We start from the raw sequence: 57671 nt of genomic DNA on the forward strand, positions 1-57671 counted from the left end.
ATCCGCATTTTAAAATGGATTGTACTTTTCTCTTTATGTCCCAGCCTCTTTTTGCATATCATACATTCTATTTACTTGTCATAAAATGTGTACAACGGTTATACAATCGTTATACACCCTCAATATTGCTTCTTCTCATACCATCTCACCGAAACAAAATATGATATTACTAATACCACTAGAGAAGCGATAGGTAATAAATTCAAGTACTGCATTAACTGGTTCAAACCAATTTCTCTAATGAAATATTGAACAAATCCAGTAGAAAATACGGGAATAAAGACAATAGCAAAAATAACGAATTTCCCTGTTTGCATTCCAAATTTAATATAAATAGGTATTGTAACAGATAAATAAATCAATGAAGTTGACAAAATTAATATAAAACCAGAAAAAAGATCCTTGAAAGATAGCAGATGAATAAGCTCACTCGAAAAGTAAACGATAGGTGATAGAATAATAAGAGTCACAATAGTCAGTAAAATACCTAAAATAAATTTACTTTGTACAATCGTTTTTCGCTCAATTGGTAACGTATTAACGAACTTATTCCAATGACTCATTTCTTCAAATGAAAAGGTTGTAGATACTTGTAATGCAGAATAAATAAGTGCCATGACAATCATTACCATACCCATCTCTGTCATAAATGATACGACAATAAAGAAGATAAAGATGAGTGACATTAATTTGAATTGTTTACTTAGTATAAGAAGATCTTTTATCAATAAAGCGCGCATTAGAAGGGGCCCCTTTCACAAAAAATAACATTATCTCTTCAATTGTTGGCTTTATAAGTTCAAATGCTGTACTAACCTGATGTCGTTTTACAAGAATTTCAAACCCAAAGCTATTTTCCCGAACTGCAATAATCGCATCTTCAGGGAGGTCTTTTGATTCATCTAACGTACCTCTCCAAATCGCGTAATCATATAAGAGGATATCTTTGCTCTCGCTAAATAATATTTCACCATCATGGATGAGTGTAATGTAATCAGCAATTTTTTCAAGATCGCTTGTAATGTGCGAAGAAAACAATATGCTATTCGTCTCGTCCTGCATATATTCTAAAAATAAATCGAGAATTTCATCCCTTACAATTGGATCGAGTCCGCTTGTTGGTTCATCTAAAATTAAAAGCTTTGGATGATGGGAAAGGGCAATTGTAATCGATAGTTTCATCTTCATACCACGGGATAGCTCTTTAATGGATTTATTCTCGGAAACCTTTAATTTTTTTAGCAGATTGAAATAATATGCTTCATCCCAAGTGGAAAAAACACTTTTCATAATGGAATTAATTTTTTTTGCTGATAACATATCAGGGAAGTGAATATCGTCAAAAACGACACCGATTTGTTCTTTTATTGCTTTTTCATTTTTTACATGGTGTTGCTCGAATATGTTTATTTCACCGTAATCCTTTTTTAATAAATTTAAAATACATTTTATTGTTGTTGTTTTCCCAGCACCATTTTCACCTACAAAGCCCATAATGGTCCCTTTAGGTAATGTAAAAGAAACACCCTTTAATTGAAATTGATGAAATTTTTTTGATAAGTTTCGTACTTCAATCGCATTTTGCATTTATACTTCCTCCTCTAGTAATAGCGAAAGTAGATCTAACACTTCTTTAGGTGGTAAATCTGCCGTTTTGGCAAGTTGAACTGCTTTTTGTAGATGTTCTTCTACTTGCCTTAATAATTCCTCACGTAAAAAATCTTGATTGCGCTCTGCAACAAAGCTACCTTTTCCAGCAACAGTTTCAATAAATCCATCACGTTCTAAATCTGCATAGGCTCTTTTCGTTGTCATAACACTAATTTTTAAATCCTTTGCAAGACTACGGATTGATGGCAGGGGGTCTCCTGCAATTAGTTTTCCTGAAAGAATACTTTGTTTAATTTGTTGAGTAATTTGTTCATATATTGGTTTGTCACTTGCATTACTTAATTTAATAATCATTGTTGCACCACCTTATTCCACAACTGTATATACACAGTATACACAGATGTGACAACCTTGTCTATTGAAAACTTTTTATTTGGGCATCACTCATGATTTAATCGCTGCATATGCTAACAATGAGCTCGGGAGGAGGGAAAACATGCTGTTATCGGAGCTTGCTGAAAAAGAGCTAATCGAAATGGAAAATGGCGTTCGTTATGGCTATTTAGCTGAAACAGAATGCGTATTTGATCCGAAAACTGGAATAATTTACGGTTTTGAATTGGCAGATCAATCTGCTAAAATACCTTTTCAAAAGAAAAAACCAGCACAAACGATGTTTATTCCATGGGAAGAAATCCATTTAATCGGTGAGGATCGAATTCTATTTCGAAAAGCAAAACCAACAAGAAAACAGTATGAATAATGGTAAATGAGAAATGGCTTATAATTGGTCAAGATGCGAGATTAAAAAGCTTAGCGAAAAAGTTAAGTAATGAAAATCGTACTGTTTATTACAAAAACGAAACCGTTTGGAATGAAGATTTAAATCGAACAGCTATTGATTTTGAGCCCAATATGGTTGTATTACCAATCCATCCTCTACCAATCCATGTACCGATTGTATTAGGATTAAAAAATTCTAAAATATTTGCAGGAAAATTAAATGAAGAATGGCAAGAAATTTTAAAGGGGCAAGAAATTCATTTTTATTTACAAGATGAATCTTTTATTTGGAAAAATGCGGCATTGACAGCCGAGGCATTTCTTTCATTTTTCTATAATACAAAACAAGCAATCTACGGAAAAAAATATATCATTACAGGTTTTGGGCGTGTCGCAAAAATGCTTGCCCATGCTATAAAAAGTATCGGTGGCGAGGTTTGTATAGCTGTTCGTTCTCATATTCAACTAAATGAGGCGAAAGCATTTCAATATGAAGCGGTATATTTAGATCAAGTTGCAAGTATAGAAGGAGATATCTTCATCAATACGATTCCTGCGAAATGGTTCGATGAGAATTTTAATAGTACCATTAAAATGCCAATATATGATTTAGCTTCCTCTCCAGGGTGTTTACAAGATGATGTAATTCGTGTGAATTATGAATTGTTGCCTGCACTACCTGGAAAGTATTTTCCACAAGATGCAGCTCATGTTTTATATGAATCAATAATTGGACAAATAAAGGGGAGAGAATAATGCTAGAAGGAAAACGTATTGGACTTGGTATCACTGCATCACACTGTACGTATGAAGATGTAGTACCGAAAATTACGCAATTTACGGAGGCAGGGGCTACCGTTGTACCGATCATTACACATTCTGTATTAACAGCTGCTACTCGATTTGGAACAGGAGAAGAATGGATTGAGAAAATTGAATCGATAGCAGGGGAAAAGGTTGTTTCATCTATTGTAGAAGCAGAACCATTTGGCCCAAAAAATCCACTTGATGCAATGGTAATTGCACCTATGACAGGTAACTCCATTAGTAAATTTGCAAATGCAGCAACTGACAGTCCTGTGTTAATGGCAGCAAAAGCAACATTACGTAATGGATCTCCTGCTGTATTAGGCATTTCTACTAATGACGCCCTAGGTTTAAACGGTATTAATATAATGAAGCTATTAAATTCAAAAAATATTTACTTTATCCCATTTGGTCAAGACGATCCATTTAACAAACCTAATTCATTAATTGCAGATTTCACTAAAATGCGCGAAACAGTGGAATATGCACTTCAATATAAAAAACAATTACAGCCCTTATTTATCCAATATACGAAATAGTCAAAATTTATCTTACATTTCTTACACAAATGATTTAATTTATGATACAATTTTCAACATTATGTAACTAGTTTTTGAGGAGAGATGACAAGAATGACAAAGCAATTAACAGTTGCAATAGTGGGTGCAACAGGCGCAGTAGGATCAAAAATGAAAGAACAGTTAATTAAACGTAAATTTCCGATTAAACATATAAAATTTCTTGCTTCTGCTCGTTCAGCGGGGAAAGAAATCGAATTTGATGATAAATCCTATATTATTGAAGAAGCTACACCAGAGGCTTTTGAAGGTGTTGATGTAGCACTTTTCTCTGCTGGTGGTTCAGTATCGGCAAAGCTAGCTCCAGAAGCTGCTAAACGTGGTGCTGTTGTTATTGACAATACAAGTCACTTCCGTATGCATCCAGAAGTGCCATTAGTTGTACCAGAGGTGAATAGAGGAGACCTAGCAAAACATAACGGCATCATTGCAAATCCAAACTGTTCGACAATTCAAATGGTTGTAGCGTTACAGCCAATTCGTGAAAAGTTTGGTTTATCTAAAGTGTTAGTTTCTACTTACCAAGCAGTGTCAGGTTCTGGTGTCTCTGCGATTGAAGAATTACGTACTCAAAGTGAACAATGGGATGCGGGTAAAGATGTTGAAGCAAATATTTTACCAGCTAAATCTGATAAAAAACATTATCCAATTGCACGTAATGTACTTCCACAAATCGATGTGTTTACTGAAAATGGTTTCACATACGAAGAGATGAAAATGATTAATGAAACGAAAAAAATTATGCATTTACCAGAATTGCATGTAGCTGCAACTTGTGTGCGTGTTCCTGTCGTTTCAGGTCATTCTGAATCGGTTTATATAGAAGTTGAAAATGATGCTACTATTCAAGATATTTTTAATGTTTTAAAAGATGCTCCTGGAGTTGTACTTCAAGATGATATATCGCAACAAATTTATCCAATGCCAATTTATGTTGAAGGTGAAGATCCAGTATATGTAGGTCGTATTCGTCAAGACTTAGATAATAAAAAAGGCTTCCATCTTTGGATCGTTTCAGACAACTTACTAAAAGGTGCTGCACTAAACTCAATTCAGATTGCAGAAGCGATGCTTGAGGACAACTTACTATAATAGGGGTGTATTTCTAAAATGGACTTAGGTAGAATTGCCACCGCAATGGTGACGCCATTTACAGAAAATGGTCAAATTGATTATGATGTATTAGAGCAAATCATTGAATATTTAATCGCAAATGGTACAGATACGATTGTAGTATGTGGAACAACGGGTGAAGCTCCTACTTTATCTACAGAAGAAAAGCTTCAATTGATAGAGTTTACTGTAAAAAAAGTTAACAAACGTGTTCCAGTCGTAGCTGGTACTGGGGATAACGAAACTCATTATTCAATTGAAATGACGAAAAAAGCGGAGGCACTTGGTGCGGATGCAGCAATGTTGGTTGCTCCGTATTACAACAAGCCAAATCAACGTGGGTTATACGAACACTTTGCGGCTATTGCAAAAGAAACAACTTTACCACTAATTGTTTATAATGTACCTGGTCGTACAGGTGTAAATGTAGCAGCGAAAACAACAATTGATTTAAGTAAAATTCCAAACATACAAATTGTGAAAGAAGCAAGTGGGAACTTAGATCAGATGACAGACATCTTAGCAAATGTTTCAAAAGATTTTTATGTTTATAGTGGTGATGACGGTTTAACATTACCTTTACTTGCAATTGGTGGTCGAGGTGTAATCTCCGTAGCTGCACATGTTGTTGGAAACGAAATGCAAGCGATGATTCGTGCCTTTGAAGAGGGACGTCACGCGGATGCTGCTGAAATACATCAAGCTTTATTACCATTAATTCGTGAGCTTTTCTCTAGTCCAAATCCAGTACCTATAAAATATGCAATGAGTAAGGTAGGCTTTAGTATTGATAAAGTAAGACTTCCATTAGTTGCATTAGATAATGAGGAAAAGTCCTCTTTTGATCGTGTATGGAATGAATTTCAAGAAAAAGCCAAATGTTTTAAAACTCATTCTTAACTGAAAAGAAAAGTGAGTGCCTGGCATTATTGTCGGGCGCTTTTTTTGCATGCAAAAGGAAATCCATGTATTTCACTTTTTATTTGTGATATATCCAATCACACCGTATAATGGGTATTAAGTGGTTGTTTTGTTCGGGTATTCAACTTTATTCAGCATGGGAGTAAATTCTCATGAAATCGGGTCAAATACAAAAACATTATTCAATTCAGCAACGTTATCTACGTTCGCTGAATAAAGTTGAGCCTCCTGCATTTGGCACAGATTTTGGAGAGGGGTTAATCGTTCTAACACGATTCAAAATCTGTTCAACCGCAAGGGGCGCATTTATTAGGAGGAAAAAAAGTGACAATAACAAAAAATGAAGTAATCCGAGTAATCCCTCTGGGTGGAGTTGGAGAAATCGGGAAATCGATGTACGTAATCGAAATCGATGAGGAGCTTTTTGTCGTGGACAGTGGCTTAATGTTCCCAGAAGATGAAATGCTTGGAATTGATATCGTTATTCCAGATATAACATATTTAGAAGAGAACAAAGAGAGAGTTAAAGGGATTTTTCTAACTCATGGTCATGAAGATGCCATTGGTTCAATCGCCTATGTATTACAAAAAATACAAGCCCCTGTTTATGGATCAAAGCTGACGATTGCTTTAGCAAAAGAACATTTAAAAGATTTACCTGCTAAACATCATGTGAAATTCTTTGAAGTAACAAATAAAAGTCGTATGAATTTCAATTCAACTTATGTGACATTTTTCCATACAACGCATAGCATTCCAGATTCACTTGCTGTTGTGTTTCATACTTCTGAAGGTGCGATTGTTTATACAGGTGAATTTAAATTTGATCAATCGGCTAAAGGTAAGTTTAAGCCAGATATAGCAAAAATGGCTCAAATAGGTGATGAAGGGGTATTTCTTTTACTTTCTGAATCAACAGAAGCTGAAAGACCAGGCTATACGACAAGTGAAACAGTGATAGAAGAAAAACTAGCAAAATATTTTTATTCAGCCCCTGGTCGTATTTTAGTTGCAGTATATGCTTCTAACTTTATACGTATTCAACAAGTCTTTACTCAAGCTCAAGTGTCACATCGAAAAGTGGCTGTAGTTGGTAAAAGCTTGGAGAAAGTCATAAACATTGGTGTGAATCTTGGTTATTTAAAAATTGACGAAGAAACTTTAATACCAGTTCAAGATATCCATAAATATGAGGATGACGAAATTATTATTATTGTGACGAGCAACCAAGGAGAACCACTTGATGCGCTTGATAAAATAGTTCGCAAGCAACACCGAGAAATCCGAATTAAAGATACGGATACAGTGCTTATTACATTTACACCTTCCCCAGGCATGGAAATTCAAATGGGGAATGCGATGAATAATTTAGCAAAAGCTGGAGCAACAGTTCTTTCTACGGATAAAAAAGTCCATGTTTCAGGACATGGAAGCCAAGAAGATTTAAAGCTAATGTTAAATCTTTTAAAACCTAAATATTTTATCCCTATGCAGGGCGAATATCGTATGTTAATTGCCCATTCTAAATTAGCGCAAGCAATTGGTATGCAAAAATCTCAAATTTTTATTGCTGATAAAGGCGATATTGTTGAATATAAAAATGGGAAAATGCGCATGAGTGGTCGTGTCCAAGCAGGAAACGTATTAATCGATGGAATTGGTGTTGGCGATGTAGGAAATATCGTTCTTCGTGATCGAAAGCTCCTATCTCAGGATGGTATTTTTATCGTTGTTGTAACTTTAAACCGAGCACAAAAGAAAATCGCATCTGGTCCTGAAATATTATCACGAGGATTTGTTTATGTACGAGAATCTGAAGAATTGATTGTCGAAGCTACAGAGCTTGCCCGTGGAGTCATTGAGAAATATGTAAGTAAAGATACATTTGAATGGACAAACATTAAACAAGAAATCCGAGATACATTAAACACATATCTATTCCAGAAAACAAAACGACGTCCGATGATTATTCCGATTATTATGGAATATTAAAAATCATTTAATGAGGCATGGGAAAACGTAGCAAAAAGGGATTTTCTTAACCGAATAAACGGCTAAGGAAATCCTTTTTTCTTAAATAAACATAAGATTTCATTACAGAATTGGGTGAAGTAAATGGCAGAAAATAAGAAAAGACCTTCTACAAAGGCAAAGTCTAAGGGTGGACCATTAATTTTTGAAATTATAGGATTATTACTCATTGCATTTGGTATTATTGTTTATTTTGAATTTGGTGTTGTAGGAAGTGTAGTTCAATCAGCTGCAATGTTTCTTTTCGGAAATTTATATATCCTACTTCCATTTTTCTCAGTATTTCTAGCATTATTTTTAATGATTCAGAGAAAAGGAATTACATTTAAAGATCGAATTATACAAGGATCTATTTTAATCATTTGTAGCTTGTCTATTTTTAGTCATAGCTTTTTATTTGAAGATTTGACTAGAAGTGATGCAATTGTGACGGATTCTGTTTTTCGAGAGACATGGAGAATTTTGATTGACAATGGAGGAATTGCCAATCGTAGTGATGCTCTTGGTGGTGGTATGGTAGGAGCATTGCTATTCAGTTTATTCCATGTGTTATTTGACGCAGGCGGTGCAAAGGTAGCAGCTTGGGTTATCTTATTTATCGGAATGATTTTAATAACTGGCAAAGCACTTATACCATTTATATTCGAAAAAGGACCAGAATTAAAGAAAAAATTTGCTAGAAAAAGAAAGAATAAACGTAGTAGTGGTCAAAGGGAATCAAAACGACCGAAGCGTCAAGTTCAAAAGGAAGAATCACCAGCAAATGAAATCGTCGCAACAAGCTTTGAAGAACCACCGATTATCTTCAAGGAACCAGAACCAATTGAAGAACCGAAGATCTCTGCTTTTACGCAAAATATAAAAAATGATACGTCAGAAACAATTGAAGTAGACCCAGCACTAGATGCAGAATTTGAAGATGCTTTAAAACAATCTGTGGAAACAAACATTGAAAATACAGATTATGTCTTACCATCGATGAATTTACTACAGATACCGCCAGAGCATGATCAAAGTGGTGAATATTCCGTTATTCAAATGAACGCAAAAAAATTAGAACAAACCTTTTCAAGCTTTGGTGTAAAAGCAAGGGTAACGCAAGTGCATTTAGGACCAGCAGTGACGAAATATGAAATTATGCCAGATGTAGGTGTAAAGGTTAGTAAAATTGTCAGTCTTCAAGATGACCTTGCTTTGGCACTTGCTGCTAAGGACATACGAATGGAAGCGCCAATCCCAGGTAAATCAGCCATTGGGATTGAAGTGCCAAATAGTGAAATAGCTATCGTTACATTGCGTGAAGTATTAGAGGCAAAAGAAAATAATCGTCCAGATTCAAAACTCCTGATAGGTTTTGGCCGTGATATTACAGGACAAGCTATACTAGCTGAATTAAATAAAATGCCACATCTACTTGTTGCGGGTTCAACTGGTAGTGGTAAATCTGTATGTATTAATGGAATTATCGTTTCAATCTTAATGCGCGCTGCACCGCATGAAGTAAAAATGATGTTAATTGACCCGAAAATGGTAGAATTGAATGTTTACAATGGTATACCGCATTTGTTAGCTCCTGTAGTAACGGATGCGCGGAAAGCATCACAAGCGTTACAAAAGGTTGTTTCCGAAATGGAAAGAAGATATGATCTATTTTCTCATACGGGGACAAGAAATATTAAAAGCTACAATGATCATGTACAAGCGTTTAACGAAGAAAACGATGAAAAACATCCGAAACTACCATACATTGTTGTTGTTATCGATGAGTTAGCAGACTTAATGATGGTTGCTTCTCATGATGTTGAAGATTCTATAACACGTTTAGCTCAAATGGCTCGAGCAGCTGGAATTCATTTAATCATCGCAACTCAAAGACCATCTGTAGATGTTATTACTGGTGTCATTAAAGCAAATATCCCATCTCGTATTGCTTTTGCCGTATCATCTGCAGTCGACTCGCGCACAATATTAGATACAGGCGGTGCTGAAAGACTTTTAGGAAGAGGTGATATGTTATTCTTACCTGCAGGGTCATCTAAGCCTGTCCGTGTACAAGGTGCATTTGTTTCGGATTCGGAAGTTGAATCGGTTGTTGATTTTGTTATAGAACAGCAAAAGGCACAATATGACGAATCCATGATTCCTTCAGACGAGCCAGAAAAAACGGTAGAAGAGGAAACAGATGAGTTGTATGACGAAGCCGTTCAATTAGTATTAGAAATGCAAACTGCTTCCGTATCTATGTTACAAAGACGCTTTAGAATAGGCTATTCAAGGGCAGCGAGAATTGTCGATCAGATGGAAGCTCGTGGGGTTGTAGGACCACCAGATGGGTCAAGACCACGCCAAGTTTTAGTAAATAAGTCTAGTGTTGAACAATAATCATAGCGAAATAATAGGTCAAATATTCGTAATTTTTAACAATTATTGCTGTTTCAATCTATTACAGTACAGAATTTTCAATAAATCTATTTTCTTTGTGAAATAAAAATGATATAGTAATTGACGATTAGTAGGAATGTTCAACATCAGATGTCTGACCTCTTGGTGGTGATTTTATGTCTATAAAAGCTGACCATCGTCATTTATATCTTCAAGTTATTGATCGATTAAAATCGGATATTGCAAAAGGCGTTTATCCTGAAAATGAAAGAATGCCTTCAGAATTCGAATTGTCGAAAGAGCTTGGAGTTAGTCGTGCAACTTTACGTGAGGCGTTACGACTATTGGAAGAAGAAAATATAATTATTCGTCGTCACGGTGTAGGTACTTTTGTTAATCCAAAACCAGTGTTTACATCTGGCATTGAGCAATTGACAAGTATCTCATCGATGATTGAAAATGCTGGAATGACACCTGGAATGAGATTTCTCAGTGCACAGGAAGAGCCTGCAACTGAGGAGGATATAGAAAGATTTAACTGTAATGTAAATGAAAGCGTTGTTAAGATTGAACGGGTAAAAACCGCAGATGGCGAACCGGTTGTTTATTGTATCGATAAAGTACCAGCTGCTTATTTACCTTGTGACTTTCTTCAAAACAACGATGCAGATTCTATTTTCTCTTCACTTGAACAAAGTGGTGAAATACATGTTGCTTATGCGGTAACCTTCATTGATCCGCATGTGTACCATGAAGAAGTTTCACCCATTCTAAATTGTGGAAAAGAAACAGCATTACTAGTCTTAAAGCAACTTCATTATGACGACAATGACCGTGTAGTACTTTTTTCAAAAAACTTTTTTCGAGCTGATAAATTCAGCTTCCATGTAATACGTAAAAGGGTGTAGAACATTCTTTTCCTGCTAATTACTAAATCCTTATGGGGGGAATTTAATAATGAAAAAACGTAAGTTTGGTTTCGCAATGGCAAGTCTTTTAGCTGTTGGTACTTTACTTGGCGCTTGTGGTGCTAAAGAAGAAGCTGACACAACAACTAATACAGATGATGAAGCGACAACAGAAGAAACACCGTCTGACTTCTCTGTAGCAATGGTTACTGACGTAGGTGGTATTGATGACAAATCATTCAACCAATCTGCTTGGGAAGGTATTAAAAAGTTTGGTGAAGATAATGGCTTAGAAGAAGGTGACGGTGGTTATGCTTACCTACAATCTAATTCTGATGCTGATTACAACACGAACTTAAACGGGCTAATCCGTCGTAATTTCGACCTAGTATTTGGTGTTGGTTTCATGATGGGTGATGCTGTATTAGAAATCGCTGAACAAAAACCAGATGCAAAACTTGCAATCATTGACTCAGTTGCAGATGCTCCAAACGTTGCTTCAATTCTTTTCAAAGAACATGAAGGATCATTCTTAGCTGGTGTAGTTGCAGCTAGCATGACTGAAACTGGTAAAGTTGGTTTTATCGGTGGTATGGAAAGTGAAGTTATTAAACGTTTTGAAGTTGGTTTCATAGCTGGTGTTGAAGCTGTTAACCCTGATGTAGATGTTGAAATTTACTATGCAGGTGCATTTGACAAAGCTGAACTTGGTAAAACTGCTGCAAACGGTATGTACTCTTCTGGCGTAGATATTATTTTCCACGCTGCAGGTGCTACAGGTAATGGTGTATTCACAGAAGCAAAAGAACGTAAAGAAGCAGATCCAAATGCAAACGTTTGGGTAATCGGTGTTGACTCTGACCAATATGCAGAAGGTCAAGTAAACGAAGATACAAACATTACTTTAACTTCAATGTTAAAACGTGTTGACGTAGCTGTACAAGACATCGCTAAACAAGCTATGGAAGGTAACTTCCCTGGTGGAGAAACTGTTGTTTACGGTTTAGCAGACAATGGTGTCGATATTGCTGACTCTCGCGGTGCAATTCCTCAAGAAGTATTAGATTTAGTTGAAGAATACAAAACAAAAATCGTTAACGGTGAAATCACTGTTCCTGATAAATAAAATACTCTAAGATATTCCTCATCATAGGGGCTAGACTATCTAGTCTCTATGATGTTTTTATGGAAATTAATAAACACCATGTAGACTTTTTACAAAAGTTAGGATAAAAATTAAATAATCAAATACATTATTACATACACAATAAACAAAACTATATCGGAAATTGATAGATGAAAGGATACCTCTATTGTCAAAAATAGCTCCTTTCATGTGTTAATTGATGGAACCTCTATATTGGACAAGGGAGTGAAACGATGGAATATGTAATCGAAATGCTTGGAATCAGGAAAGAGTTTGGCGGATTCGTAGCAAATAACAATATCACCCTCCAAGTAAAAAAAGGCGAAATCCACGCTCTTTTAGGTGAAAATGGCGCTGGAAAGTCCACGTTGATGAACGTATTATTTGGTCTCTATCAACCAGAAGGTGGAGAAATTAAAGTAAAAGGAAAAACTGTTAAAATAACTGATCCAAACGTTGCCAATGATTTAGGGATTGGAATGGTTCATCAGCACTTTATGTTAGTTGATAAATTTTCAGTTACTGAAAATATTATTTTAGGCGCAGAGCCTACAAAACTTGGTGTGGTCAATATTAAAAAGGCTGCAAAAGAAATTCAAGCACTCTCTGAGAAATATAGTTTAGATGTCGATCCCTATGCAAAAATTGAAGACATTTCTGTTGGGATGCAACAACGTGTAGAAATATTAAAAACTTTGTATCGTGGAGCAGATATAATCATTTTTGATGAGCCAACAGCTTCTCTAACTCCACAGGAAATTTCAGAATTAATGGAAATTATGAAGCGTCTCGTTGAAGAAGGTAAATCAATTATTTTAATTACTCATAAGCTTAAGGAAATTATGGAAGTTTCTGATCGAGTAACCATTATTCGTAAAGGTGAAGGAATTGGTACAGTGGTAACCGCTGATACAAATCCTGATCAGCTAGCTGAAATGATGGTTGGTCGCCAAGTAACCTTTAAAACAGAAAAAGGTCCAGCTAATCCAACAGAAGAAGCATTACATATAGAAAACTTAGTAGTGCTTGATTATCGTGGCATTGAAAAAGTAAAGCATTTAAATTTATCTGTTCGTAAAGGTGAAATTGTCGGGATTGCAGGGATTGATGGCAATGGTCAATCTGAATTAATCGAGGCAATTACGGGTCTTCGTAAAGTGAAGAGTGGGAAAGTTATTATGAACGGACAAGATGTTACAAATAAAAAACCACGTAAAATCACTGAAACAGGCTTAGGACATATTCCATCTGATCGTCATAAACACGGTCTTGTTCTCGATTTCACAATTGGTCATAACATGGTGTTACAAACATATTACCGAGAGCCATTTTCAAAATTTGGCATTATGAACTATAAAGAAATTTCAAAAAAGGCAAATGAAATTATTGATCAATATGACGTTCGTACTGGACATGGAGAAATATCACCAGCTCGTTCTCTTTCTGGTGGTAACCAGCAAAAGGCGATTATTGGTCGTGAAGTAGATCGTAATCCAGAATTGTTAATTGCAGCGCTTCCAACACGCGGATTAGACGTTGGTGCTATTGAATTTATTCATCAAAAACTAATCGAACAACGAGATAAAGGAAAAGCGGTTCTATTAATTTCATTTGAACTAGATGAAGTAATGAACGTATCTGACCGCATTGCAGTTATACATGATGGTGAAATAGTTGATATTGTGTTGCCTAATGAAACAGACGAACAAGAATTAGGTTTATTAATGGCTGGTCAACAAAGAACTGGGACAAGCGTGACAAAGGGGGACGAATAATATGTCAAATCGAGTAGTCAATATTCTCGTTCCTATCGTTTCCGTAATTGTTGGTCTAATCGTTGGTGCGATTGTAATGGTCGCATCTGGTTATAGTCCTACAGAAGGCTATATTGCATTATGGAATGGTATTTTTGGAGATTCTTATACAATTGGTGAGTCGATTCGTCAAATTACACCATATATTTTATCTGGTCTTGCGGTTGCTTTTGCATTCCGTACTGGTTTATTTAATATTGGTGTTGAAGGTCAATTATTAGCAGGATGGACGGCTGCAGCTTATGTAGGTTATGCAGTTGAAGGCTTGCCTAGCTTTATCCACCTGCCATTAGCTTTACTAGCAGCAGCTGCTGCGGGAGCATTCTGGGCATTTATCGTAGGGTTCTTAAAAGCAAGATTATCAGTGCATGAAGTTATTACGTCAATTATGATGAACTATATCGCTCTTCATGTAACGAATGCGTTAATTAAAGTATGGTCTGATGGCGGAGATAAAACTGAAAAAATTCAAGAATCTGCATCTTTGCGTTCACCTTTTTTAGAATCAATCACAGATTATTCTCGCCTACACTGGGGAATCATTGTGGCGCTACTTATGGTTGCAGTGATGTGGTTCATTTTAGATAAAACGACTCGTGGGTATGAGTTAAAGGCTGTTGGATTTAATTCACAAGCAGCAGAATACTCTGGTATGAATGTGAAAAAGAATATTATATTAGCGATGACGATTTCTGGTGTATTTGCTGGTCTTGCTGGTGCAATGGAAGCCCTTGGTACATTCGAATATGCGTCTACTAAAGGTGGATTCACAGGAATCGGCTTTGATGGAATTGCAGTTGCCCTATTAGGCGCAAATACACCACTTGGAGTTGTATTTGGTGCGACACTGTTTGGTTCATTAAAGTTTGGTGCAAATAATATGCCAAACGAAGCAGGTATTCCAGTTGAATTGGTTGAAATTGTAATTGCCTTAATTATTTTCTTTGTAGCTTCAGGCTATGTTATTCGTTTATTATTCCAAAAATTTGGTAAGAAAAAGGAGGGGAAATAATATGAGTTTTATGGAAGTATTATATTTTATTGTCCCTTCTGCAATTTTTTATGCCGCACCATTAATTTTAGGTGCAATCGGTGCTCTATTCTCTGAACGCTCAGGTGTTGTAAACATCGGGGTTGAAGGGATCATGGTGATCGGTGCATTTGTTGGGATTATCTTTAATCTATTTACAGCAGATATGTTAGGTGGCTTTACACCATGGGCTTCCTTATTAGCTGCGATGATTGCTGGAGCTATCTTTTCTCTATTTTTAGCTATTCCTGCTGTTTCTTTCCGAGCAGATCAAACCGTTACTGGAGTAGCATTAAATATGCTTGGGATTGCAATTGCTTTATTTTTGGTTAAAATTATTTTCGATAAAGGGCAAACAGACTTTATTACTCAACGTTTCCCTCGATTCAATATTCCATTTTTAGAGGATATTCCAGTTATTGGACCAATGTTCTTTAAAAGTGTGTATGGTACGTCTATTTTAGCCATTGCGGTTGCAATTATTGCATGGTTTGTTATTTTTAAAACACCATTTGGTTTACGTCTTCGTTCTGTTGGGGAACATCCAATGGCTGCAGATACGATGGGTATCAATGTTACAAAAATGCGCTATATCGGTGTAATGATTTCAGGTGCATTAGCTGGTATTGGTGGAGCAATATACGCGCAAACAATTACAAATGACTTTGGCCATGCAACAATTAGTGGTCAAGGATTTATGGCTATTGCTGCCTTAATCTTTGGTAAATGGCATCCAATCGGAGCAATGGGAGCAGCATTATTCTTTGGACTTGCACAAGCACTAAGTATTGCTGGATCTTCCATTCCCGTTGTACAAGACATTCCATCAGTATATCTATTGATTTTACCTTATGTATTAACTATTCTTGCTCTTGCAGGATTCATTGGAAAAGCAGTAGCACCAAAAGCAAGTGGTATCCCTTATATAAAAGGACAAAGATAAGAAATTTCCTAACCAAAGAAAGTCGAGCATTTTAAATGCTTGGCTTTTAATTATGTTTCGATTTCCACATCAAATTTTTAATAATAATCCGTAAAAATAATTAAATACATATAAACTTTTGCATAAACCATAATAAGACATGTATAGTAGTGTTATGAATTGTTATTATTTAGTTCTTTGGTGATAATTTGCCAATGAATGGCTCAATAATATTTTCATTAACATGAGTCAAACTATTCGAAATTTCAAGGCAGGAAGGGGTATTTTTTTGTTTTCAACAATTGAGATTGCAAAAGGTGTTTCACTACATATCCGACAATCTACCCAATTTAAAACAGTGAACTTTTCAATAAAGTGGAGAAAGCCTTTAACGGTGAAGGATGCAGCGGAGCGATCTGTATTATCCAATGTAATGCAGCACTCAAATGGGAAATTTCCTAAATCAGCTGATTTCCGAAGCCATTTAGATGATTTGTATGGAACAGTTATGTATTTAGACGCCTCAAAACGTGGTAAAGATCATACAGTAGTCCTAAATGTAGAAACGGTGAATGACCAATATTTAGCGGAAACAAAAGTATTAGATGATGTGATTGATTTAATGCAGACGGTAATTTTTAATCCCAATTTTGAAAATGACCGGTTTGTTTCATCTATTGTTGAACGTGAGAAAGAGATGATTATCCAACGAATTCAGTCTATTTTTGATGATAAAACACGTTATGCTCAACATCGTTTAACGCAAATCATGAGACCAAATCATCCAGCGTCCATCTCAGCCAATGGTACGATTGAAGCTGTAAAAGAGGTAACTACTGAAAGCTTAACAAAAGCATATCACTCCATGATTAATAACGATAAAATTGATATTTATGTTCTAGGAGATGTAGATGTTGATGCGCTTCAACAAAAACTTGTAAATGCACTTTCATTTAAGAATCGTGAGACTATCCCATACCCAGAAACTGAGGATGAGTCGAAGGCTGAAAAAGAATATACAAATGAAAAACAAGATATGAAGCAAGGGAAATTGCATATTGGATATAGCACACCAGTTAAGTTCGGTGAAGAGGATTATCCGAAAATGCAAATATTTAACGGTGTGTTCGGTGCTTATGCTCATTCTAAGCTGTTTATGAATGTACGTGAACGTGAAAGTTTAGCCTATTATGCATCATCTTCCTATTCTTCACATTATGGTCTCGTCTATGTCGTTTCAGGGATTGAACCAGCAAATGAAAAGAAAGCGATAGAAGTTATAAAAGAACAACTAGAGGCAACGCAAAACGGTGAGATTACAGACCTTGAAATGAATCAAACAAAGGCAATGCTAGTGAACCAATTAAAAGAAGCGTTAGACTCTGCTCGTGGCCAAATCGATATTTTTGACCAATATAAAGACTTAGGTGAAGAGTTTTCAGTGGATTTATGGAAAGATCGCTGGTCGAAGGTCACAAAGGAAGATGTACAACAAATGGCATCACAACTCAAACTTGAAGCAATATACTTCTTAAGTGGAAAGGAGGGCTCTGGTGATGCAAACAATTGAGTTTAAACAGCTGGATGAAACATTATATTACGAAAAGTTATCAAATGGATTAGATGTCTACATTTTACCAAAAAAGGGCTTTTCAAAAACATTTGTAACGTTTACAACAAAATATGGCTCTGTTGACCGATCATTTAAGCCACTTGGCGAAGATGAAGTATTCACGGTGCCGGACGGTATTGCGCATTTCTTAGAGCATAAAATGTTTGAAAAAGAAGAGGGAGACGTTTTCCAAAAGTTCAGTGAAATGGGTGCTTCTGCAAATGCATTTACTTCATTTACAAGAACAGCTTATCTCTTCTCTGCAACGGATAATGTTTTAAAAAATACAGAAACATTACTTGATTTTGTTCAAGAGCCTTACTTTACAGAAAAAACAGTAGAAAAAGAAAAAGGTATTATTGGTCAAGAAATCACCATGTATGACGATCAACCAGATTGGCGTTTATACTTTGGGGTGATTGAAAATATGTTCCATAAACATCCTGTAAAAATCGATATTGCTGGTACGATTGAATCAATCGATAAAATCACAGCGGAGCATTTATATACTTGCTACAATACTTTTTACCATCCATCAAATATGCTATTGTTTGTTGTAGGTGCCGTTAATCCTGAAGAAATGATTCAGTTTATTAAAGAAAATCAAGATAAAAAAGAATTTAAAGAAGCTGAAGAAATCGAACGTCATTTTGAAGACGAACCAACAGAAGTAGCTACGAAAGCTCGCGAGTTAAAAATGGATGTTCAAAAACCAAAAGTGTATGTAGGTTTTAAAGCGAAACAAACGGATTTAAGTGGAGAAGAAATGCTAAAGCATGAATTATCCGTTCAAATTGGCCTAGAATGTTTATTTGGTCGTGCATCTGATTTCTATACAAAAGTATACGAAGCTGGCTTAATTGATGAATCGTATGCCTATGATTTCTCCTTAGAAAAAGGCTTTGGCTTTGCCATTGTAGGTTCAGATTCAGCAAAACCTGATCAGTTGGCAGAGAGCATTATAGAAGAAATGAATAAGGCGCAGTTCAACGAGGAAGCAATAGAGCGTGTGAAACGTAAGAAAATTGGTTTCTATTTAAGAGCTTTAAATTCCATCGAATTTATTGCAAACCAGTTTACTCGTTATAAATTTAATGAAATGAATTTATTCGACGCAGTTCCTGTTATTGAGAAATTAACAATAGAAGATATAAAAGAAGCATTTAAGTCTATTCAAGGCGAATCACAGCAAACAATTTTTAAAATTTTACCTGTAAGTGAGAGAAATTAAAATGAAGAAATTCGCACTTGTTCTTGGCGCATCGGGTAGTATTGGGAGTGCCATCTGCAGGCGCCTTGCACAAGATGGATGGTCTCTTTATTTACATTACAATCAAAATGATGAAAAAGTAACAACATTGCAGAAGGAATTAACTCTTGATTTTTGTGATCAAGAGTTTATTCCGGTTCATGCCAATTTTTCCGTTGAAGACGGAGCGGCGAAATTATCAACACAAATTTTTGCATTACAAGCGATTATCTTTGCAGGTGGTCATGCATATTATGGACTAGTTGAAGATACTCCCCCTAGTGAAATGGAGAAGCTGTGGCGAGTTCATGTTCAAAATCCAATTCGATTACTTGCACTTTTGTCAAATAAACTTCGAAAAAATGATGTAAGCTATTGTCTATTTATAGGATCAATTTGGGGTGAGGCTGGGGCTGCTTTCGAATCTGTGTATGCAGCAGTAAAAGGAGCTCAACATGCTTTTGTAAAGTCCTATGCGAAAGAAGCAGCGTCCAGTGGAATACGGGTTAATTCTATTGCACCTGGTTTAATCGAAACGGTTATGAACCATCATTTATCAGAAGAAGAAAAATTGGAAATTTATGAGGAAATTCCGCTTGCTCGCGCCGGTGAAGCCCGAGAAGTTGCCAATATGGTTGCCTTTTATATTAGCGGCCAAGCAGACTATGTAACAGGACAAATAATACGTTTAAATGGTGGTTGGTACATATAATCTCTGAATTTGCTCATACTAACTTTGCAAAGGAGGAGATACAAATGGCATTATTGGAAAACTGGGAAAAATGGACTTCATTTTTAGGCCAACAAGTTGAAAATGCACAAGAAACAGGCATGTCTAAAAAGATGATTGAAAATACTGCTGTGCAAATTGGAAACTATTTAGCTAAAAATGTAGATCCTAAAAACGAACAAGAACGCGTGCTTTCTGATTTATGGGGAGTCGCAAGTGATGATGAAAAACATGCCTTAGCGAATTGTGTTGTTAAACTCGTTCAGCAACATCGTGTTCAATAGTTCTAACTTGTGATAGTTTACCCTGTAATTGAGGCGTAATCTCTCACAAGCTTAGAATGCTATCTCACAAATAGTGAGCCTCATATATTTTATGATAAAAGGAGGCTTGTCCTCCTTTTCTTCTTATTGTTAATTATAAAAAAGTTTTTTCTAAATATAGTAAGAAATCCTTCTTTTTCTGCTAAACTAATGCATTTTGTAAAAAATATTATTATTTATATGAATTTGGCATTTTTTTGTCTATTTGTAACTTTTCAATACATATAAAATCCGCTATGATGAAACTATTAAAGATATTTTTCGTTTCAATAGTAAGGGGACGATTGTAGATGAGTGAATGGTATTTTGAATATGAGATCCAAGTAAATCGTCCGGGATTATTAGGCGATATTGCATCCCTACTCGGTATGTTAAGGGTGAATATTGTCACGATAAATGGTGTGGATGAAAGTAGACGTGGCATGTTATTAATGGCGGAAAAAGAGGAGTCCATTCAACGTTTTATCACGATTGTATCCACTATGGAAAATATCCATGTTACAAAATTCCGTCAACCTAAAATCCGAGATCGTTTAGCAGTTCGTCATGGACACTATATTCCTCGAGATGTAGATGAAAAAAATACATTTCGTTTTGTTCGTGATGAATTAGGTATTTTAGTGGATTTTATGGCTGAACTCTTTAAAAAAGATGGTCATAAGTTGATTGGAATTCGTGGAATGCCAAGAGTTGGTAAAACAGAGTCAGTGGTTGCAGCTAGTGTGTGTGCGAATAAAAAATGGATATTTTTATCATCGACAATGATTAAACAAACTATTCGTAATAAGTTAATTGGTGATGAGTATAACAATAATAATATTTTCATCCTAGATGGTGCTTTAACTCAACGTGCTAATGATGAGGGCCATTTAAGACTTGTACGAGAAATTATGAGTACGCCAACGATTAAAGTTGTTGAGCATCCAGATGTATTTGTCAAATTGTCCGATTATAAAATTGAAGATTTCGATTATATTATCGAATTACGTCATGATCCAAACGAAGAAATTACATACGACATGATGTTGAAAAATCAAATGATGTCACAATCAGACCAATTTGGAGGATTTAATTTTTAATAAAGAAGTAGGTGTTTACAAGTGGCAGAGCTCGGAACTCGGTTAAAAGAAGCTAGGTTGTCAAAAGGATACAGCTTAGATGATTTACAAGAAATAACAAAAATTCAAAAAAGATATTTAGTAGGTATTGAAGAAGGAAATTACTCTATCATGCCAGGTACTTTTTACGTGCGAGCATTTATTAAACAATATGCTGAGGCAGTAGGGTTAAACGCCGATGAACTATTAGAAGAATTTAAAGGTGAAATTCCTAATAGTCAACCAGAAGATGTTGCACAATCGATTTCCTATAGCTCTACACGTAGAAGTATATCCTCAAGATCTTCTAGCCGTATGATGGAAACCATGCCAAAAGTCATCGTTGCATTATTTATTGTTGTTATCATCGCAGTTATATGGTTTTTATATTCTCAAAAGGTACAAAATACTCCAGAAGAAGTCGAAGATGATCCTGCTCAATTAGAATATGTACAAAAGCCAACGCCAACAGAAAATACGCCGAATAATGGAGATGAAGAAAATTCTGATTCAGTAGAAGCTCCTCCTGTAGATGAAGAGCCGGTTGATGAAGAAACTGTGACTCAAACAATTTCTCCTGGTGAAGTTCAGTCTGATGGGATAACAACAATTTATGAATTATCTGGTGCAGAGGCAATGAATATTCGAGTTGAAGTATCAGGTGATACTTGGGTTAGTATTCGAAATGAGAATGGTGAAGAACAAGTGACAGATCGAGTATATAAAGCAAGTGAAGTAGTAGAACATGATTCAACAGAAAATGGCTATGCTCGTATTCGTCTTGGAAATGCTAACTATGCGAAAGTATTCGTAAATGATGAAGAAATAGAATACACGTTAGCTCCAACTGAACCGGGTAAATCCACGCAAAATATCATTATTACGTTTTCTCAAGAACAATAGTCATCATCAAATGATGGCTATTTTCTTTCAATATGAAAGGTGTTTTTTTACATGAATATACCAAATAAAATTACAGTATCACGTATCTGCTTGATCCCACTATTTGTCATTGTTATGATTATCGACTTTGGTTGGGGCGACATAATGATTTTAGGTGCAAACATGCCTCTTGAACATTTCATTGGTGCATTGATTTTTATTATTGCATCATGTACGGACTGGGTAGATGGCTATTATGCGCGGAAGTACAATTTAGTTACAAATTTAGGGAAATTTTTGGACCCATTAGCAGATAAATTATTAGTATCCGCCGCATTTATCGTATTAGTTGAACTTGGCTACGCACCAGCCTGGGTTATAATCATTATTTTAAGTCGTGAATTTGCGGTAACAGGACTTCGTGCTATTTTAGCTGGTGAAGGTGAAATTGTTGCAGCAAGTCAATTAGGTAAAATCAAAACGTGGACACAAATTGTAGCAATCGCATCACTATTATTGCATAATACAATCTTTGTCATGTTTGGCATACCTTTTGATTTAATTATGCTATATGTCGCGTTGTTCTTTACGATTTGGTCAGGTTGGGATTATTTCTATTTAAATCGAAAGTCTTTATTAGAGTCTAAATAAATCAAGTACTGTATTATATACTCGTTCCCTAACAAAATACATGTTAGATAAATTTTGAAAGCCAGTGTTTAGTGCACTGGCTTTCTATGTATGTCGTGAATTTCATGAGAATATATTAAACGATGATAATGGATTCGTACATTGTCTTTAATATTTGTTGTCTAAAATGTGCTACGAATGTAAAGTTAAAGTATCAAAACGCCAAATTCTAATAAAGCGAGGTTAAATAATGAACGCCGAGATTATTGCTGTTGGTTCAGAGTTGTTACTAGGTCAAATCGCAAATACGAATGCAAAATTTATTTCCAATCAACTATCTGAGTTAGGTATTAATGTTTTTTATCACACAGTTGTTGGAGATAATCCTGGACGTTTAAAAGAAGTGATTGAAGTAGCTGAGAAGCGTGCAGATTTAATCATTTTTTCTGGTGGGCTTGGACCTACAAAGGATGACTTAACAAAAGAAACAATTGCAAGTCATCTGAATGTGCCATTAACCCTTGATAATGTCGCTTTATCTTTTATAGAAGAATTTTTTGCTAAACGAGGAAGAGGAATGACAGAAAATAATCGAAAGCAAGCGCTTGTATTAGAAGGATGTGAAGTGCTAGCGAATCATCATGGAATGGCTCCAGGAATGTATCTTGAAAAGGATGGACGTACTTATATGTTATTGCCTGGTCCACCTAAAGAGCTTGAACCAATGTTTCAATTTGAAGCAAAGCCGATACTTGCTAAACGATTGAACTTAGATGGCACAATCATTTCCCATGTGTTGCGTTTCTATGGAATTGGAGAAGCTGAGCTGGAAGTCCAAATACAGGATATATTAGATAATCAATCAAACCCAACAGTTGCCCCTTTAGCTTCGGACGGGGAAGTTACATTACGTATTACAGCGAAAGCAGCTACTGAAGAAGAAGCTTGGAAATTAATAGATCAGAAAAAAGCAGAAATTTTAGCGATTGTAGGTGAATTTCAATATGGGGTGGATGATGATTCATTAACTTCCAAAACAGTTGAAATGTTACTACATAATGGATTAACGATTTCGGCAGCGGAAAGTTTAACAGCTGGTCTTTTCCAATCAGAATTAGCCGAGATTTCAGGTGTAAGTGGAACATTGGTAGGTGGCTTTGTCACATATACTGAACAAGCAAAAATAGATCAGCTTGGGATTGAAAAAGAGCTGCTAGAAAAATTCGGTGTTGTAAGTAGTGAGTGCGCCGCTGCAATGGCAGTAAATGCCCGAAAACTGATGGGAACGGATATTGGAATTGGGTTAACGGGTGCTGCTGGCCCAGAACCTCATGATGGTCAACCGGCAGGAACTATTTGGATTGGCTTTTCAATTGGAGATACACTTGTCACTCGCAAATTAGAATTGAGCGGAATGCGCAATACAAACCGATTACGCGCGGTTAAATACACTTGTAGCTATTTAATGAGATTGTTAGCAGAAAAGGGTTACGCTCGGGTTTGATTTCATGTTGAGAGATTCAAGATATAGCATGAAAAACAAAATTTCGTAGTTTATAAATAGTTTGAATTTTTATTTTGCCCCAAAAACGAAAATATGTTCGCTTTTTTCTTGAATCTTTCTCAAAAAAGAAGTATAGTAGAGACATAAGAAATAATGATTCATTTTCTGTTAAGGAGGAAATCTTTTGAGCGATCGTAAAGCTGCCTTAGATATGGCGTTAAAACAAATTGAAAAACAATTCGGTAAAGGTTCTGTAATGAAACTTGGTGAAAAAGCGGACCTTCAAATTGAAACAATTTCAAGTGGTTCGTTAGCACTTGATGCTGCACTTGGAGTTGGTGGATATCCAAGAGGACGAATTATTGAAATATATGGACCAGAATCTTCTGGTAAAACGACTGTTGCTCTTCATGCGATTGCTGAAGTTCAAGCAAAAGGTGGACAAGCTGCATTTATCGATGCAGAGCATGCTCTTGATCCAGTATACGCACAAAAATTAGGAGTAAATATTGATGAATTAATTCTGTCACAGCCAGACACAGGGGAACAAGCTCTTGAAATTGCTGAAGCATTAGTTCGCAGTGGCGCAATCGATGTGATCGTTATTGACTCTGTAGCTGCCCTTGTACCAAAAGCTGAAATCGAAGGTGAAATGGGCGACTCTCACATGGGTCTACAAGCTCGTTTAATGTCTCAAGCATTGCGTAAACTTTCAGGTATTATTAATAAATCAAACACTTTAGCGATTTTTATCAACCAAGTTCGTGAAAAAATTGGTGTAATGTTTGGTAATCCAGAAACAACAACGGGTGGCCGTGCATTAAAATTCTACGCTACAATTCGTCTTGAAGTTCGTCGTGCCGAAACAATCAAACAAGGTACCGATATGATAGGTAATAAAACTAAAATTAAAGTTGTTAAAAACAAAGTTGCGCCACCATTCCGTACTGCTGAAATTGATATTATGTTCGGCGAAGGGATTTCAAAAGAAGGAGAAATCGTGGACTTAGGTGCAGAACTAGATATCATTCAAAAAAGCGGTTCTTGGTACGCATACGGTGATGAGCGAATAGGCCAAGGTCGTGAAAATGTAAAACAATTCTTAAAGGCAAATCCAGAAATTCGTGAAGAAATTTCTAATAAAATACGTGAATCCTATGGTATGGTAGCTGGAGCATATACAATTGCAGCCCACGATGATGAAGAGGAAGAAATGCCAGAAGAATTAGCACTTTTATTAGACGAGAAATAATTCTTTTAAATAAAAAGCGCCATTCTCTAGAGAAAAGAGGATGGCGTTTTTGATATGAATCTTTACGATCACCAATAAAAATTTTGATAAATCTTGCAAATGTATGACAGAATTTTTGTAGAAAAATTTATAATATAAAGACAGCATTTTCAAAATTAAAAAGAATGAGAGCTACCCAAATTTTCACTATTATGAATGAATCCTGTAAAATGTTACAATAATAATGGTAATTAGGAATAATATTGGAATCCTAGTTATTTAAGAAACCACGAGGCCATGTTTGTGTTTCATACATTGTTATGGGTGTGTTATCAAACCTACTAACTGTAGCAATCCTTGACATAGCTAATATGGAGCTATACAATTAAAATTGTATAATTTTTTAATTATGACATGAAATAGGCAGTATGTTGATTGAATTTTCAATATATAGCCGACTGAAAATGAAATGATTATAGCAAGAGGAGGTGTTCAAATGTTTGAATACATTATCTCCGCTTTGCTTGGATTCATCGTCGGTGCCGCTGTTATCTATTTCTATATGAAAAAAGTGAATGAATCAAAAGTGAATGGTGCGAGATCTTCTGCTGAGCTTATTTTAGATGAAGCGAAGCGTGAGGCGGAAGCCTTAAAGAAAGAAGCACTGCTTGAAGCAAAAGATGAAACTCACAAAATTCGTACTGAAGCAGAAAAAGACATCCGTGAACGCCGGTATGAGCTTCAGAAACAGGAAAACCGGTTATTGCAAAGAGAAGAAAATCTTGATCGCAAGGATGAAACTCTGAATAAGAGAGAATCGAGCTTAGAGCGGAAAGAAGAAATTCTAGCCGAAAGACAACAGCATATTGAACAGATGGAAAGTAAAGTGGAGGAACTCGTTGCGACACAAAAATCAGAACTTGAACGCATTGCGGCTTTAACACGTGAAGAAGCAAAAGACATCATTATTAAAAATGTTGAGAATGAACTTTCGACAGATATTGCAGTGATGACAAAAGAAGCAGAAACACGTGCCAAAGAGGAATCTGAAAAGAAAGCACGAGAAATATTATCACTTGCCCTGCAACGCTTCGCGGCAGATCACGTTGCAGAAACAACTGTGTCGGTTGTAAACTTACCGAATGACGAGATGAAAGGCCGTATTATTGGTCGTGAAGGTCGTAACATTCGAACACTTGAAACACTTACTGGAATCGATTTAATTATTGATGATACACCAGAAGCTGTTATACTTTCTGGTTTTGACCCAATCCGTCGTGAAACAGCACGTCTTGCCCTTGAAAAATTGGTACAAGATGGGCGTATCCACCCAGCTCGAATTGAGGAAATGGTGGAAAAATCACGTCGTGAAATGGACGAGCAAATCCGTGAAACAGGTGAACAAACGACATTTGAAGTAGGCATTCATAATTTACATCCAGACTTGATGAAAATTTTAGGTCGTATGAAATATCGTACAAGCTATGGTCAAAATGTATTAAAACATTCCATAGAGGTTGCTCATCTTTCCGGCCTACTTGCTGCTGAGCTTGGTGAAGATGTAGTTTTAGCAAAACGTGCAGGGTTATTGCACGATATTGGTAAAGCGATCGATCATGAGGTTGAAGGTAGCCATGTAGAAATCGGAGTGGAGCTTGCAACGAAGTACAGAGAGCATCCGGTTGTTATTAACAGTATCGCTTCACACCATGGTGACACAGAACCAACATCTGTAATCGCAGTAATTGTTGCAGCGGCAGATGCTTTATCTGCGGCAAGACCTGGTGCCCGTAGCGAAACACTTGAAAACTATATTAGACGTCTTGAAAAACTAGAAGAAATTTCTGAGTCTTACGAAGGCGTTGAAAAATCCTTTGCAATTCAAGCTGGACGTGAAATTCGTATTATTGTACAGCCAGATAAAATTGATGACTTAGCCGCACATCGTTTGGCCCGAGATATACGTAAACGAATTGAAGAAGAACTTGATTACCCAGGTCATATTAAAGTGACTGTAATTAGAGAAACACGTGCAGTTGAATATGCGAAATAAAATAAAAGTCGACTCATTTCGAGTCGGCTTTTTATTTTGAATCACTTTTCATTTTTTCTATAAACTTAACCTCCAATCGTTTTAAATACAAATTGTAATTCGTGCCTATAATTTAACTTATGAAATTATAGTAATATATTTTCTATTTTATGGAATAAAGAGAGAGGGACCACTAATAATATATAAAAGTAATATATAGTATGATAGTCATTACTTCTTAAAAGGAGGGGATTATTTTGATTGATATTCATAGTCACATATTATGGGATGTGGATGATGGTCCATCATCAATTGAAGAATCACTTCAAATTTTAGAACTAGCTAGTCAGAATGGGATTCATGGAATGATTGCAACTTCTCATTATAAACATCCCCTTTATTCAGTACCGTTTCAAGAAGTGGAAAATAAAGTAAATCTACTACAGGAAGAATTAAAGAAAAATAATATTCCTATTACATTATATGTTGGTCATGAAGTTAGACTATCTAGTAATTTAATCAGTTCACATATGACAATGCAATATCATACTCTCGCAAAGTCGAGATATCTCTTATTAGAATTACCATCATCCACTGTTCCCCTCTACACGATTCCTATTATTCAACACTTAATACGACTTGAAATTACACCAATAATAGCGCATCCAGAACGTAATAGATCAATTATTGAAAGACCTACAATTTTAGAAAACTTAATTGCACATGGAGCACTAGCACAAATCACTGCAGGAAGCATAACTGGTCATTTTGGTAGACAAATACAGAAACGATCCCTTCAATTTATCCATTCGAATTTAGTTCATACATATGGATCAGATGTTCATCACTTAACAAAAAGACCTTTATTGTTTAAAGAAGGTTTATCGTATTTAGAGAAAAAGAAATTATCCAGTAAAGTGGAGATTTTTTTAGAAAATAATCAAAGAATTATTAACAATCAACCACTTATTTTAAAGGAACTGGAACATAGTAAGTAAAGCGAGAAGGAAAACGGTTATCGTGGGAAAAACTTGTCATTGTAGCATTCATATAAGTTGAATAATAGAATCTTTTGAAAGTGAAGTTTGCCCTATAAGGTCGTAAAACTAAGGATATAGGAGGCGAACTTCTTTTTTACTATGAAGATGTTGTTTACTAAATACTTTTTTATCAATTTTAATTCATTGAAACTAGGAATATTTTTATATATCACGGCATTATAATGAATATCATTTTTAAGAAATTCAATAAATTTATTTATGAATTCCATTGAAAATACTGTCATAATCTTAGTCTCAAAATAATAACTTGGCAAAGGACATTTCTATTAATAATCAAAATGTATGATGAATAACTTGTACTATAAAACTTCCATAAAAACGTATGTCACCATTGATTAACGTGAGGTGTAAATTAGTGACTTATAGGTTGAGGTATAGTGTTTTCTTTGCTTTGGACTCTGCAATTGTATTATCAGCTATTTTTTTAAGTCTTTGGATACTTTATCCTACTTCAAACTTTTATACAGATTCCCTAATTGTATTAAGTTCTTTAACACTACTCATTACACATCATATGTCAGCTCATTTTTTTCGTTTATACAATCGAATTTGGAGTGTGGCATCAGTAAAGGAATTATTAACTATTAGTACCGCAGTAACAATCGCTGTCATGACAGCAAGTGGACTACAATTATTAAATGGTGTTTTTTATTTTAGGGTAATGATCGTAACTTGGTTATTATTGATTTTATTTATTGGAGGTTCACGTTTTTTGTTGCGTTTAGTACACGATTTTCATGATGCTAAAAAAACTGAAAATGATTTAAAAAGAGTTCTCATTGTTGGAGCAGGCGCTGCTGGAACAATGCTAATACGCAGCATTAAACGAAATCAAATTAAAGAGTATCAAGTTGTGGCAATTGTAGATGATGATCCATATAAGCAAAACCTTACTTTACATGATGTCAAAGTTTGTGGGACAACCTATCAAATACCAAGAATTGTAGAAGAAAAGTCAATTGATATCATTATTTTAGCTATTCCTTCACTTGGGAAATTTGGTATACGACAAATTTACGAAAGATGCTTACAAACAAACGCAAAGATTAAAACCATGCCAAAAATTGAGGATATTATGCTTGGAAAAGTATCGGTAAATGAAATACAAGAGATAAAGGCAGAAGAATTATTAGGACGTGAGGAAATTAAACTTGATATGGTTCCTATAACAAATAAATTAACGAATAAAGTGATACTCGTAACAGGTGCTGGAGGGTCAATTGGTTCAGAAATTTGTAGACAAGTAGCTCAATTTGAACCGAAACATTTAATCCTTTTAGGACATGGTGAAAATTCTATTTATAAAATTCATTTAGAGTTATCAGAAAATATGAAGAATCGAAACTCAGAGATTACCCCGATTATTGCAGATATACAAGACAGAAAGCGAATGTTAGAAGTAGTCGAACAATTCCTTCCAGATGTGATTTACCACGCAGCAGCACATAAACACGTACCATTAATGGAATGTAATCCAATAGAAGCAGTGAAAAATAATATTTTCGGAACTAAGAATATTGCAGAAGCTGCTCTTACTTATGGTGTTTCAAATTTTGTCATGATTTCCAGCGATAAGGCAGTTAATCCGACAAATGTAATGGGTGCAACGAAACGTATAGCTGAGATGATCATCCAAAATTATGCGTCCACAAGTGACACGATATTTACAGCAGTACGTTTTGGAAATGTACTTGGATCACGTGGTAGTGTCGTACCGAGATTTCAAACGCAAATAGTAGCAGGTGGACCTGTGACGGTCACACACCCTGAAATGACACGCTATTTCATGACCATTCCAGAGGCATCCAGACTTGTGATTCAAGCTGGTGCACTTGCGGAAGGTGGAGAAGTATTTGTGTTAGATATGGGGGAACCAGTTAAAATCGTTGATTTAGCAAGAAATTTAATTCGTTTATCAGGATATAAAGAAGAAGAGATTGGTATTGAATTTTCGGGAATAAGACCGGGAGAAAAAATGTATGAAGAGCTTCTTAACCCAGAAGAGATTCAAGAAAAGAATATATATCCAAAAATACATGTTGGAAAAGCAAACTATTTACCACTTGATCAATTAATGCACTTACTTTCTGAAATAGAAAATCTTGCGTCTACAGAACTAAAACAAAGAATGATTGATTTAGCAAATGGGAAATGGGTAGTTGATATATATCCAACGAATCCGATTTAGAAAATTAAATTAAATGGATGGTAAATTTACAATTCGAAGGGAGGGAAAACTTGATAAATAGTAACCTATTGATGCAACAAAATTTGAAAAAAAAGATTTATCTCTCATCTCCGCATATGAGTGATGAGGGGTATGAGTTGAAATATATTAAAGAAGCCTTTGAGACAAATTGGATAGCACCATTTGGAAATAATGTAGATGAATTTGAAAAAGAGATAGTAAATAGGGTAGGAGCAAAATCTTCGGTTGCCTTATCCTCTGGGACAGCAGCAATACATATGGCATTAAAGGCTGCGGGAGTTGGAGAGGGAGATATTGTGTTTTGTCAGTCCTTAACCTTCTCAGCTACAGCGAATCCAATTATTTATCAAAATGCGATTCCGGTATTTATTGATAGTGATCATGAAACATGGAATATGAGTCCAGAGGCACTACAAGAGGCATTTCACAAATATCCCCAAGCTAAAGCTGTAATCGTAGTTCACTTATATGGCTTATCCGCAAATATGGATTCCATCATGGATATTTGCAGTCAATATAATGTTGCCGTCATAGAAGATGCTGCAGAAAGTTTGGGAACTGTATACAAGGAGCGACAGACAGGTACTATTGGAGATTATGGTATTTATTCATTTAATGGGAATAAAATCATCACAACTTCTTCTGGTGGGATGCTTGTATCAAATAATTTAGAAAAAATGGAAAAAGTGAAATTTTGGGCTACTCAATCAAAGGATAAAGCGAAACATTATCAGCATAGTGAGCTTGGCTTTAATTATCGAATGAGCAATATTCTTGCAGGCATTGGGAGAGGACAACTGAAAATACTAGATCAACGAATTCAAAAAAAGAAATATATTTTTGAGATTTATAAAAACGAGTTAGCGAAACTTGATGGCATTGAGTTTATGCCAATCAATGAATGGAATAACCCAAACTATTGGTTAAGTTGTATAACATTAAATGGAAAAATGAAACCATCTCATATAATAGATGCCCTCGAACAAGAAAATATTGAATCAAGGCATTTATGGAAGCCAATGCATATGCAGCCCTATTACGAAAAGTTTGATTATTTTGGTACAAATGTTTCACAAGAACTATTTGAAAAGGGTGTTTGTTTACCATCGGATACTAAGATAACTGATAGGGATTTGATGAGAGTAGTGAACACTATTAAGAGGATTTGGAGATAAATGAATAAATTTAATGCGTGGATTTATAGAGATTATTTTAAAAGACCAATGGATATTATTTTATCTATCATTGCGTTAATAATTTTAAGTCCATTATTAATTATAATCGCTCTCTTGGTAAAGATTAAACTAGGCAGTCCAGTAATATACAAACAAAAACGACCAGGGCTAAATGAAAAAGTGTTTACTATATATAAATTTAGAACAATGTCAGATGAGAGGGATGAATACGGGCTATTACTTCCGGATAGCGTCAGGTTAACTAAGTTTGGTAGATTTTTAAGATCTACAAGTTTAGACGAATTACCTGAGTTAATCAATATTCTTAAAGGAGATATGTCAATTGTTGGACCAAGACCTTTATCAGTATCATATTTACCATATTATACTGAGCAAGAAAAAATTAGACATTCTGTAAGGCCTGGTTTATCTGGATTAGCACAAATTAACGGTAGAAATATTGTTAAGTGGGAACAAAGATTTTACTATGACCAAATCTATGTGAAAAATATTACGTTGATTGGTGATATAAAAATAATTTTAAAAACAATATTAATAGTCATTAAGAGATCTGATATCGGTGAATCAGGAGTTAATTCTCAAATAGATCTTGATAAATGTAGAGCAGATATATTTAAAAGATCAGATAATTAATTAACTATTTTTATAAAGTTAAATGAGATTGAATTTTACAATCTAGAGGTGAGAAGGCTGTTAACGGTTATCACAATTGATGAAATAGATAAGTGGAATAGTATTGTAAAAGGGTTTGAAAATTATGATGTCTATTATTTAGCTCAATTTACTAAAGCATTTAAAGCCATTGGAGACGGTGAACCAATACTTTTCTATTATGAAGATAATAATATCATAGCAATGAATGTAGCTATGAAACGGGATATAGAAAGTGACTTTACTTTTAAAGGAAAGATTCCTCGAAATGCTTATTTTGATTTATCAACTCCTTATGGGTATGGTGGATTTTTAATACAAGGAAAAGTTACGAAAGAAAGTTTAAAGTCACTCAATGAAGAATATAGTTTCATTTGTAGGCGTGAGGGAATAATCAGTGAATTTGTTCGTTTTCATCCAGTACTTAATAATGCCGAAGATTTAGATTTAATCTACGATATTATGAAACTTGGTAACACAATTACAATGTCTCTAACTTCTCAAAATGAAATTTGGAGTAATTTAAGCACAAATAAAAAAAGATGGATAAAAAAGGCAAAACAAGTTGGTGTTGAAATTTATTGGGGTAGGGATCCTTGGTTTTTCGATAAATTTAAAAAAATGTACTATGACACAATGAAAAAAAATAATGCAAGAGACTATTACTACTTTGATCAAAAATTTTTTAATAGTGTATTAAAAGACTTGCTTTATCATTCAATTATCTTTTACGCAGTTTATGAGGAAAAAATTATATCTATGGTACTAGTTTTACATTGTCATGGTCAAATTCATCATCATTTGTCTGCTTCGGATCAAGATTATCAACATCTTGCTTCTACGAACTTAATAATGTATGAAATAGCGAATTGGGGGTGTGAAAACGGCTATAAAACATTTCATTTAGGTGGAGGAGTCGGAAGCAAAGAAGATAATCTATCCAGATTTAAGTCGGGATTTAATAAAAAGTCAAATACAATATTTTCGATAGGTAAGAAAATTTTTGATGATAATAGATATAAAGAATTAATTGAAATTAGAGAAAGGGAAAGAGATTTTACTGAGTCTGAATTATTTTTCCCTCTTTATAGAATATAGTTTTTGAAACTTTAATAGGGAGGTGAATAAATGAAAAAACTTCTTATGCTTGGAGGTACACAGTTTCAAATCCCAGCAATAAAGAAAGCAAGAGAATTAGGTCACTATGTGATTACTTGTGATGAATTTGAAAACAACCCGGGACACAAATGTGCCCATGAATATTACTCCATTAATATTTTTGATAAAGATGCTGTTTTAACCTTAGCAAAAGAATTAAATATAGATGGGATAATCGCTTATCTATCAGATTCTTTAGCACCCATTGTAGCCTATGTTGGAGAGAAGTTAGGGTTGCCCTCAAATCCGTATAAATCAGTAGAAATAATTTCTAATAAAGAGAAGTTTAGAAATTTTTTAGCAAACAATCAGTTTAATGTCCCGAAAGCAAAAGGATATAACTCCTTTGAAGAAGTTAAAAGAGAAATAGATCATTTTAAGTTGCCAGTAATAATAAAACCTGTTGATTCTTCTGGAAGTAGGGGAGTTTCTAAAATTGAGTCTATTGAATTACTCAAAGAAAAAGTAGAAAATGCCCTAAGTTTTTCAAGAGCTAAACGGTTTATCGTAGAGGAATTTATTGAAAATTTTGGATACCAAGTTGCAGCTGATGGATTCTCTGTAGATGGAGAACTTATATTTTGGTGTTTTGGGAATGGTCATTTTCCACCAAAATATAGTAATCCAGTAAATCCTTTTGTACCCGTTGGCTCAAGTTGGCCTTCTAATATGCCTGAGCGAATACAGAAAAAAATTCATGGCGTGATACAAAGGTTAATAACTTTACTAAATATGAAAACCAGTGCCTATAATTTTGATATACAAGTTGATCAACAAGAGAATGTTTATATAGTAGATATTGGTGCTCGGAATGGCGGAAACAAAATACCTGAAATGATTAAATATGCAACAGGGGTAGATTTAATCGAATATTCGATTAAATCCTCATTAGGTGAAGACTGTAATGATTTAACAATGAATAAACCCATTGGGTATTGGTGTTCATATTTAATAAATAGTCAGAATGAAGGAATACTTAAAGATATTGTTATTGATGAGGAACTTAAAAAAACTAATATTGTTGAATATGAATTACTAATAAATAAAGGAGAAAAAGTGTCTGCTTATACAGGATCAAATCATAAATTAGGAACAATGATTTTAAAATTTTCATCGATGAGTGAAATGTTAGAAAAAATAGCGAATATGAACAATTTGTTGGAGGTAAAAGTAGAAGATTTAGGAAATGTGTAAGTAAAGGAGGTATATAAATGGGAATTCAATCTAATACATCTTTAGATCATTTAGTAACTCCATGTTATTTAATTGATGAAAACGAATTAAATAATAATGTTTTAAATTTGAAAAATGCTCTAAACAAGTATTGGAATAACTTTATAATTGGTTATTCTGTAAAAACAAATTCTTTACCTTGGTTATTAGATTATTTTCAAAAGAATAACATATTTGCTGAAATAGTGTCAGACGATGAGTATGAACTTGCCCAAGCCATTGGTTATGAAAAGAATCGATTAATTTACAACGGTGTTTTGAAGTCAAAAGAAACATTTATCGAAGCTATTGAAAATGGAAGTAAAGTAAATATTGATACCCAAAGGGAACTACATTGGCTCCAAGAGCTTAGTCAACTAAACAAAAAAAAATATGAAGTTGGATTAAGGGTGAACTTTGATTTAGAGATTTATTGCCCTGATGAGTCATTAATGGGGGGGGAAGGTGGGAGATTCGGGTTTTGTTATGAAAACGGCGAACTAAAATATGCGATTGATTTTATAAATTCTTTAAAGAATGTAAACTTAACTGGTTTGCACTTCCATTGTAGTACAAAAACTAGAAGCTTAAATATATTTAGAGCCATCTCTATAGTAGCTTGTGAAATTAAAAGAAGGTACTCGTTAAATCTAAGTTATATTGATGTTGGTGGAGGATTTTTTGGAGGACTAAAAGAAAAGCCGCAATTCAATGATTATATTAAGGTGATTTCAGATGAGCTCAGTAAAGAATTTAATTGTAATGATGTAACATTAATAGTTGAACCTGGTACAGCTATCGTTTCATCTCCTTTTAGTTTTATTACAAGTGTAATTGATGTGAAATCAACCACAGCAAATAATTTTGCAACAATAGATGGGAGTAATTTTAATATTAATCCACTTGGTAAAAAAACAAAATTTTTTTTCAATGTTAAATATCGCGATAAGTTGAATCGTCAGAAAATAATAAAAAAGCAAATTGTTTCAGGATATACATGTATGGAAGATGATAGGTTAATTGTACTTGAGGATTATCCTAAACTCTCAAACGGGGATCAAATCATATTTGAAAAAATAGGTGCCTATACTATGTGTTTTACACCATTATTTATCAAGTATTTTCCAAGTGTCTATGTTGTTAAAGATAAGTCAATTCGATTAGTGAAAGAAAAATGGAGTGCAAAAGAATTATTAGTCAATGAAATTAGTAATATAACCGGTTGTTATAAATAATAATTAATGAGGTTAAAAATATGAGAGATATACTAATAATTGCAAATTTTACTGACGCTCCTAGTGAAAAAGGTAATAATCGATTTCACTATTTAGCTGAGGAGATTAATAAAACAGGAAATGTAGAGTTGGTAACCAGTAGTTTTTCACATGATAAAAAAATTCAAAGAACAGTTACTATGGAACAATTAAAAACTGCGTCATACAAATTTACTATGCTCTATGAACCGTCCTATAAAAAAAATGTTTCATTGAGGAGATTATATTGTCATTATATTCTAGGGAAAAATCTTGAAAAATATTTAAGAGAAAGAAAACTTCCTGATGTAATTTATTGCGCAGTACCATCCCTAGAGGTTGGAAAAGTTGCAGCAAGTTATGCAATGAAAAATAATATAAAGTTTATTATTGATATTCAAGATTTATGGCCAGAAGCATTTAGAATGGTTTTTAATGTTCCACTTTTGAATAAGTTATTTTTTTACCCACTAAAACAAAAAGCAAACTTCATTTATTCATCGGCTGACGAAATAATAGCAGTATCCCAAACCTATTTAAAAAAAGTATTAAAAGTGAATAGGAAAGTAAAAAAAGGACTAAGTGTATATTTAGGAACTGACCTTTCAACATTTGATAATTTAGCGGAAAAAGAAAAGCTAACAATAAAACCTAATAATGAATTATGGCTAGGTTATGTAGGAACTTTAGGTCATAGCTATGATATTAAAACGGTTTTAGATGCATTAAAACTATTACAGAATAAAGGCATTCATAATATTAAATTTATTATTATGGGTGACGGACCACTAAAAAGTGAGTTTGAAGAATATGCCTATAAACTTGGGGTGAATGCTGAATTCACTGGGAGGCTTTCTTATCGGAAAATGGTATGCATTCTAAAACAATGTGATATTGCAGTTAATCCTATCAGTAAAGGAGCTGCACAAAGTATTATCAATAAACACGCTGACTATGCTGCTGCTGGATTACCTGTTCTGAATACACAAGAATGCTCTGAATATAGAAATTTGGTTGAAGAGTACAAAATGGGGTTTAACTGCGAAAACAGAAATAGTAGAGATTTAGCAGAGAAGTTATTCATTTTATATGAGGATGATATTCTAAGAGAAAATATGGGTCAAAATAGTAGGAAATTAGCAGAGGAAAAATTTAATAGATTAAAAACATATTCACAAATTCTAACGCTAATTAATAAAGACCAAAGAACTTAATGGTGGTGTTGTTCCATGAATTTACTATACATTTCATGCTTATCTGGTAATTATTCTCACGGTCTAACTTATAGTGTACCAGCACAGATTGAAAGTCAAAGTAAAATTGATAATGTTTATTGGTTAAACTTAAACCAGGAATATAAAAATATAAATACTACACATGTAGAATGTAACAAAATTGAAGAACCTTTAAAATTCGAGTTGTCTAATCTTCCTCCACCATTTAATAAACCAGATCTTGTTATTTTTGAGGGTGTTTATTTTATTTCCTATTGGAAATTAGCAATATCTCTCAAAAAACTCAATATACCGTACATTATAGTTCCCAGAAGTTCGTTAACGAAACAGGCACAGCAAAAAAAACTATTAAAAAAGATACTAGCTAATCTTCTTTTTTTTAATAGTTTTGTAAAAAACGCAGCTGCTATTCAATATCTCACTAAAGATGAATATTTATCGTCCGGTGAGAAATGGAATAATAACTATCTGATTATACCTAATGGAATTAATAAAAAACAAACACTCAAGAAATATAGTTGTAAAAAGTTAAAAGGTATTTTTATAGGGAGATTAGATATATATCAAAAAGGAATAGATTTATTAATTGAGGCATGCTATCAATTAAAAAATGAAATGAAAAGCGCTGGTTGTTCTATAGATATCTATGGTCCTGAAGAAAATGGATCGAAAAGGAAAATTAAAGATTTATTATATAAGTATGGGTTAGATGAATACATTAAGGTTCATGATGAAATTTATCTTGAAAAAAAAGAAAAAGCTCTATTGGAAAGTGACTTCTTTATACTAACTTCACGTTTTGAAGGGCATCCGATGGGATTAATTGAAGCATTGTCATATGGAATACCATGCTTAGTGACAAAAGGGACAAATATGTCTGAGGAAATAAAAAATAATGCAGCTGGTTGGAATGCAAATACAGAAATAAAGAGTATTTCAAATGCAATTAAAGAAGTATTTAAGGATAGAAACATATTAAATATTAAGGGGAGAAATGCAATAAAGTTATCTCAGAAATACAATTGGGAAAATTTGGCTATAGAGAGCCGTTTGAAATATAATGAAATTTTAGAAATCTTAAAAACAGGGGGTAAGTAAAGGGGAAGTTTAATGGGGATATATGTAATTTTATCATTTTACTATCTTATGTCTATTATAGTTGAATCTACATTTAAATTAAAATTAAAAAAAAAAAATTCAGAAATTTGGATTTTTGTTCTGATACTACCTCTTTTTTTTATAGCCGCATTTAGAGAGATAAATGTAGGAAATGACACTATTATTTATTATAAATCATATGAAATAATTTCACAGGAAGATTTCTTTGGAAAAACAAATTCAGTATTTGAAATAGGATATATTTTATTAGTAAAAGTAATAAGTAGACTAGGATTTGACTATCATGCATTTCAAGTAATTATTACCTTTTTTATTTATTATGTTTTTAGTACTACTATAAAAAAATATTCAATGAGTCCAGCTATTAGTATATTAATCTTTTTTAGTATGAATATGTTTTTTGACACAATGAATATTACGAGAACATATTTAGCCATTTCGATTCTATTTTTATCTCTTAAATATATTGAAGAAAGAAAACCCTTTAAATTCTCCTTTTATGTAATTATTGCGTCATTATTTCATACATCTGCGTTAGTTTTTTTTACTCTATACCTATTTGCACAAATAAAATGGTCATATAAAAATTTAATTGAAATATTAACTTTGGCAGTTATAGTAACCCTTTTCTTTGACCATATTGTTAGCTTATTTGTAAGTATGACAGGTAGATATTCTGATTATCTATCAAGTCAGTATTTTATTTTTGAGGATAATATAGCTGTTTATATCAGTTTGTTGATTAATACTATTTTCTTAATTCTTGGATTATTAACGAAATTACCCCAAGATGATATAAACTTTTCACAAAAAAACCATATTAACGAAAATAAAAAGATATTCGATCAAAAAATATCTTCGGGTTTAATTGAAAGAAGCAATATCTGGTTTGCTGCTATGGTTATTACGTTTGTAATTTCTGTTGCAGGTCTTAATTCTACAATTATGGGCAGGGTTGGAATCTATTTTTCAGTTTTATATATAATATTTATCCCAGATATATTAACTAAAATCAGAGAAATTAAGATTCGTTCTTTGGTTGCAGTCATTATAATATTGGGTTTATTGTTATATTTTTATGTTATTCTTCTATTTCGACCAAACTGGTATGGTGTGGTTCCATACAATTGGTTTTTGTACAGTTAAAAATGCTATATTGTCTCATGAAATTTTTATTGTATATAAAAAATACAATTGTTATATATAACAATTGAAACAACTTAATTAGAGGGAGTAGACAATGAGACTATTTTTAATTAATACTTTTCGTTTTATCCCTGACTCTATTTACTTAAAACTCCTATTTTATAAAAACGTAAAAAAATTCTTAAATTTGAAAACTCCAACTACATTTAATGAAAAATTACAATGGCTAAAATTGAATGACCGTAAACAAGAATATACAAAATTAGTAGATAAATATGAAGTTAGAAATTTTATAAAAGAAAAAATTGGTGAAAAATATTTGATTCCATTGTTAGCAGTTTGGAATAATGCCTCTGAAATTGATTTTAGTAAATTGCCAAATCAATTTGTACTCAAATGTAATCATGATTCAAGTAGTGCGATAATTTGTAAAGATAAAAGGAAAATAAACATACAAGAAACAGTTAAGAAGCTTAATAGAAATTTAAAACAAAATGCTTATTGGTATGGTAGAGAGTGGCCATATAAAAACGTTAAACCACTTATAATAGCAGAAGAATTTTTAGAGGAAGAAATTAATCAGCCATTAGTTGATTATAAGGTTTTATGTTTTAATGGGAAAGCTAAATTTGTTCAGGTTCATTGTGGTCGTGGTACAGAAAATTACACACTAGATTTTTACGATCTAGAATGGAATCATACTACGATAGGGCAAAAAGGTATTAACCTTTCAAAGGTTCCATTAAACAAACCTGTTTTTCTTAAGAAAATGATATTTTTATCTGAGATATTAGCTAAAGATTTTATTCATGTAAGAGTGGATTGGTATTTTGTTAAAAATCAACTTTACTTTGGAGAACTAACTTTTTTTGACGGTTCAGGTTTTTTGCCCTTTTCTAAAACTCATGATGATGTCTTGTTAGGAAATTTAATAAATATTCAATAGATTACGGGAAAGACGAAGAAATGATTACTATTTCTTATTTAAATATTGGCTGGATAATTTACTTATTACTCTTTGAAACTTTCTATTTGAGATCCTTAGATAAAAGAGATCAATGATACTAAATACATGTAAATAGAGGTGACAAGAGTTGATAAGTGTTGAATTAAATAAAAAAGTTAGAAACGGGACTAAATGGTCATTTATTGCTGAAGTCTTTTCAAAACTTATGATACCAATTACAACCATGGTTTTGGCCAGAATTTTAACACCCGAAATGTTTGGTATCGTTACTACTATTGTAATGATTATTAGTTTTGCAGAAATGATTTCTGATGCTGGATTCCAGAAGTTTCTGGTACAAAGAGAGTTTTCTACGTTAAAAGAAAAAGAAGAAAGTACATGTGTGGCCTTTTGGACTAATATTTTTATAGCTTTTACAATGTGGGGACTAATTGTAATTTTTAGTGAGCAACTAGCTAGTTTAGTAGGAAATCCAGGTTTTGGTCATGTTATATCGATAGCGGGAATTTCATTACCATTAACAGCATTCTCAAGTATACAAATGGCATTACTTAAAAGAGATTTTGATTTTAAATCCATATTTTATGTCCGCTTAATTGGTGATTTTATTCCCATTTTCATTACTATCCCCTTAGCATTAATTTTTAACAATTATTGGGCGCTTATAATTGGAACAATCGCAACTAATATTTCTAATGCAATTATCTTTAAAATACGATCAAAGTGGAAACCAAAGCTTTTTTATGACTTTAAAGTATTAAAGAAAATGTTTTCATTTAGTTCATGGTCATTAGTCGAAGAAATTACAATATGGTCTACTTTATATATTGGAACTTTTTTGGTAAGTAGTTTTTTAAGTCTTTATTATCTTGGAATCTATAAAAATGCAATGGGGATTGTAAATCAGATAATGGCAATAATTGCAGGTGCTTTAATGCCAATTGTCTTCTCGACATTATCTAGGTTACAAGATGAGCCGGGGAAGATTGTTTATGTGTTTCTTAAATTCCAACGATTAGTAGCTATTTTTGTACTACCTTTAGGTGTAGGTATATTTATGTATCGAGATATTCTTACATACTTACTTTTAGGAAATCAGTGGAATGAGGCAAGTGAATTTATAGGACTATGGGGATTAATGAGCTCTTTAACAATTGTTTTTGGGTATCTTTCAAGTGAACTCTATCGTGCTTTAGGAAAGCCAAAGCTTTCAGTGTTAGCTCAAGTGTTATATCTATTATTTCTTATCCCGGTATTAATAATAACTGCTCAAATTAGTTTTAGTGCATTATATATTGCCAGATCATTATTAATAGTAGTATCTATTTTTATTGATATGTTTTTTGTATGGTTCGCAATAAAAATCAATCCCATTAAACTTTTATCAAATGTATTTCCATTAATAATAAGTTCTTGTTTAATGGGTTTATTTGCGTTTGGTTTACGACAACTTAGCCAAAATATATATTTGGTGATAGTTTCAATAGTTCTCTGTATCATATTCTATTTTTCTATTATTATGATCTTTAAAAATATACGTCATGAACTTATAAATGTTATAAAACCTTTTTCTGAAATTGGATATAAAAGTGTTTAATAGAAGTAAAACTTTAGAAAAAAACTAATTACCGCAGACTTTTCAACTGGAGGAAGGAAGTCAATTTCTGAATCAGTATCTTAATCTAGATAAGATTTATTTTTATAAAAGGAGGTAATAAATGTATAAGATAGCTGTAGCAGGAACCGGCTATGTTGGCTTGGTAGCAGGCGTATGTTTTGCAGAAGTTGGTCACAAAGTAATTTGTGTAGATATTGATGAGAAAAAAGTGGATCTTATGAAATCTGGTATCGTACCATTCTACGAACCTGGACTAGAAGATTTAATGATAAAAAACTACGCTGCTGGTAGAATCGATTTTACAACAGATTATATGCAAGCATATAGGGAGGCAGATACTATATTTATTGGTGTAGGAACTCCAGAAAGAGAAGATGGATCTGCAAACCTTTCCTATATAGCAAATGTAGCAAGACAAATTGCCGAGTCTATTATTAAAGATTGTTTAATAGTTGTTAAATCAACAGTACCAGTAGGAACGAATGACAAAGTAGAACAATTTATAAAAGATTTTTTAGTTAACGACGTTAGAGTTGAGGTTGCGTCTAATCCTGAATTTCTTGCACAAGGGTCAGCTGTTAATGATACATTAAATGCAGAAAGAATTATAATAGGAACTGAAAGTAACTGGGCGGAACAGGTACTAAAGAGTATTTATAAACCATACAATATACCAATCATTTCAGTCTCTAGACGGTCAGCGGAAATGATAAAATATGCATCTAATAATTTTCTAGCTCTTAAAATCTCTTTTATAAATGATATTGCAAATCTTTGTGAATTAGTTAATGCTGATATTCAAGAAGTTACTCTAGGGATGAGCTTTGATAGTCGAATTGGTAATAAGTTTTTAAATGCTGGAATTGGTTATGGAGGATCATGCTTCCCTAAAGATACGAAAGCACTTGATTATTTAGCAAAACAATTTGGTTATGAACTAAAAACAGTTAAAGCTACTATGGATGTTAATAAAGAACAGCAGACGAAGCTTTTTAAAAAAGCAAGTCAAAGACTTATTACATTTAATAATATAAAAGTAGCTATATTAGGTTTAACATTTAAACCTGGGACAGACGATTTGAGAGAGTCAGCATCACTTGTAAATGTACCATTATTATTAGAACATGGCGCAAATATTTTTGCATTTGATCCCATAGGAGCTAAGAATTTCGCAAAAATTTATCCAGAAGGTAAAAATAGAAACGGGACGATCGCTTATGTTGAAAATGTAGAACAAGCTCTCATTGGGGCAAGTATCTGTTTTATTTTTACTGAATGGGATGAAGTGAAAGAAATACCACCTGAAAAGTTTAAAAAGCTAATGCAAACTCCTATTGTTTATGATGGAAGAAATATTTATAAAATTGATAATATGTCAGAGGTCGGTGTAGAGTATCACTCAATTGGAAGGAATAAGTCAAACACTAGACTGGCAAAGGAGTCTGAATATTATAAATTCAAAACCTACTTATCCTAATAAAACATTTCTTATCACTGGGGCAGCTGGTTTTATTGGTTTTTTTTTATCTAAGAGTCTATTATCACAAGATTATATAATAGTAGGAATTGACAATCTGAACGATTATTACGATGTGAAACTCAAGTATGCTCGTTTAGAAATACTATCACAATATCATACCTTTACATTTATTAAAGGTGATATTTCAAATAAGCAGTTTATAACCGATATTTTTGAAGAATACAAGCCAAACATTGTTATAAATCTAGCTGCACAGGCGGGAGTAAGATATTCTTTAGAAAATCCAGATATCTATATTCAATCCAATATTATTGGTTTTTATAATATTCTAGAAGCATGTCGTTATAATCCAGTAGATCATTTGTTATATGCTTCCTCTAGCTCAGTGTATGGATCTAATAAAAAAGTACCATTTGAAGAATCAGATTTTGTTGATAATCCTAATTCTTTATATGCCGCTACCAAAAAATCAAACGAACTAATGGCATATACTTACAGCAATTTGTATAAAATTCCTGCTACTGGCCTTCGCTTTTTTACAGTATATGGGCCTTATGGAAGACCTGATATGGCTTATTTTAATTTTACTAATCAATATTTTAAAGGAGAACCCATTAAAATTTATAATAATGGAGATATAAAAAATGACCTATATCGGGATTTCACCTATATAGAAGATATTATTGAAGGAATTGTTCGTCTTATCCAAGTTCCATCTAAGGAGGCCATTCCTCATCGCATTTTTAACATCGGAAATAATAAACCTGAAAAACTGATGGTGTTTATTGAAACGCTAGAGACTGCTTTAAGTTGTGCTTTAGGAAAAAAGGTGATATTTGCTAAGAGGTTCGAACCTATTGCACCGGGTGATGTTTCCACGACATATGCATCGACAAATCTATTGCAAGATGTTGTTGGATTTATACCTCGTACTTCTATCGAGGAAGGTTTAGAACTTTTCGCTAAGTGGTATGTTGATCATTATAATATGAAAACGAAAAAATAGACGATAGAAATGTGTATATTGATGACAAAATATAGAACTAAGTTTATTAGAAAGACACTATAATTTTGAAATAGCTCCTAGGAGGAAATTTATTGGGGGAAACTATTAATCTAAAACTATTATTAAAAATAATAAAAAAGAGACTATTTCTAATCTCTAGTGTGATGATTTTTGGAGCAGGGGTAGGTTTTATACTATCCTTTTATATCTTACAACCAGTTTATCATGCTGAGACTCAGATTTTAGTTAACCAAAAAATCAGCGGACAAGATGGATATGTTTGGTCTCAATGGGAAACTGAATTACAATTAATAGATACTTATAATGTAATTATTAAAAGTCCTGCAATTATAGATAAAGTAATTAGCGAATTAGATTTAAATATTACATCCAAAGAGTTATCTGAGCAAATTTCGGTGACAAATGAAGACAATTCGAAAGTTGTGAATCTTATAGTTGAAGACCCAGCTCCTGAACTAGCTGTTCATATTGCGAATACGGTTGCATCGGTATTCAAAAATGAAATTCCTAATTTAATGAGCGTAGACAATATAAATATTTTATCAGAAGCAACACTTAGCGAGAACCCTAGTCCTATTAAGCCTAATAAGATACTAATTATAGCAATAGCAATTACAATGGGACTGATTATCGGTGTCGGTTTAGTATTAACATTAGAGTTAATAGATACGAGAGTTAGGAGTGAACAGGAAGTTGAAGATTTACTAGGTTTACCTATTATTGGAACAATTAGAACGGTCACTGAAAAGGATTTTAATATTACGTCGACTTTACCATCCCGTAAGAGGAGGGAAAAATAGGGGTGTCTAGAAAAAAGAAAAAATCAATTTCAGTCCCTTTAGCACGTAAATTAATTACGAGCACAAGTCCAAAGTCCATTATTTCTGAACAGTTTCGAACAATTCGTACCAATATTGAATTTTCATCACCGGATCAAACAATTAAAACTATACTGGTTACATCCTCGGTTCCGGGTGAAGGTAAAACAACAACTGCTGCAAATTTGGCGGTGGTATTCGCCCAAGAAGGAAAAAAGGTATTAATTGTCGACTCTGATATGCGTAAGCCAGCATTACATTATACATTCGATATTTTAAATGAAAAAGGTCTTTCCAATGTATTAACAAGACATCAAAATCATTTTCTTGCGTTATCTAATACAAATATAGAGAATCTTTTTATCATACCAAGTGGACCTATTCCTCCAAATCCATCTGAATTACTTTCAACCCAAAAGTTTGAGATTTTTCTTGAAGAAGTCAAAGAACTATATGATTTGATAATTTTTGATGCTCCTCCATTACTATCTGTCACAGATGCACAAATCTTATCGCATAAATGTGATGGAACAATATTAGTAGTGAAAAGTGGGTTTGTTGATAAAGTAGATGTATTGAAAGCGAAAACTAGTCTTAATACAGTTCATGCAAAAATTTTAGGAGTGGTATTAAATAATTATAATACGACTAATAGTAACTATTATGAATATTATTAATTGATTACTCTTTGCGCAAATTTCTATTGATTTGCGTTTTTTATATTTATAATGTATTCATTTTCCTTATTTCAGAAAAAGTTATATGTTTAATATTAAGTTTATACGAACATATCCATTTTGAATAACAACCGTTCACCAGATGCCACTTCCCCTAGATTATGTTAATATTGAACAAGATTGTTATCAGAAAGAGTGATTAAATAATGAAAGTACTATTTATCGGTGATATTGTGGGCTCAATTGGAAGAGAAGCCGTTGAAAAATATTTACCACGTTTAAAGAGAAAATATGCGGCAGATGTTGTGATAGCAAATGGCGAAAATGCAGCAGCTGGTCGTGGGATTACACATAAAATCTATCAACAGCTATTACAAGCGGGTGTTGATGTGATTACAATGGGCAATCATACGTGGGATAATAAAGATATTTTTGAATTTATAGATGATGCGGACTATCTGATTCGTCCAGCAAACTTCTCAACGGAAGCACCCGGAAAAGGGATGGTACAAATCGAGAAGGGTGGGGTTACTTTAACGGTAATTAACTTACATGGTCGCGTCTTTTTACCTCCTCACGAGGACCCCTTTGCTGTAGCAGATGAATTGATAGCAGAAGCTCGAAAAACTTCGCCATTAGTGTTTGTTGATTTCCATGCAGAAGTGACAAGTGAAAAGATTGCTCTTGGGTGGCATTTAGATGGGCGAGCTTCGGCAGTTGTAGGAACCCATACTCATGTTCAAACAGCAGATGCGCGGATTTACCCTGGAGGCACTGCTTATATTACAGATGTAGGTATGACTGGTCCCTATGACGAAATATTAGGTATGATTAAAGAGAGCGTCATTTATAAATTCCAGACAAACATGCCTGCCCGTTTTGAGGTTCCAAAAAGTGGACGAGAGGTGCTTAGTGGATTCTTTGTCGATATCGATAATAAAACGGGAAAAGCAACTTCCTGTGAACGTATTTATATAAACGCCGATTATCCTTTCGAAGCATAAATGTAGTAAGAAGTAATGGTCAACATAGAAATAGAGAAATGGAACAGATATCAGTTCTTAAGTTAACTTCACCCCGCAAAAATACAGCGGGGTGATTTTTTACCTAATTCCTTGATTACTTACAATAGTTTCTCTTGTCACATCTAAAAATGCTTTTAAAGCAGGGGACATCCATTTGTCTTTATGCCGAAATAGTTGTATGAAAATTGGGAAATTAAGTGCGCTCCAATTTAATATAGCTAATCGTCCTTGTTCAACTTCCTTTTCAACAGCAATTTTAGGTAAGGCTGCTATACCAATGCCCTCCATTACACATCGTTTAATTGCCTCCACATCTGCAAGTTCTAATTTGCTAATAGGGTCAATCCCCACATCCTTTAATGAATGTTCAAATGCACGACGATAATCGCAATCCTCAGTAACGAAAAGATGCTCATGACGTAAATCTAATGGGTCAACCTTGTCTTTGCCTGCTAAAAAGTGATTTGGATGACAAATGATGACGATTGGTTCAGGACCTAGCTCTTCTACAATAAGATTCTCTGAAACAATAGGTGCCATTGATAATAAAGCAACATCCAATTCTCCCTTTGCAAGGAGACCTTCGAAGTCCTTCTCTGAAACTCCGGGACGAAAAACAAGCTGAACCTTAGGATAATTTTGCTGAAAATGTTTCAAAAGAGAGGGAAGACGGTATGTACAATGGGTTTCGGACGCACATATCGTTAATAACCCACTTGGCTCGCGTAAACAACCAACAACATCCTTTGCCTCTTCAGTGAGTGCGAGTATTTTTGCTGCATACAATTGTAGCTGTGCACCTGCTTCTGTTAGTATAACTCGCTTTCCTAAACGCTCGAATAATGGAACACCAAGCTCATCCTCAAGAGCTTTAATATGTGATGTAATACTGGATTGTGCGTAGCCTAGATTTTCCGCTGTTCGAGAAAAATTCAATTCTTGAGCGGCAGTTTTAAAAATAGTCAACTGTTTTATTTCCATATGATCACGCCTTATCAGTTTTTCCGATAGATATTATCAAAATGTTTCTATATTCATATAATTGGATTTATTTTATCATATTTGTAAATACAATTAGATAGAAAATTCGAATTTTTACGAGTTGTCTAATTGACGATACAGTTCATTTGAATCAATTCTATTAGAAAAGCAGGAGGTAAATAACATGAATTCATTTAGTTATTTTTGCAGTACAAAAATTGAAATGGGGATGGGGATATCAAAACAAATACCAGAAATTTTAAAATCTCTTGAGGTGGGAAATGCTATTTTACTTGTTAGTGATCCAGGGGTTGTAAAAGCAGGTTTAGTAGAACCAATCAAAGAGAATCTTCAATCTCAGGGCTTTAATGTTTCGTTATATGATTCAATCTCACAAAACCCTCGAGATACAGAGTGCATTGCTGGTGCTAAGATATTTAAAGAAGAGAACATACAGGCAGTTGTTGCAATAGGCGGCGGTAGTGCAATGGATACAGGAAAAGCAATTGCTCTCCTAGGTCCAAATGGTGGAACACCAACAGATTATGCAGATGGAAAAAGACAATATGAAAACATTGCACCGATTATTTGTGTGCCAACTACAGCTGGTACTGGTTCTGAAGTGACACGTTCATCCGTAATAACAGAGGCAGAAACTCATAGAAAAATGACGCTTAAGCATGCTTCACTTCGTCCGATGATGGCAATTTTAGATCCGGAGCTTACTTTTAGCGTCCCACCATCTGTTACTGCTGCAACGGGTGTAGATGCATTAGTTCATGCAATTGAAGGGTATACATGTAAAGTATCAAACCCTATTTCACAAGCTCTTGGTGCTAAAGCGATGGAAACGATTGTTGCATCGTTACAGACTGCATTTGAAAATGGAAGTGATGAGAAAGCTCGTTTTAATATGTTAAAAGGAAGCTTGCTTGCTGGACTTTGTTTCGGATCGGCGGACGTTGCAGCAGTGCATTGCTTAGCAGAAGCACTTGGGGGTCTTTATGACACTCCACACGGTATTGCAAACTCAGTATTTTTACCTTATGTGTTAAAATTTAATGCGGAAGAAAATACGAAAATGCATGCTGATTTATCTCGTTATATGGGATTTGCAAAGGATTCAGATTCAGATCAATTAGCAGTAGAAAAGCTGATTTCCGGAATTGAAACATTTACAGCTGCATTAAATATTCCGAAATTAAAAGATTTGGGATATGTCAATGAAACGGATTTCCCTAGAATTGTTGAATTAGCTGTTCAAAATGGTTCCACTCCAAGCAATGTTCGAACTGTTACAGAATCAGACTACATGAATATACTTGAAAATGCATATAAAGGGTAGGAAGTGATAGCTGATAACGGATAGGTGAAAAAAGGGTTAGCTTTGAAATTCGGTATGATTCACTTTATACTAGAATTCTTGTTTTATAAGTTAATTAGTAGGGCAAGGATTCCTAGACTAAAAACATTTTTTAGAAAATATGAATGAAAATTAAGAATTAACCTTGATTAAGAAACAATACATTAGTTTGAAAGATTATTCATTAGGCAGTAAATAATTTCTTCTTTTTTATAGTGGATTTATCCAAAACTGATTCTAAACTCCTTTTTTACAGCATAAAATGTGCTACGGACATAAAACTACAAGTCCTTTGAATGAACGAAACCAAAAAGACAACGTTTCATTCAACAAACACATTATCAAGCTCTATGGGGAGGAATAGTTGTGGATTCATTAAAAGTATCATCTCGCTCAAATCCAAATTCTGTTGCAGGTGCGCTAGTAGCCGTTATTCGTGAGCAAGGCTATGCAGAAATGCAGGCGGTCGGTGCAGGTGCATTAAACCAAGCAGTAAAGGCAGTAGCAATTGCTCGTGGCTTTGTTGCGCCAAGTGGAACAGACTTAATTTGCGCTCCAGCATTTGCTGATATTACGATTGCTGGTGAAGATCGAACAGCATTGAAACTTGTTGTTGAAAAACGTACAAGATAAATCGTTCAAAGTGACATGAAAAAGCCCGACCCTCTTTTTGAGCGTCGGGCTTTTTTCAATCAAAAAAATAAAAATTACAAGTAAAATGAGAGATTTTTATAAAAATCTATCTCGAATTTCTTTTGATGGCAATATGCAAAGCTCTCTTTTACCAAACCATTTGTATCGATTTTTTGCAATAATGCTGTAGAAGTAATCTCTTATTGGTCTTGGAACTACAAGTAGTACAGTTGCTAAGTTCCATGGTCCTTTTAATGATTTACAAATACGGAGAGCGGCAGTTGATTTAATGTAATATTGCTCTTTTTCAATGAGCACTAGGCTATTAATAATTGTATTTTGAAATCCGAATTTGTTTAAAATATCTTGGCCTATAGCACTTTGTAATGACGCAAATTTAAATTTCCCTTCAGGATCATGTTTTATTATAAACTGAACACTTTTATCACAAAAATTACATTCGCCATCGAATAAAACAATGCTCTCCATTACCTTCTCACCTTTTCAAATAAAATATTAATCCTCTGGTGATTATATCTCCGTAGTTGAAATTAGTTTGTCGACTTTGAATCTGCCATTACTGTTTTGAACTTCGCAAACTGTTGAAAATGTTTTATATTGCTCATTATCGGGATAATAGATGATGAATTCTTCAACGGTAGTTACCTCAAAAGAACCGTTCCCAAGATCAACGACATCCGTTACTTTTTGTAGAAATATATTCTTCGGTTATTCCGCTATTTTCTAAATAAGCAATATAGTCCTTTGCTTCCTGATGGCGAAGTCCATCTGTTGTCATATAATTTTTAACAGGTGTAATCGAACGCATATCTTATCATTATAGTAAAGTGGCTCTGCTAGATCTTAAAATTGTAAAGATAGATTGCGAAAATAACTGTATTTTGGAAAAGGAGTATTCCCTCGAAATGTAGTCATTTTCGCAAAATATACTTATCAATAATAAGTTTAACAGAGCCTAAAAATTAAAATCCGAAACCGCCGAATAAGCCAAATCCGCCCATTAAGCTATTGATTGAAATCATTGTAAAGATTGTCATAAGAATAAAGAATGCAACTGAAGTTCCTGCAACATAAATTAAATATGCATAGAATGAGTCAACTGCCTTGGACTTTACACTTAGTAAATGTCCGATAATATACAGGGGAACAATAAAAATCGCTAAGACTAATGAAAGTGTTATTAAATTGCCACCTAAAGCTGGAGCGATAAAAGAGAAAAGTAAAGCAAGAACAGCAAGCATTGAAACTGGGTTTGTTAAAGCACCTAAGAACCCAATTACTTCTTTTAATGAATTATTTGGTCCGAACCACATGGATATTAGGAATATGCCAAATAAAACAACTCCTACAATTAATGCAATGATAATTAATGCTGGGAAAAATACTCTTAAGAAAATTATAAATGAATTTCCGAAGAAACCAAAAGTAGAATTAACAGCTCCAAATAATGCTAAACTGATAATAAATACAAATATAGATAAAGAAATGATACCATTAATAAATTCACGTTCACCATTATTGAAAATAGATGATGGTTTCTTCAAATATTCCACAAATGAATTAAAGAACATTGTTGATTGTTCTTTCATTCTCTCCACATGTACGTTTGGTTGAGGAGGAGCTTGCTGGTATTGTTGGTATTGTTGGTTAGGCTGCCCTTGACCTTGCCCGAATTGTTGGAATTGCTGATTAGATTGACCTTGCTGGAACTGTTGATTTGGTTGGGACCATTGATTTTGCTGATCAGCTTGAACCGGTGGAACTTGTTGATAAGGTTGGTTAGGTTGAACCTGTTCATTAGGTTGAACTGGAGTTCCAGCAGAAGGATTTTGATCTGATGTAGTTGGTGTATTTTCTACGTCCACCAGACTACTGCCGCATGATCCACAGAAATTGCCCGCTTCCTGCAGATTTCCGCATGCTAAACATTTCTTCATAAGATTCTTCTCCCACTTTCATATATTTTTTAGATGAATCTAAAGTCTGAGACGTTTATGATGAGTTCAATGCACCATTTTCCTAGAACTGAAAAACATCTCATGTGTATATCATATATTGCAAAACCATCACAAACAATCCATTTTTCAATATTTTTTGTTTAAATTAATATTTAAGTTGTGTGAATTGGGGTTTATTGGAATTTGATTTGTAAGAAAAAATTGCTCATACTATTTACAATTTAGTGAACTCCATTTTCAGTCAAAGGTCTGATTTTGTCTATAATGGTAGATTTTCGATTACTTAACATACATCAACATGTTATATTAATGAAGGAAATATAAAGAAGTTTTTAAGGAGATGTTATCATGTTACATCAGCTTTCATGGAAAGTCGGTGGGCAACAAGGAGAAGGTATTGAGAGTACTGGTGAAATCTTCTCAATGGCAATGAACCGTTTAGGTTACCACTTATACGGATACCGTCATTTCTCTTCTCGAATAAAAGGTGGCCACACGAACAATAAAATTACAGTACGTCCAACAGAAGTTCGTTCAATTGCGGATGATTTAGATATTTTAGTTGCATTCGATCAAGAAACAATTGACGTTAACTATAAAGAATTAACAGAGCGCAGTATTATTTTAGCGGATAGCAAGTTCGATCCTGTCAAACCAGAGGATTCAAAAGCACCATTATTCTCTGTACCATTTACTGAAATAGCTACAGAGCTAGGCACATCACTGATGAAAAACATGGTGGCAATTGGTGCAACAAGTGCTTTATTAAATTTAGAGCATAAAGTTTTCCAAGGCGTAGTTGATGAAATATTCGGTCGCAAAGGCGAAGAAGTTGTGAAAAAAAACATGGAAGCCATTGGTCGCGGATTTGATGCAATGAGTGAGCTTCTTGGTGAACGTGTAGGTGAGTGGGAATTAGAGCCAGCTGATGGAAAACGCCGCATGTTTATGATTGGTAACGATGCAATTGCACTTGGAACGATAGCAGCAGGAGCTCGTTTTATGTCTGCATATCCAATCACACCAGCTTCAGAAATTATGGAGTACTTAATTAAAAAATTGCCTAAATTTGGAGGCGCTGTCATCCAAACTGAAGATGAAATCGCGGCAGCAACAATGGCAATTGGAGCGAACTTCGGTGGTGTCCGTGCATTCACTGCATCTGCTGGACCAGGTTTATCATTAATGATGGAAGCTATTGGCCTATCAGGTATGACTGAACAGCCTTTAGTTATTGTTGATACACAACGTGGAGGCCCTTCAACTGGCTTACCGACAAAACAAGAACAATCTGACTTAATGGCGATGTTCTATGGAACTCATGGTGAAATTCCGAAAGTGGTTATTGCACCATCAACGTTAGAAGAAGCTTTCTTTGATACAATTCAAGCATTTAACATTGCAGAAGAATTACAGCTTCCAGTTATCTTAATGACGGATTTACAATTATCTCTTGGTAAACAAACTGTTGAACCATTTGATTATTCAAAAATTGAAATTCGCCGCGGTAAAATTGTCGATAGTGAAATTCCTGAACCTGAAAACAAAGATTATTTCAAACGCTATGAAAATACAGATGACGGTATTTCGCCGCGTGTTTTACCAGGTACGGCAAACGGTATTCACCATGTTACAGGTGTTGAACATGATGAAACAGGAAAACCAAATGAAGCGCCAGGGAATCGTCAAATTCAAATGGACAAGCGTTTCCGTAAATTGGAATATTTAAAATTTGATACACCTGTATATGTCAATGCACCGCATGAAGAAGCAGACGTATTACTAGTTGGGTTTAACTCAACTCGTGGTGCATTAGAGGAAGTACAAGAAAGATTAAATGATGAAGGGTTAAAAGTAAATCATGCACATATTCGTTTACTATTCCCGTTCCCATCAGCAGAAATGGCACCACTCGTTGCGAATGCGAAAAAAGTAATCGTAGTGGAAAATAATAAAACATCACAATTAGCAAATATAATGAAAATGAACATTGGCGGTCACGATAAAATTGCAAGCATCACGAAGTATGATGGTACACCATTCCTACCACGTGAGCTTGAAAATAAAGTAAAGGAGCTGCTTGACTAATGGCTACATTTAAAGATTTTCGTAACTCAGTGAAACCTAACTGGTGTCCTGGCTGTGGCGACTTCTCAGTACAAGCAGCGATTCAACGCGCTGCAGCTAATGTTGGTATTGAGCCTAATGAATTAGCGGTTGTTGCTGGGATTGGATGTTCAGGTCGTATCGCTGGGTACATTAATTCATACGGATTCCATGGAATTCACGGCCGCGCATTACCAATTGCACAAGGATTAAAAATGGCTAATCGCGATCTTCATGTTATCGCTTCAGGTGGTGACGGCGATGGATTTGCAATCGGTATGGGTCATACAGTTCACGCAATCCGCCGTAACCTTGACATTACATATGTTGTAATGGATAACCAAATTTACGGTTTAACAAAAGGTCAAACTTCACCACGTTCAGCACAAGGTTTCATCACAAAATCAACACCAGGTGGAGCAATTGAACCATCATTAAAACCTTTAGAAGTAGCATTATCTTCTGGAGCAACATTTGTAGCACAAGGTTTCTCTACAGATATCAAAGAATTAACGGCTTTAATCGAGGCTGGAATTCAACACAAAGGTTTTTCATTCATTAACGTATTCAGCCCATGTGTAACTTACAACAAAGTAAATACGTATGAATGGTTTAAAGAGCATTTAACAAAATTAAGTGATATCGAAGACTATGACTCTTCTAATCGTGAATTAGCAATGCGCACAGTAATGGAAAAAGAAGGCTTAGTTACAGGAATCATTTATCAAGATACAGAGACAACTTCTTATCAAGAAAAACTTTCCGGTTACGCTGAGGAACCATTAACTACAGTTGATATGACATTAAGTGAAACTGATTTTAATGATTTAGTGAAAGAGTTTATGTAATTTAATAAGGAATTCAAATGAGCGTCTTCATTGGAAGACGCTTTTTTCATTTGTTTGTAGTTGAGTATGCTGTCGTAAATGGGATAGTGCTTGAGTTTGTTGAAATAGAACAAGTGTAAGGGATACAGAGCGCCGCCAATATGCCCGAACACAATGAAATCAAAGGTAAAAGGTAACATAAAACCGCCCAATGTGCCCAAATGGAATGGAATAAAAGAAGAAAGGGAATATAGGGGCCGCCAATGTTCCCGAACACGATGAAATCAAAGGTGAAAGGTAACATAAAACCGCCCAATGTGCCCAAACGGAATGGAATAAAAGACAAAAGGGAATATAGGGGCCGCCAATATGCCCGAACACAATGAAATCAAAGGTAAAAGGTAACATAAAACTGCCCAATGTGCCCAAACGGAATGGAATAAAAGAAGAAAGGGAACATAGGGGCCGCCAATGTTCCCGAACAGAATGAAATCAAAGGTAAAAAGTAACATAAAACCGCCCAATGTGCCCAAGTGGAATGGAATAAAAGACGAAAAGGAACATAGGGGCCGCCAATGTTCTCGAACACGATTAAATCAAAGGTGAAAGGTAACATAAAACCGCCCAATGTGCCCAAGTGGAATGGGATAAAAGACAAAAGGAAACATAGAGGCCGCCAATGTTCCCGAACAGAATGAAATCAAAGGTAAAAGGTAACATAAAACCGCCCAATGTGTCCAAACGGAATGGAATAAAAGACAAAAGGGAATATAGGGGCCGCCAATATGCCCGAACACAATGAAATCAAAGGTAAAAGGTAACATAAAACTGCCCAATGTGCCCAAACGGAATGGAATAAAAGAAGAAAGAGAACATAGGGGCCGCCAATGTTCCCGAACACAATGAAATCAAAGGTAAAAGGTAACATAAAACCGATCAATGTGCCCAAGTGGAATGGGATAAAAGACAAAAGGGAACATAGAATAGTAGATGTACCCCAAATATATCTTAAAAACTAGCAGCCTAATTAAAATATAAACATTATTTAAATCCAGAGATTCCCTACAGTAAAACTTTTACTCGTAATATGTCCTACGAAATTTACCGTTTTTTTCAAAATGATCAACCAGAATTTTACGAATCACTTTCTTTGAATCCACAATTTTGCACCAATCTTGAACGATACTTGTAGTAACTTTATTTTCAGGAAACAACAACCTCAGTTCCTTTACACTTCGAATTACTGAGGAAGTAATTGTTTCAACATGTTCGCAGTTAGTGCATTTTATTTTTCTACCTTCAACCTTCAGCGAAAAAGAATCACAACTTGCACATGTGATTCCCTTCTTCAGCTGATCATACTCAAATGCCGGCAATTTATTAAATGGAGACTCAGTCAAATGTAAAGATAATAGTTTTTCAGCAATTAACTTGTGTTTTTCTGTTATCTTTGAATATTTCGCATTGAGCTGTTTAATAAAGCGAAGGATTTGTGTTGGTAAAATGAAAGCACTTTCCATAGGAGCCTGATATAAAGTGAATTCTGGGTTAACAAATACTACAAAAGATTGAATAGGAATTGTAAAGCCCAGATTGTTTAATAATTGGCGTAATAAGGATTCTGTTCTACTTAATTGTATAAGAGGGCTTACAATTTCAACTTTAGATCTTGTAAATAACTTGTCCTTTTCAAAATAAAAATCGCCCTCATAATTTTTAACTTCAATAACATAAACCGTGTCGGACATTATAAGGAGTGTATCAATTTGAAATGTTGTATTGTTTGATTTGAGTAACAGATCGTTCAAGACGAGACGATTACTTTGAAGCTTTTCAATGAAGGAATCAAACATTAATTCACCGTCGTATCCTTTTTGAAGATTTGAAAAATACTGTTTCTCCTTTTCCGATAGAACCATACGATTATTAAGTGATTTATAAATTAGTAATTCAGGAGATTCAGTTCTAGTTTTAAAATACAAACTTAATCACCATCCTAGTTAAGTATATTAATCGTCAATATCTATTTTATAATTAATGAAGTAGGAAGAAAATAAAAAATATCGATTATAGTGGATTGTTGTTTATTCCACCTTTCACTCTTCAGTACAAAATAAAAAAGACCAAACCTTATCCGATTCGGTCTTTTAAAACGTCAATTCACTAATTGGATTCCTTCACCTGAACATTTCTAAACGAAAATTCAGTCTCTTTTTGATTATCTGTTAAGACGAATACATCCACTTGAGAAGATGTGCTTTCAAGTTGAAAAGGCAGTACATGCTGTGCCCAATCGCTAGTCAATTGAACTTGCTTTGTTTCTTCTTTAATAAATTGCCCTTGAGCATTCGTTTCTGAAATTTTTAAAATGACTGATCCTTCTCCTTTAAGTTCAACGGAGAATAAAATATTAGTACTCGTAAATGGCTTTTGAGGAGTGAAGACGAACCCTTCCTCAGCTTTTTCACCTTTCGTTTTCACCGTATATTCACCAAGGTTATTTCCCTGTACATCAGCGCCTACACCGAAAAATTGCAGTTCACGATCTTCGGAAGCATACATATTTGCTGGTGCAGATAAGAAAAAGATGAAT

General features: G+C 34.2%; 53 protein-coding genes (1 of these 53 running past the window's edge). 43 read left to right on the plus strand and 10 right to left on the minus strand.

Going from position 1 to position 57671, the window contains the following annotated elements; all coding sequences use genetic code 11:
- Positions 1-119: 119 nt before the first annotated feature.
- The 3 genes from CD30_RS06735 to CD30_RS06745 are packed head-to-tail and all read right to left on the minus strand — an operon-like array spanning position 120 to position 1965.
- Positions 120-740 (minus strand): ABC-2 transporter permease, encoded by a 621-nt coding sequence (locus CD30_RS06735; protein WP_036174313.1) that lies wholly within the window; start codon positions 738-740, stop codon positions 120-122.
- Positions 700-1587, minus strand: a complete 888-nt coding sequence (locus tag CD30_RS06740) for an ABC transporter ATP-binding protein (protein WP_052126086.1) — start codon at positions 1585-1587, stop codon at positions 700-702. The genes CD30_RS06735 and CD30_RS06740 overlap by 41 nt, the downstream gene beginning before the upstream one ends.
- On the minus strand, positions 1588-1965 hold the full coding sequence (locus CD30_RS06745; protein WP_036174315.1) for a GntR family transcriptional regulator: 378 nt from the start codon (positions 1963-1965) through the stop codon (positions 1588-1590).
- 142 nt (positions 1966-2107) lie between these two features.
- Here CD30_RS06745 and CD30_RS06750 point away from each other — a divergent pair, with 142 nt between their 5' ends.
- The 39 genes from CD30_RS06750 to CD30_RS06945 all read left to right on the plus strand — a co-directional run bounded on the left by CD30_RS06750 (position 2108) and on the right by CD30_RS06945 (position 47168).
- Complete coding sequence (locus tag CD30_RS06750; RefSeq protein ID WP_036174318.1) at positions 2108-2374, plus strand: YlmC/YmxH family sporulation protein; 267 nt, start codon at positions 2108-2110, stop codon at positions 2372-2374.
- A complete protein-coding gene (locus tag CD30_RS06755) occupies positions 2374-3150 on the plus strand; it encodes a dipicolinate synthase subunit A (RefSeq protein WP_036174321.1) in 777 nt (258 codons plus the stop codon). The genes CD30_RS06750 and CD30_RS06755 overlap by 1 nt, the downstream gene beginning before the upstream one ends.
- On the plus strand, positions 3150-3740 hold the full coding sequence (locus CD30_RS06760) for a dipicolinate synthase subunit B (RefSeq protein ID WP_036174324.1): 591 nt from the start codon (positions 3150-3152) through the stop codon (positions 3738-3740). Before CD30_RS06755 ends, CD30_RS06760 begins: the two co-directional genes overlap by 1 nt.
- Positions 3741-3833: 93 nt before the next feature.
- Positions 3834-4871: an aspartate-semialdehyde dehydrogenase gene (locus tag CD30_RS06765; RefSeq protein ID WP_036174327.1), complete on the plus strand. Its 1038-nt coding sequence runs from the start codon at positions 3834-3836 to the stop codon at positions 4869-4871.
- Positions 4872-4889: 18 nt separating this feature from the next.
- The gene (gene dapA, locus CD30_RS06770; protein ID WP_036174330.1) at positions 4890-5792 is read left to right on the plus strand and encodes a 4-hydroxy-tetrahydrodipicolinate synthase; all 903 of its coding nucleotides are present in this window, start codon (positions 4890-4892) and stop codon (positions 5790-5792) included.
- Positions 5793-6137: 345 nt separating this feature from the next.
- Positions 6138-7805: a ribonuclease J gene (locus CD30_RS06780; RefSeq protein ID WP_036174336.1), complete on the plus strand. Its 1668-nt coding sequence runs from the start codon at positions 6138-6140 to the stop codon at positions 7803-7805.
- A gap of 123 nt (positions 7806-7928) precedes the next feature.
- Entirely contained in the window at positions 7929-10226 is a 2298-nt protein-coding gene (locus CD30_RS06785) for an FtsK/SpoIIIE family DNA translocase (protein WP_036174339.1), read from the plus strand.
- 176 nt (positions 10227-10402) lie between these two features.
- Entirely contained in the window at positions 10403-11134 is a 732-nt protein-coding gene (locus CD30_RS06790) for a GntR family transcriptional regulator (protein WP_036174342.1), read from the plus strand.
- Positions 11135-11183: 49 nt separating this feature from the next.
- Entirely contained in the window at positions 11184-12260 is a 1077-nt protein-coding gene (locus tag CD30_RS06795) for a BMP family lipoprotein (RefSeq protein WP_036174345.1), read from the plus strand.
- Between the two features lie 254 nt (positions 12261-12514).
- Positions 12515-14056, plus strand: coding sequence for an ABC transporter ATP-binding protein (locus CD30_RS06800; protein ID WP_036174348.1), 1542 nt, complete (start codon positions 12515-12517; stop codon positions 14054-14056).
- 1 nt (position 14057) lies between these two features.
- Positions 14058-15107 (plus strand): ABC transporter permease, encoded by a 1050-nt coding sequence (locus CD30_RS06805; protein ID WP_036174351.1) that lies wholly within the window; start codon positions 14058-14060, stop codon positions 15105-15107.
- A 1-nt stretch (position 15108) separates the two neighbouring features.
- Positions 15109-16068: an ABC transporter permease gene (locus tag CD30_RS06810; protein WP_036174354.1), complete on the plus strand. Its 960-nt coding sequence runs from the start codon at positions 15109-15111 to the stop codon at positions 16066-16068.
- A gap of 268 nt (positions 16069-16336) precedes the next feature.
- Positions 16337-17617 (plus strand): EF-P 5-aminopentanol modification-associated protein YfmF, encoded by a 1281-nt coding sequence (yfmF, locus tag CD30_RS06815; protein ID WP_036174356.1) that lies wholly within the window; start codon positions 16337-16339, stop codon positions 17615-17617.
- Positions 17604-18890: an EF-P 5-aminopentanol modification-associated protein YfmH gene (gene yfmH / locus CD30_RS06820; RefSeq protein ID WP_036174359.1), complete on the plus strand. Its 1287-nt coding sequence runs from the start codon at positions 17604-17606 to the stop codon at positions 18888-18890. The genes yfmF and yfmH overlap by 14 nt, the downstream gene beginning before the upstream one ends.
- A 1-nt stretch (position 18891) precedes the next feature.
- The gene (ymfI, locus tag CD30_RS06825) at positions 18892-19620 is read left to right on the plus strand and encodes an elongation factor P 5-aminopentanone reductase (RefSeq protein ID WP_036174362.1); all 729 of its coding nucleotides are present in this window, start codon (positions 18892-18894) and stop codon (positions 19618-19620) included.
- A 44-nt stretch (positions 19621-19664) separates the two neighbouring features.
- A complete protein-coding gene (locus CD30_RS06830; RefSeq protein WP_036174365.1) occupies positions 19665-19922 on the plus strand; it encodes a DUF3243 domain-containing protein in 258 nt (85 codons plus the stop codon).
- A gap of 329 nt (positions 19923-20251) precedes the next feature.
- Entirely contained in the window at positions 20252-21040 is a 789-nt protein-coding gene (locus tag CD30_RS06835; protein WP_036174368.1) for a DUF3388 domain-containing protein, read from the plus strand.
- A 21-nt stretch (positions 21041-21061) separates the two neighbouring features.
- The gene (locus CD30_RS06840; RefSeq protein ID WP_036174371.1) at positions 21062-21961 is read left to right on the plus strand and encodes a helix-turn-helix domain-containing protein; all 900 of its coding nucleotides are present in this window, start codon (positions 21062-21064) and stop codon (positions 21959-21961) included.
- A 51-nt stretch (positions 21962-22012) separates the two neighbouring features.
- Positions 22013-22591 (plus strand): CDP-diacylglycerol--glycerol-3-phosphate 3-phosphatidyltransferase, encoded by a 579-nt coding sequence (gene pgsA / locus CD30_RS06845; RefSeq protein WP_036174374.1) that lies wholly within the window; start codon positions 22013-22015, stop codon positions 22589-22591.
- A gap of 229 nt (positions 22592-22820) precedes the next feature.
- Positions 22821-24074, plus strand: a complete 1254-nt coding sequence (locus CD30_RS06850; RefSeq protein WP_036174377.1) for a competence/damage-inducible protein A — start codon at positions 22821-22823, stop codon at positions 24072-24074.
- Between the two features lie 184 nt (positions 24075-24258).
- Entirely contained in the window at positions 24259-25326 is a 1068-nt protein-coding gene (gene recA / locus CD30_RS06855) for a recombinase RecA (RefSeq protein WP_036174381.1), read from the plus strand.
- A gap of 475 nt (positions 25327-25801) precedes the next feature.
- The gene (rny, locus tag CD30_RS06860) at positions 25802-27358 is read left to right on the plus strand and encodes a ribonuclease Y (protein ID WP_036174384.1); all 1557 of its coding nucleotides are present in this window, start codon (positions 25802-25804) and stop codon (positions 27356-27358) included.
- A gap of 236 nt (positions 27359-27594) precedes the next feature.
- Positions 27595-28335: a tyrosine-protein phosphatase gene (locus CD30_RS06865; protein ID WP_036174387.1), complete on the plus strand. Its 741-nt coding sequence runs from the start codon at positions 27595-27597 to the stop codon at positions 28333-28335.
- Between the two features lie 418 nt (positions 28336-28753).
- Entirely contained in the window at positions 28754-30586 is a 1833-nt protein-coding gene (locus CD30_RS06870) for a polysaccharide biosynthesis protein (protein WP_036174390.1), read from the plus strand.
- Positions 30587-30657: 71 nt separating this feature from the next.
- On the plus strand, positions 30658-31782 hold the full coding sequence (locus CD30_RS06875) for a DegT/DnrJ/EryC1/StrS family aminotransferase (RefSeq protein ID WP_036174579.1): 1125 nt from the start codon (positions 30658-30660) through the stop codon (positions 31780-31782).
- Positions 31783-32436: a sugar transferase gene (locus tag CD30_RS06880; RefSeq protein ID WP_052126087.1), complete on the plus strand. Its 654-nt coding sequence runs from the start codon at positions 31783-31785 to the stop codon at positions 32434-32436.
- A 48-nt stretch (positions 32437-32484) separates the two neighbouring features.
- Positions 32485-33552, plus strand: coding sequence for a GNAT family N-acetyltransferase (locus tag CD30_RS06885; protein WP_211254623.1), 1068 nt, complete (start codon positions 32485-32487; stop codon positions 33550-33552).
- Positions 33553-33582: 30 nt separating this feature from the next.
- Positions 33583-34806, plus strand: coding sequence for an ATP-grasp domain-containing protein (locus CD30_RS06890; protein WP_036174393.1), 1224 nt, complete (start codon positions 33583-33585; stop codon positions 34804-34806).
- A 17-nt stretch (positions 34807-34823) separates the two neighbouring features.
- Entirely contained in the window at positions 34824-36059 is a 1236-nt protein-coding gene (locus CD30_RS06895) for a type III PLP-dependent enzyme domain-containing protein (RefSeq protein WP_036174396.1), read from the plus strand.
- A 20-nt stretch (positions 36060-36079) separates the two neighbouring features.
- On the plus strand, positions 36080-37291 hold the full coding sequence (locus CD30_RS06900) for a glycosyltransferase family 4 protein (RefSeq protein WP_036174399.1): 1212 nt from the start codon (positions 36080-36082) through the stop codon (positions 37289-37291).
- Positions 37292-37306: 15 nt separating this feature from the next.
- The gene (locus CD30_RS06905; RefSeq protein ID WP_036174402.1) at positions 37307-38410 is read left to right on the plus strand and encodes a glycosyltransferase; all 1104 of its coding nucleotides are present in this window, start codon (positions 37307-37309) and stop codon (positions 38408-38410) included.
- A 12-nt stretch (positions 38411-38422) separates the two neighbouring features.
- Complete coding sequence (locus CD30_RS06910; RefSeq protein ID WP_036174413.1) at positions 38423-39577, plus strand: EpsG family protein; 1155 nt, start codon at positions 38423-38425, stop codon at positions 39575-39577.
- A gap of 94 nt (positions 39578-39671) precedes the next feature.
- A complete protein-coding gene (locus CD30_RS06915) occupies positions 39672-40523 on the plus strand; it encodes an ATP-grasp fold amidoligase family protein (RefSeq protein ID WP_036174415.1) in 852 nt (283 codons plus the stop codon).
- 148 nt (positions 40524-40671) lie between these two features.
- Positions 40672-42141 (plus strand): lipopolysaccharide biosynthesis protein, encoded by a 1470-nt coding sequence (locus tag CD30_RS06920; RefSeq protein ID WP_036174419.1) that lies wholly within the window; start codon positions 40672-40674, stop codon positions 42139-42141.
- A 121-nt stretch (positions 42142-42262) separates the two neighbouring features.
- Positions 42263-43639, plus strand: coding sequence for a UDP-glucose dehydrogenase family protein (locus CD30_RS06925; RefSeq protein ID WP_036174422.1), 1377 nt, complete (start codon positions 42263-42265; stop codon positions 43637-43639).
- Complete coding sequence (locus CD30_RS06930; RefSeq protein ID WP_036174588.1) at positions 43614-44648, plus strand: NAD-dependent epimerase/dehydratase family protein; 1035 nt, start codon at positions 43614-43616, stop codon at positions 44646-44648. The genes CD30_RS06925 and CD30_RS06930 overlap by 26 nt, the downstream gene beginning before the upstream one ends.
- Before the next feature lie 92 nt (positions 44649-44740).
- A complete protein-coding gene (locus tag CD30_RS06935; protein WP_036174425.1) occupies positions 44741-45469 on the plus strand; it encodes a YveK family protein in 729 nt (242 codons plus the stop codon).
- Positions 45470-45471: 2 nt separating this feature from the next.
- Positions 45472-46164 (plus strand): CpsD/CapB family tyrosine-protein kinase, encoded by a 693-nt coding sequence (locus tag CD30_RS06940; protein WP_036174428.1) that lies wholly within the window; start codon positions 45472-45474, stop codon positions 46162-46164.
- Positions 46165-46370: 206 nt separating this feature from the next.
- A complete protein-coding gene (locus CD30_RS06945; RefSeq protein ID WP_036174432.1) occupies positions 46371-47168 on the plus strand; it encodes a TIGR00282 family metallophosphoesterase in 798 nt (265 codons plus the stop codon).
- Positions 47169-47267: 99 nt separating this feature from the next.
- Here the strand turns inward: CD30_RS06945 and CD30_RS06950 are convergent, their stop codons facing one another.
- Positions 47268-48170 carry a LysR family transcriptional regulator gene (locus tag CD30_RS06950; protein WP_036174435.1) on the minus strand — a complete coding sequence of 301 codons (903 nt, stop codon included), beginning with the start codon at positions 48168-48170 and terminating at the stop codon, positions 47268-47270.
- 184 nt (positions 48171-48354) lie between these two features.
- Between CD30_RS06950 and CD30_RS06955 the strand changes: the two genes are divergently transcribed.
- Both CD30_RS06955 and CD30_RS06960 read left to right on the plus strand, forming a co-directional pair.
- Complete coding sequence (locus CD30_RS06955; protein WP_036174438.1) at positions 48355-49515, plus strand: iron-containing alcohol dehydrogenase; 1161 nt, start codon at positions 48355-48357, stop codon at positions 49513-49515.
- Positions 49516-49899: 384 nt separating this feature from the next.
- Positions 49900-50166: a stage V sporulation protein S gene (locus tag CD30_RS06960; RefSeq protein WP_036174445.1), complete on the plus strand. Its 267-nt coding sequence runs from the start codon at positions 49900-49902 to the stop codon at positions 50164-50166.
- Positions 50167-50262: 96 nt separating this feature from the next.
- Here CD30_RS06960 and CD30_RS06965 read toward each other — a convergent pair whose 3' ends face one another.
- From CD30_RS06965 to CD30_RS20390, 4 genes are all read right to left on the minus strand, one after another.
- Positions 50263-50655, minus strand: coding sequence for a thiol-disulfide oxidoreductase DCC family protein (locus CD30_RS06965; RefSeq protein ID WP_036174448.1), 393 nt, complete (start codon positions 50653-50655; stop codon positions 50263-50265).
- A gap of 42 nt (positions 50656-50697) precedes the next feature.
- Positions 50698-50886, minus strand: a complete 189-nt coding sequence (locus CD30_RS20720) for a TcaA NTF2-like domain-containing protein (RefSeq protein WP_408056744.1) — start codon at positions 50884-50886, stop codon at positions 50698-50700.
- On the minus strand, positions 50855-50995 hold the full coding sequence (locus tag CD30_RS20055) for a TcaA NTF2-like domain-containing protein (RefSeq protein WP_156962301.1): 141 nt from the start codon (positions 50993-50995) through the stop codon (positions 50855-50857). Before CD30_RS20055 ends, CD30_RS20720 begins: the two co-directional genes overlap by 32 nt.
- 154 nt (positions 50996-51149) lie before the next feature.
- Entirely contained in the window at positions 51150-52124 is a 975-nt protein-coding gene (locus CD30_RS20390; protein WP_036174451.1) for a hypothetical protein, read from the minus strand.
- Positions 52125-52493: 369 nt separating this feature from the next.
- Here CD30_RS20390 and CD30_RS06975 point away from each other — a divergent pair, with 369 nt between their 5' ends.
- Together CD30_RS06975 and CD30_RS06980 are read left to right on the plus strand one after the other, a co-directional pair.
- Positions 52494-54233 carry a 2-oxoacid:acceptor oxidoreductase subunit alpha gene (locus tag CD30_RS06975; protein WP_036174454.1) on the plus strand — a complete coding sequence of 580 codons (1740 nt, stop codon included), beginning with the start codon at positions 52494-52496 and terminating at the stop codon, positions 54231-54233.
- Positions 54233-55099: a 2-oxoacid:ferredoxin oxidoreductase subunit beta gene (locus CD30_RS06980; protein ID WP_036174457.1), complete on the plus strand. Its 867-nt coding sequence runs from the start codon at positions 54233-54235 to the stop codon at positions 55097-55099. Before CD30_RS06975 ends, CD30_RS06980 begins: the two co-directional genes overlap by 1 nt.
- Before the next feature lie 1055 nt (positions 55100-56154).
- Here the strand turns inward: CD30_RS06980 and CD30_RS06985 are convergent.
- Both CD30_RS06985 and CD30_RS06990 read right to left on the minus strand, forming a co-directional pair.
- The gene (locus CD30_RS06985; protein WP_036174460.1) at positions 56155-57060 is read right to left on the minus strand and encodes a nuclease-related domain-containing protein; all 906 of its coding nucleotides are present in this window, start codon (positions 57058-57060) and stop codon (positions 56155-56157) included.
- Between the two features lie 181 nt (positions 57061-57241).
- On the minus strand, positions 57242-57671 hold the 3' portion of the coding sequence (locus CD30_RS06990) for a hypothetical protein (RefSeq protein WP_036174463.1). 32 nt of this gene lie beyond the right edge of the window; only the last 430 of its 462 coding nucleotides appear in the window; its start codon lies off the right edge, out of view — the gene reads right to left on this strand; it ends in the stop codon at positions 57242-57244.

Source organism: Ureibacillus massiliensis 4400831 = CIP 108448 = CCUG 49529 (genome assembly GCF_000772965.1).
Lineage (GTDB): Bacteria > Bacillota > Bacilli > Bacillales_A > Planococcaceae > Ureibacillus > Ureibacillus massiliensis.

Coding starts and splice junctions, on each gene's coding strand:
- CD30_RS06735 (WP_036174313.1), bottom strand. CDS start 740: ATGCGCGCTTTATTGATAAAAGATCTTCTTATACTAAGTAAACAATTC.
- CD30_RS06740 (WP_052126086.1), bottom strand. CDS start 1,587: ATGCAAAATGCGATTGAAGTACGAAACTTATCAAAAAAATTTCATCAA.
- CD30_RS06745 (WP_036174315.1), bottom strand. CDS start 1,965: ATGATTATTAAATTAAGTAATGCAAGTGACAAACCAATATATGAACAA.
- CD30_RS06750 (WP_036174318.1), top strand. CDS start 2,108: ATGCTGTTATCGGAGCTTGCTGAAAAAGAGCTAATCGAAATGGAAAAT.
- CD30_RS06755 (WP_036174321.1), top strand. CDS start 2,374: ATGGTAAATGAGAAATGGCTTATAATTGGTCAAGATGCGAGATTAAAA.
- CD30_RS06760 (WP_036174324.1), top strand. CDS start 3,150: ATGCTAGAAGGAAAACGTATTGGACTTGGTATCACTGCATCACACTGT.
- CD30_RS06765 (WP_036174327.1), top strand. CDS start 3,834: ATGACAAAGCAATTAACAGTTGCAATAGTGGGTGCAACAGGCGCAGTA.
- dapA (WP_036174330.1), top strand. CDS start 4,890: ATGGACTTAGGTAGAATTGCCACCGCAATGGTGACGCCATTTACAGAA.
- CD30_RS06785 (WP_036174339.1), top strand. CDS start 7,929: ATGGCAGAAAATAAGAAAAGACCTTCTACAAAGGCAAAGTCTAAGGGT.
- CD30_RS06790 (WP_036174342.1), top strand. CDS start 10,403: ATGTCTATAAAAGCTGACCATCGTCATTTATATCTTCAAGTTATTGAT.
- CD30_RS06795 (WP_036174345.1), top strand. CDS start 11,184: ATGAAAAAACGTAAGTTTGGTTTCGCAATGGCAAGTCTTTTAGCTGTT.
- CD30_RS06800 (WP_036174348.1), top strand. CDS start 12,515: ATGGAATATGTAATCGAAATGCTTGGAATCAGGAAAGAGTTTGGCGGA.
- CD30_RS06805 (WP_036174351.1), top strand. CDS start 14,058: ATGTCAAATCGAGTAGTCAATATTCTCGTTCCTATCGTTTCCGTAATT.
- CD30_RS06810 (WP_036174354.1), top strand. CDS start 15,109: ATGAGTTTTATGGAAGTATTATATTTTATTGTCCCTTCTGCAATTTTT.
- yfmH (WP_036174359.1), top strand. CDS start 17,604: ATGCAAACAATTGAGTTTAAACAGCTGGATGAAACATTATATTACGAA.
- ymfI (WP_036174362.1), top strand. CDS start 18,892: ATGAAGAAATTCGCACTTGTTCTTGGCGCATCGGGTAGTATTGGGAGT.
- CD30_RS06830 (WP_036174365.1), top strand. CDS start 19,665: ATGGCATTATTGGAAAACTGGGAAAAATGGACTTCATTTTTAGGCCAA.
- CD30_RS06835 (WP_036174368.1), top strand. CDS start 20,252: ATGAGTGAATGGTATTTTGAATATGAGATCCAAGTAAATCGTCCGGGA.
- pgsA (WP_036174374.1), top strand. CDS start 22,013: ATGAATATACCAAATAAAATTACAGTATCACGTATCTGCTTGATCCCA.
- CD30_RS06850 (WP_036174377.1), top strand. CDS start 22,821: ATGAACGCCGAGATTATTGCTGTTGGTTCAGAGTTGTTACTAGGTCAA.
- rny (WP_036174384.1), top strand. CDS start 25,802: ATGTTTGAATACATTATCTCCGCTTTGCTTGGATTCATCGTCGGTGCC.
- CD30_RS06875 (WP_036174579.1), top strand. CDS start 30,658: ATGCAACAAAATTTGAAAAAAAAGATTTATCTCTCATCTCCGCATATG.
- CD30_RS06880 (WP_052126087.1), top strand. CDS start 31,783: ATGAATAAATTTAATGCGTGGATTTATAGAGATTATTTTAAAAGACCA.
- CD30_RS06890 (WP_036174393.1), top strand. CDS start 33,583: ATGAAAAAACTTCTTATGCTTGGAGGTACACAGTTTCAAATCCCAGCA.
- CD30_RS06895 (WP_036174396.1), top strand. CDS start 34,824: ATGGGAATTCAATCTAATACATCTTTAGATCATTTAGTAACTCCATGT.
- CD30_RS06900 (WP_036174399.1), top strand. CDS start 36,080: ATGAGAGATATACTAATAATTGCAAATTTTACTGACGCTCCTAGTGAA.
- CD30_RS06905 (WP_036174402.1), top strand. CDS start 37,307: ATGAATTTACTATACATTTCATGCTTATCTGGTAATTATTCTCACGGT.
- CD30_RS06910 (WP_036174413.1), top strand. CDS start 38,423: ATGGGGATATATGTAATTTTATCATTTTACTATCTTATGTCTATTATA.
- CD30_RS06915 (WP_036174415.1), top strand. CDS start 39,672: ATGAGACTATTTTTAATTAATACTTTTCGTTTTATCCCTGACTCTATT.
- CD30_RS06925 (WP_036174422.1), top strand. CDS start 42,263: ATGTATAAGATAGCTGTAGCAGGAACCGGCTATGTTGGCTTGGTAGCA.
- CD30_RS06945 (WP_036174432.1), top strand. CDS start 46,371: ATGAAAGTACTATTTATCGGTGATATTGTGGGCTCAATTGGAAGAGAA.
- CD30_RS06950 (WP_036174435.1), bottom strand. CDS start 48,170: ATGGAAATAAAACAGTTGACTATTTTTAAAACTGCCGCTCAAGAATTG.
- CD30_RS06955 (WP_036174438.1), top strand. CDS start 48,355: ATGAATTCATTTAGTTATTTTTGCAGTACAAAAATTGAAATGGGGATG.
- CD30_RS06965 (WP_036174448.1), bottom strand. CDS start 50,655: ATGGAGAGCATTGTTTTATTCGATGGCGAATGTAATTTTTGTGATAAA.
- CD30_RS20055 (WP_156962301.1), bottom strand. CDS start 50,995: ATGCGTTCGATTACACCTGTTAAAAATTATATGACAACAGATGGACTT.
- CD30_RS20390 (WP_036174451.1), bottom strand. CDS start 52,124: ATGAAGAAATGTTTAGCATGCGGAAATCTGCAGGAAGCGGGCAATTTC.
- CD30_RS06975 (WP_036174454.1), top strand. CDS start 52,494: ATGTTACATCAGCTTTCATGGAAAGTCGGTGGGCAACAAGGAGAAGGT.
- CD30_RS06980 (WP_036174457.1), top strand. CDS start 54,233: ATGGCTACATTTAAAGATTTTCGTAACTCAGTGAAACCTAACTGGTGT.